Source organism: Oceanibaculum nanhaiense (genome assembly GCF_002148795.1).
Classification (GTDB): Bacteria; Pseudomonadota; Alphaproteobacteria; order Oceanibaculales; family Oceanibaculaceae; genus Oceanibaculum; species Oceanibaculum nanhaiense.
Genome location: NZ_MPOB01000008.1, coordinates 1 through 56,441, shown reverse-complemented (window position 1 = coordinate 56,441; position 56,441 = coordinate 1). Strand labels below are relative to the sequence as shown.

The 56,441-nt window shown below is 65.2% G+C and carries 53 protein-coding genes (1 of these 53 running past the window's edge); 30 read left to right on the top strand and 23 right to left on the bottom strand.

The annotated features are described in order from the left end of the window. The 4 genes from BKM74_RS14315 to BKM74_RS14300 form a co-directional block, all read left to right on the top strand. On the top strand, window positions 1-83 hold the end of the coding sequence (locus tag BKM74_RS14315) for a GNAT family N-acetyltransferase (RefSeq protein ID WP_176342547.1). The gene continues 466 nt to the left of window position 1, outside the view; only the last 83 of its 549 coding nucleotides appear in the window; its start codon lies beyond the left edge, outside the window; the stop codon is at window positions 81-83. Between the two features lie 66 nt (window positions 84-149). Continuing rightward, window positions 150-662, top strand: a complete 513-nt coding sequence (locus tag BKM74_RS14310; protein ID WP_086466395.1) for an AAA family ATPase — start codon at window positions 150-152, stop codon at window positions 660-662. Between the two features lie 120 nt (window positions 663-782). Continuing rightward, complete coding sequence (locus tag BKM74_RS14305) at window positions 783-4,400, top strand: hydantoinase B/oxoprolinase family protein (RefSeq protein ID WP_086466394.1); 3,618 nt, start codon at window positions 783-785, stop codon at window positions 4,398-4,400. Window positions 4,401-4,524: 124 nt separating this feature from the next. Beyond that, window positions 4,525-4,734 (top strand): type II toxin-antitoxin system HicA family toxin, encoded by a 210-nt coding sequence (locus BKM74_RS14300; RefSeq protein ID WP_086466393.1) that lies wholly within the window; start codon window positions 4,525-4,527, stop codon window positions 4,732-4,734. On the opposite strand, the gene BKM74_RS14295 is transcribed toward BKM74_RS14300, so the two are convergent. Continuing rightward, on the bottom strand, window positions 4,735-5,043 hold the full coding sequence (locus tag BKM74_RS14295) for a type II toxin-antitoxin system HicB family antitoxin (protein ID WP_086466392.1): 309 nt from the start codon (window positions 5,041-5,043) through the stop codon (window positions 4,735-4,737). It abuts the gene before it with no gap. 225 nt (window positions 5,044-5,268) lie between these two features. Here BKM74_RS14295 and guaB point away from each other — a divergent pair, with 225 nt between their 5' ends. The 5 genes from guaB (at window position 5,269) to BKM74_RS18560 (ending at window position 11,428) form a co-directional block, all read left to right on the top strand. Next, window positions 5,269-6,732, top strand: coding sequence for an IMP dehydrogenase (gene guaB, locus BKM74_RS14290; protein WP_086466391.1), 1,464 nt, complete (start codon window positions 5,269-5,271; stop codon window positions 6,730-6,732). Window positions 6,733-6,766: 34 nt separating this feature from the next. Next, window positions 6,767-7,498 carry a GNAT family N-acetyltransferase gene (locus BKM74_RS14285; RefSeq protein WP_086466390.1) on the top strand — a complete coding sequence of 244 codons (732 nt, stop codon included), beginning with the start codon at window positions 6,767-6,769 and terminating at the stop codon, window positions 7,496-7,498. 13 nt (window positions 7,499-7,511) lie between these two features. After that, window positions 7,512-9,059 carry a glutamine-hydrolyzing GMP synthase gene (gene guaA, locus BKM74_RS14280; protein ID WP_086466389.1) on the top strand — a complete coding sequence of 516 codons (1,548 nt, stop codon included), beginning with the start codon at window positions 7,512-7,514 and terminating at the stop codon, window positions 9,057-9,059. Between the two features lie 166 nt (window positions 9,060-9,225). Beyond that, window positions 9,226-10,911: an anti-phage dCTP deaminase gene (locus BKM74_RS14275; protein WP_086466388.1), complete on the top strand. Its 1,686-nt coding sequence runs from the start codon at window positions 9,226-9,228 to the stop codon at window positions 10,909-10,911. Next, a complete protein-coding gene (locus BKM74_RS18560; protein ID WP_140056093.1) occupies window positions 10,892-11,428 on the top strand; it encodes a hypothetical protein in 537 nt (178 codons plus the stop codon). The genes BKM74_RS14275 and BKM74_RS18560 overlap by 20 nt, the downstream gene beginning before the upstream one ends. Before the next feature lie 38 nt (window positions 11,429-11,466). On the opposite strand, the gene BKM74_RS14270 is transcribed toward BKM74_RS18560, so the two are convergent. From BKM74_RS14270 to BKM74_RS14245, 6 genes are all read right to left on the bottom strand, one after another. Beyond that, the gene (locus BKM74_RS14270) at window positions 11,467-12,345 is read right to left on the bottom strand and encodes a sigma-70 family RNA polymerase sigma factor (RefSeq protein WP_086466387.1); all 879 of its coding nucleotides are present in this window, start codon (window positions 12,343-12,345) and stop codon (window positions 11,467-11,469) included. Continuing rightward, entirely contained in the window at window positions 12,342-12,800 is a 459-nt protein-coding gene (locus BKM74_RS14265; protein ID WP_086466386.1) for a carboxymuconolactone decarboxylase family protein, read from the bottom strand. The genes BKM74_RS14270 and BKM74_RS14265 overlap by 4 nt, the downstream gene beginning before the upstream one ends. A gap of 104 nt (window positions 12,801-12,904) precedes the next feature. After that, window positions 12,905-13,411: a peptide-methionine (S)-S-oxide reductase MsrA gene (gene msrA / locus BKM74_RS14260; RefSeq protein ID WP_086466385.1), complete on the bottom strand. Its 507-nt coding sequence runs from the start codon at window positions 13,409-13,411 to the stop codon at window positions 12,905-12,907. A 1-nt stretch (window position 13,412) separates the two neighbouring features. Next, on the bottom strand, window positions 13,413-13,856 hold the full coding sequence (gene msrB, locus BKM74_RS14255) for a peptide-methionine (R)-S-oxide reductase MsrB (protein ID WP_086466384.1): 444 nt from the start codon (window positions 13,854-13,856) through the stop codon (window positions 13,413-13,415). A 135-nt stretch (window positions 13,857-13,991) separates the two neighbouring features. Further along, window positions 13,992-14,579, bottom strand: a complete 588-nt coding sequence (locus tag BKM74_RS14250) for a nitroreductase family protein (protein WP_086466383.1) — start codon at window positions 14,577-14,579, stop codon at window positions 13,992-13,994. 102 nt (window positions 14,580-14,681) lie between these two features. Then, the gene (locus BKM74_RS14245) at window positions 14,682-15,848 is read right to left on the bottom strand and encodes a pyridoxal phosphate-dependent aminotransferase (RefSeq protein ID WP_086466382.1); all 1,167 of its coding nucleotides are present in this window, start codon (window positions 15,846-15,848) and stop codon (window positions 14,682-14,684) included. A 57-nt stretch (window positions 15,849-15,905) separates the two neighbouring features. Here BKM74_RS14245 and BKM74_RS14240 point away from each other — a divergent pair, with 57 nt between their 5' ends. Further along, entirely contained in the window at window positions 15,906-16,556 is a 651-nt protein-coding gene (locus tag BKM74_RS14240; protein WP_086466381.1) for a GntR family transcriptional regulator, read from the top strand. Here the strand turns inward: BKM74_RS14240 and BKM74_RS14235 are convergent. Further along, a complete protein-coding gene (locus BKM74_RS14235) occupies window positions 16,553-16,939 on the bottom strand; it encodes a DUF488 domain-containing protein (protein ID WP_086466380.1) in 387 nt (128 codons plus the stop codon). The genes BKM74_RS14240 and BKM74_RS14235 overlap by 4 nt on opposite strands. Then, complete coding sequence (locus BKM74_RS14230; RefSeq protein WP_217895493.1) at window positions 16,936-17,415, bottom strand: MarR family winged helix-turn-helix transcriptional regulator; 480 nt, start codon at window positions 17,413-17,415, stop codon at window positions 16,936-16,938. The genes BKM74_RS14235 and BKM74_RS14230 overlap by 4 nt, the downstream gene beginning before the upstream one ends. Before the next feature lie 181 nt (window positions 17,416-17,596). Here BKM74_RS14230 and BKM74_RS14225 point away from each other — a divergent pair, with 181 nt between their 5' ends. Beyond that, on the top strand, window positions 17,597-18,019 hold the full coding sequence (locus tag BKM74_RS14225; RefSeq protein WP_086466379.1) for an organic hydroperoxide resistance protein: 423 nt from the start codon (window positions 17,597-17,599) through the stop codon (window positions 18,017-18,019). A 68-nt stretch (window positions 18,020-18,087) separates the two neighbouring features. Here BKM74_RS14225 and BKM74_RS14220 read toward each other — a convergent pair whose 3' ends face one another. The 5 genes from BKM74_RS14220 to queE form a co-directional block, all read right to left on the bottom strand. After that, entirely contained in the window at window positions 18,088-18,729 is a 642-nt protein-coding gene (locus BKM74_RS14220; RefSeq protein WP_086466378.1) for a LysE family translocator, read from the bottom strand. Window positions 18,730-18,798: 69 nt separating this feature from the next. Next, window positions 18,799-19,425 carry a TetR/AcrR family transcriptional regulator gene (locus BKM74_RS14215; RefSeq protein ID WP_086466377.1) on the bottom strand — a complete coding sequence of 209 codons (627 nt, stop codon included), beginning with the start codon at window positions 19,423-19,425 and terminating at the stop codon, window positions 18,799-18,801. A gap of 73 nt (window positions 19,426-19,498) precedes the next feature. Beyond that, entirely contained in the window at window positions 19,499-20,197 is a 699-nt protein-coding gene (queC, locus tag BKM74_RS14210; protein WP_086466376.1) for a 7-cyano-7-deazaguanine synthase QueC, read from the bottom strand. After that, window positions 20,194-20,562 carry a 6-pyruvoyl trahydropterin synthase family protein gene (locus tag BKM74_RS14205; RefSeq protein ID WP_086466375.1) on the bottom strand — a complete coding sequence of 123 codons (369 nt, stop codon included), beginning with the start codon at window positions 20,560-20,562 and terminating at the stop codon, window positions 20,194-20,196. The genes queC and BKM74_RS14205 overlap by 4 nt, the downstream gene beginning before the upstream one ends. Beyond that, the gene (gene queE, locus BKM74_RS14200; protein ID WP_086466374.1) at window positions 20,562-21,194 is read right to left on the bottom strand and encodes a 7-carboxy-7-deazaguanine synthase; all 633 of its coding nucleotides are present in this window, start codon (window positions 21,192-21,194) and stop codon (window positions 20,562-20,564) included. The genes BKM74_RS14205 and queE overlap by 1 nt, the downstream gene beginning before the upstream one ends. Before the next feature lie 237 nt (window positions 21,195-21,431). Between queE and BKM74_RS14195 the strand changes: the two genes are divergently transcribed. The 4 genes from BKM74_RS14195 (at window position 21,432) to pstB (ending at window position 27,802) form a co-directional block, all read left to right on the top strand. Next, window positions 21,432-22,400: a PstS family phosphate ABC transporter substrate-binding protein gene (locus BKM74_RS14195; RefSeq protein ID WP_086466373.1), complete on the top strand. Its 969-nt coding sequence runs from the start codon at window positions 21,432-21,434 to the stop codon at window positions 22,398-22,400. A gap of 138 nt (window positions 22,401-22,538) precedes the next feature. Continuing rightward, window positions 22,539-25,172, top strand: coding sequence for an ABC transporter permease subunit (locus BKM74_RS14190; RefSeq protein ID WP_086466372.1), 2,634 nt, complete (start codon window positions 22,539-22,541; stop codon window positions 25,170-25,172). Between the two features lie 25 nt (window positions 25,173-25,197). Beyond that, window positions 25,198-26,934: a phosphate ABC transporter permease PstA gene (gene pstA, locus BKM74_RS14185; protein ID WP_086466371.1), complete on the top strand. Its 1,737-nt coding sequence runs from the start codon at window positions 25,198-25,200 to the stop codon at window positions 26,932-26,934. Between the two features lie 31 nt (window positions 26,935-26,965). After that, window positions 26,966-27,802 (top strand): phosphate ABC transporter ATP-binding protein PstB, encoded by an 837-nt coding sequence (gene pstB / locus BKM74_RS14180; protein ID WP_086466370.1) that lies wholly within the window; start codon window positions 26,966-26,968, stop codon window positions 27,800-27,802. Here the strand turns inward: pstB and BKM74_RS14175 are convergent, their stop codons facing one another. Together BKM74_RS14175 and BKM74_RS14170 are read right to left on the bottom strand one after the other, a co-directional pair. Beyond that, window positions 27,803-28,771, bottom strand: a complete 969-nt coding sequence (locus BKM74_RS14175) for a glucokinase (RefSeq protein ID WP_086466369.1) — start codon at window positions 28,769-28,771, stop codon at window positions 27,803-27,805. Between the two features lie 13 nt (window positions 28,772-28,784). Next, on the bottom strand, window positions 28,785-29,840 hold the full coding sequence (locus tag BKM74_RS14170; RefSeq protein ID WP_086466368.1) for a TauD/TfdA family dioxygenase: 1,056 nt from the start codon (window positions 29,838-29,840) through the stop codon (window positions 28,785-28,787). 148 nt (window positions 29,841-29,988) lie between these two features. On the opposite strand from BKM74_RS14170, the gene BKM74_RS14165 reads away from it, so the two are divergent. After that, window positions 29,989-31,131 carry a PQQ-dependent sugar dehydrogenase gene (locus tag BKM74_RS14165; RefSeq protein WP_245825945.1) on the top strand — a complete coding sequence of 381 codons (1,143 nt, stop codon included), beginning with the start codon at window positions 29,989-29,991 and terminating at the stop codon, window positions 31,129-31,131. On the opposite strand, the gene BKM74_RS14160 is transcribed toward BKM74_RS14165, so the two are convergent. Next, entirely contained in the window at window positions 31,132-32,145 is a 1,014-nt protein-coding gene (locus BKM74_RS14160; RefSeq protein ID WP_086466367.1) for a metal-dependent hydrolase, read from the bottom strand. A gap of 191 nt (window positions 32,146-32,336) precedes the next feature. On the opposite strand from BKM74_RS14160, the gene BKM74_RS14155 reads away from it, so the two are divergent. Next, entirely contained in the window at window positions 32,337-34,238 is a 1,902-nt protein-coding gene (locus tag BKM74_RS14155; RefSeq protein WP_086466366.1) for a propionyl-CoA synthetase, read from the top strand. Between the two features lie 13 nt (window positions 34,239-34,251). Here BKM74_RS14155 and BKM74_RS14150 read toward each other — a convergent pair whose 3' ends face one another. After that, window positions 34,252-35,682, bottom strand: a complete 1,431-nt coding sequence (locus BKM74_RS14150; protein ID WP_086466365.1) for a PleD family two-component system response regulator — start codon at window positions 35,680-35,682, stop codon at window positions 34,252-34,254. 6 nt (window positions 35,683-35,688) lie between these two features. Next, window positions 35,689-36,054, bottom strand: coding sequence for a response regulator (locus BKM74_RS14145; RefSeq protein WP_008944467.1), 366 nt, complete (start codon window positions 36,052-36,054; stop codon window positions 35,689-35,691). A 183-nt stretch (window positions 36,055-36,237) separates the two neighbouring features. Here BKM74_RS14145 and BKM74_RS14140 point away from each other — a divergent pair, with 183 nt between their 5' ends. The 3 genes from BKM74_RS14140 to BKM74_RS14130 all read left to right on the top strand — a co-directional run bounded on the left by BKM74_RS14140 (window position 36,238) and on the right by BKM74_RS14130 (window position 40,203). After that, window positions 36,238-37,203, top strand: coding sequence for an ROK family protein (locus BKM74_RS14140; protein WP_086466364.1), 966 nt, complete (start codon window positions 36,238-36,240; stop codon window positions 37,201-37,203). Continuing rightward, window positions 37,200-38,498: a DNA polymerase IV gene (locus BKM74_RS14135; RefSeq protein ID WP_176342546.1), complete on the top strand. Its 1,299-nt coding sequence runs from the start codon at window positions 37,200-37,202 to the stop codon at window positions 38,496-38,498. The genes BKM74_RS14140 and BKM74_RS14135 overlap by 4 nt, the downstream gene beginning before the upstream one ends. Window positions 38,499-38,577: 79 nt before the next feature. After that, window positions 38,578-40,203, top strand: coding sequence for an acyl-CoA synthetase (locus BKM74_RS14130; RefSeq protein ID WP_086466363.1), 1,626 nt, complete (start codon window positions 38,578-38,580; stop codon window positions 40,201-40,203). A 123-nt stretch (window positions 40,204-40,326) separates the two neighbouring features. On the opposite strand, the gene BKM74_RS14125 is transcribed toward BKM74_RS14130, so the two are convergent. From BKM74_RS14125 to BKM74_RS14115, 3 genes are read right to left on the bottom strand one after another with little or no spacing between them, the layout of a single operon-like run. Then, window positions 40,327-42,336: an acetyl/propionyl/methylcrotonyl-CoA carboxylase subunit alpha gene (locus BKM74_RS14125; protein ID WP_086466362.1), complete on the bottom strand. Its 2,010-nt coding sequence runs from the start codon at window positions 42,334-42,336 to the stop codon at window positions 40,327-40,329. Then, on the bottom strand, window positions 42,333-43,124 hold the full coding sequence (locus BKM74_RS14120) for an enoyl-CoA hydratase/isomerase family protein (protein WP_086466361.1): 792 nt from the start codon (window positions 43,122-43,124) through the stop codon (window positions 42,333-42,335). The genes BKM74_RS14125 and BKM74_RS14120 overlap by 4 nt, the downstream gene beginning before the upstream one ends. Before the next feature lie 18 nt (window positions 43,125-43,142). Continuing rightward, window positions 43,143-44,624, bottom strand: a complete 1,482-nt coding sequence (locus BKM74_RS14115; RefSeq protein ID WP_086466360.1) for a leucyl aminopeptidase — start codon at window positions 44,622-44,624, stop codon at window positions 43,143-43,145. A gap of 272 nt (window positions 44,625-44,896) precedes the next feature. Between BKM74_RS14115 and lptF the strand changes: the two genes are divergently transcribed. From lptF to BKM74_RS14070, 9 genes are all read left to right on the top strand, one after another. After that, a complete protein-coding gene (gene lptF / locus BKM74_RS14110; protein WP_086466359.1) occupies window positions 44,897-46,015 on the top strand; it encodes an LPS export ABC transporter permease LptF in 1,119 nt (372 codons plus the stop codon). A 3-nt stretch (window positions 46,016-46,018) separates the two neighbouring features. Next, window positions 46,019-47,128, top strand: a complete 1,110-nt coding sequence (gene lptG, locus BKM74_RS14105; protein ID WP_086466358.1) for an LPS export ABC transporter permease LptG — start codon at window positions 46,019-46,021, stop codon at window positions 47,126-47,128. After that, window positions 47,121-49,346 (top strand): LPS-assembly protein LptD, encoded by a 2,226-nt coding sequence (locus BKM74_RS14100; RefSeq protein ID WP_086466357.1) that lies wholly within the window; start codon window positions 47,121-47,123, stop codon window positions 49,344-49,346. Before lptG ends, BKM74_RS14100 begins: the two co-directional genes overlap by 8 nt. A gap of 169 nt (window positions 49,347-49,515) precedes the next feature. Then, on the top strand, window positions 49,516-50,757 hold the full coding sequence (locus BKM74_RS14095) for a peptidylprolyl isomerase (RefSeq protein WP_176342545.1): 1,242 nt from the start codon (window positions 49,516-49,518) through the stop codon (window positions 50,755-50,757). Between the two features lie 3 nt (window positions 50,758-50,760). Further along, window positions 50,761-51,774, top strand: a complete 1,014-nt coding sequence (gene pdxA, locus BKM74_RS14090) for a 4-hydroxythreonine-4-phosphate dehydrogenase PdxA (protein WP_086466355.1) — start codon at window positions 50,761-50,763, stop codon at window positions 51,772-51,774. Beyond that, a complete protein-coding gene (gene rsmA / locus BKM74_RS14085) occupies window positions 51,752-52,618 on the top strand; it encodes a 16S rRNA (adenine(1518)-N(6)/adenine(1519)-N(6))-dimethyltransferase RsmA (RefSeq protein WP_245825944.1) in 867 nt (288 codons plus the stop codon). The genes pdxA and rsmA overlap by 23 nt, the downstream gene beginning before the upstream one ends. Before the next feature lie 98 nt (window positions 52,619-52,716). After that, window positions 52,717-53,625 carry a hydroxymethylglutaryl-CoA lyase gene (locus BKM74_RS14080; RefSeq protein WP_086466353.1) on the top strand — a complete coding sequence of 303 codons (909 nt, stop codon included), beginning with the start codon at window positions 52,717-52,719 and terminating at the stop codon, window positions 53,623-53,625. 2 nt (window positions 53,626-53,627) lie between these two features. Next, window positions 53,628-55,031, top strand: a complete 1,404-nt coding sequence (locus BKM74_RS14075; protein WP_086466352.1) for an SLC13 family permease — start codon at window positions 53,628-53,630, stop codon at window positions 55,029-55,031. Between the two features lie 13 nt (window positions 55,032-55,044). Further along, window positions 55,045-55,479: a DUF1489 family protein gene (locus BKM74_RS14070; protein WP_086466351.1), complete on the top strand. Its 435-nt coding sequence runs from the start codon at window positions 55,045-55,047 to the stop codon at window positions 55,477-55,479. 16 nt (window positions 55,480-55,495) lie between these two features. On the opposite strand, the gene BKM74_RS14065 is transcribed toward BKM74_RS14070, so the two are convergent. After that, on the bottom strand, window positions 55,496-56,002 hold the full coding sequence (locus tag BKM74_RS14065; RefSeq protein ID WP_086466350.1) for a hypothetical protein: 507 nt from the start codon (window positions 56,000-56,002) through the stop codon (window positions 55,496-55,498). 114 nt (window positions 56,003-56,116) lie between these two features. Between BKM74_RS14065 and BKM74_RS18775 the strand changes: the two genes are divergently transcribed. Further along, window positions 56,117-56,344 (top strand): hypothetical protein, encoded by a 228-nt coding sequence (locus BKM74_RS18775; protein ID WP_176342544.1) that lies wholly within the window; start codon window positions 56,117-56,119, stop codon window positions 56,342-56,344. Window positions 56,345-56,441: the final 97 nt, after the last annotated feature.

The following is a 56,441-nucleotide window of genomic DNA, read 5'->3' as shown; positions in this document are numbered from 1 at the left end:
TCAGCTATGCCCAGGAAGCCTTCGGGCTGATGGAAACCACGGTCGGCAGCTTCTTCGAGCAGCTCGGCGCGAAAGCGGCCTAGGTTCCCAGCATAGTTTCCCGGCAGGGGCCGGCAGGATAGGATGCCGGCCTTATCCGAGGAGGGATCATGCTGATCGTGTTCGGCGGGCTGCCGGGAACCGGTAAAACCACGCTGTCGCGCGCGCTGGCGGACCGGCTGCGGGCAGTCTATCTGCGCATCGACGAGGCTGAGCAGGCGCTCCGCGAGTCCGGCGAATTGTCGGGCGAGGTGCAGGCCGCCGGCTATCTGGCGGCGATGGCGCTGGCCCGCAGCAATCTGGAGATCGGCCATACTGTCATCGCCGACTGCGTGAACCCGGTCCCCGAAAGCCGCGACGGCTGGGCCGCTGTCGCCCGCACCGCCGGCGCCGGTCTGCTCCAGGTCGAAATCATCTGCTCCGATACGGCGGAGCACCGCCGCCGGGTGGAGGGCCGTGCTGCCGACATAGCGGGGCACCGGCAACCCGACTGGGCCGCCGTGCAGGCGCGCGACTACCGCCCCTGGCCGGAAGCCGATGTGGTGATCGACACCGCCCGGCTAACCCCCGAGGCGGCAATCGCCGGGCTGGTTAGCCTGGCCGTGCAGGACACGGCGCCATAGCCCCGCGTGTGACCGGCGTGACGGGGGGCGTGACGGGGGGCCGTGACAGGACCATGGGAAGTTGCTAGGTACGTTACCGCAGTGCGACAAGATCGCAGGATCGTAGCAGGGTGACGGAACATGGCGGCACAGATGATCGGCGCGGGCGAGTGGCAGTTCTGGATCGACCGGGGCGGCACCTTCACCGATATCGTGGCGCGCAAGCCGGATGGGTCGCTGGTCACCCACAAGCTGCTTTCGGAAAATCCCGAATCCTATGCCGATGCCGCGCTACAGGGCATCCGCGAGCTGCTGGGCCGCACATCCGAGGAGGATATCCCGGCGGAGCAGGTGGAGGCCGTGAAGATGGGCACCACCGTGGCCACCAACGCGCTGCTGGAACGCAAGGGCGAGCGCACGGCGCTGGCGATCACCAGGGGCTTCCGCGACGCGCTGCGCATCGCCTACCAGAACCGCCCGCATCTGTTCACCCGCAAGATCACCCTGCCGGAACTTCTGTATGAGCGCGTCGTCGAGATCGACGAACGGCTGACCGCCCAGGGCGAGGTGCTGACCAAGCTTGACCTCGAAGCGGCGCGCACGGATCTGCAGGCGATGTTCGACAGCGGCATCCGATCGCTCGCCATCGTGCTGCTGCACGGCTACCGCTACACCGACCATGAGGCGGCGCTGGAGAAGGTTGCGAAGGAGATCGGCTTCACGCAGATTTCCGTCAGCCATCAGGTCAGCCCGCTGATGAAGCTGGTCGGGCGCGGCGACACCACGGTAGTGGACGCCTATCTCTCGCCGATCCTGCGCCGCTATGTGGATCGCGTGGCGGGAGAACTGGGCGACACCCGCCTGATGTTCATGCAGTCCAATGGCGGCCTGACCGACGCCTTCCTGTTCCAGGGCAAGGACGCCATCCTGTCCGGCCCGGCCGGCGGCGTGGTCGGCTGCGTGAAGACCGCGCAGATGGCCGGCTTCGATCAGGTGATCGGCTTCGACATGGGCGGCACCTCGACCGATGTGTCGCATTTCAACGGCGAGTATGAGCGCGCCTTCGAGACCATGGTCGCCGGTGTGCGGATGCGCGCGCCGATGATGCGCATCCACACCGTGGCGGCGGGTGGCGGCTCGATCCTGTTCTTCGACGGATCACGCTTCCGCGTCGGCCCGGAATCGGCGGGCGCCAATCCGGGGCCGGCCTGCTATCGCCGCGGCGGGCCGCTGACCGTGACCGACGCCAATGTGATGGTCGGCAAGCTGCATCCGGATTTCTTCCCGCCGGTGTTCGGGCCGAAGCGCGACGAGAAGCTGGACGCCGATGTGGTGCGCCGGAAATTCACCGAAATGGCCGCCGAGATCGAGAAGTCGATGGGCGTGACGCGCACACCGGAGGAGGTCGCCGAGGGCTTCCTGAAGATCGCGGTCGAGAACATGGCGAACGCGATCAAGCAGATATCCGTGCAGCGCGGCTATGACGTCACGCGCTATGCGCTGAACTGCTTCGGCGGGGCCGGCGGGCAGCATGCCTGTTCCGTGGCAGATGCGCTGGGCATGAAGACCATCCTGATCCACCCCTTTGCCGGCGTGCTGTCAGCCTATGGCATGGGGCTGGCCGATTTGCGCGTGTTGAAGGAAAAGGCGGTCGAGGCGAAGCTGGCCGACGATCTTATCGCCGGCCTCGCCAGCCAGCTCGACGTACTGGCCGAGGAAGGCGTCGCCGAGATGCAGGGCCAGGGCGTAGAGGACGACCACATCAAGGTGCTGCGCAAGGTCCATGTGCGCTATGACGGCTCCGATACCGCGCAGGTGGTGGAGTTCGGCAGCCGGCAGGAGATCGCCGAGCGCTTCGTCGAGGCGCACAAACAGCTCTATGGCTTCTCCATGGAAGGCAAGGGCATGGTGGTGGAGGCGCTGTCGGTCGAGGTGATCGGCGTCACCGATTCCGCCGAGGACCCGGTGCTGGAATCCGGCAGCGGTGTGTTGCCGGCGGCCAAGGGCAATCTGCCGATGTATTGCGGCGCGGAGCGCCACGACACCCCGGTCTATGACCGCCTCGACCTCTTGCCGGGCTGCATTGTCGATGGCCCGGCCATCGTCACCGACGCTAATGCCACCACGGTGGTGGAGCCGGGCTGGCAGGCCGAGGTCACGACCCGCGATCATATGGTGCTGCGCCGGGTGAAGGCGCTGCCGACCCGCGTCGCCATCGGCACCCAGGTCGATCCGGTGATGCTGGAAGTGTTCAACAATCTGTTCATGTCGATCGCCGAGCAGATGGGCGTGACGCTGCAGAACACCGCCTATTCGGTGAACATCAAGGAACGGCTGGATTTCTCCTGCGCGATCTTCGACGAAGAAGGCAATCTGATCGCCAACGCGCCGCACATGCCGGTGCATCTGGGATCGATGGGCGAGAGCGTGCGCACCGTGGTGCGCGAGAACCCGGATATCCGGCCCGGCGATGTCTATGCGCTGAACGCGCCCTATAATGGCGGCACGCATCTGCCGGACGTCACCGTCATCACCCCGGTGTTCGACGAGGCCGGCCGGAAAATCCTGTTCTATGTCGCCTCGCGCGGCCATCACGCCGATATCGGCGGCACCACGCCGGGCTCGATGCCGCCGGATTCGGTGACCGTCGATCAGGAAGGCGTGATGATCGACAATTTCCAGCTGGTCGATAAGGGCGCCTTCCGCGAGAAGGAGCTGGTCGCCCTGCTGACCGGCGGGAAATATCCGGTGCGCAACGTGACGCAGAATGTCGCCGATCTTCAGGCGCAGATCGCCGCCAACGAGAAGGGCGTGGCCGAGCTGCGCAAGATGGTCGGGCATTTCGGCCTCGACGTGGTCATGGCCTATATGCAGCACGTCCAGGACAATGCCGAGGAGCAGGTGCGCCGCGTCATCGGCGTGCTGAAGGATGGCAGCTTCGCCTATGAGATGGATGATGGCAGCGTCATCAAGGTGACGGTTTCCATCGACCGCGAGAAGCGTTCGGCGAAGATCGACTTCACCGGCACCAGCCCGCAGCAGAAGACCAACTTCAACGCGCCCTCCGCCGTGTGCAAGGCCGCCGTGCTGTATGTGTTCCGCACGCTGGTCGATGACGATATCCCGATGAATGAGGGCTGCCTGAAGCCGCTGGAAGTCATCATCCCCAAGGGCTCGATGCTGAATCCGAACTACCCGGCCGCCGTGGTCGCCGGCAATGTCGAGACCTCGCAATGCATCACCGATGCGCTGTATGGCGCGCTCGGCGTGATGGCGGCGGCGCAGGGCACGATGAACAATTTCACCTTCGGCAACGAGACCTACCAGTATTACGAGACGATCTGCGGCGGCTCCGGCGCCGGGCCGGATTTCGACGGCTGCAGCGCCGTCCACACGCATATGACCAACAGCCGCCTGACCGACCCGGAGGTGCTGGAATGGCGCTTCCCGGTGCTGGTCGAGGATTTCCGCATCCGCGAGGGCTCTGGCGGCGCCGGGCTGCACAAGGGTGGCGATGGTGTGGTTCGCCGCATCCGTTTCCGCGAGGCGATGACGGCGGCCATGCTGTCCGGCCATCGCCGCATCCCGCCTTACGGCATGGCCGGGGGCGAGGAAGCGAAGACTGGCCGCAACGCCGTCGAGCGCACCGACGGCACCGTGGTCGAGCTGAAGCACACCGACCAGATCGAGATGAAGCCGGGCGACGTATTCATCATCGAAACGCCGGGCGGCGGCGGCTACGGCAAGAAGAAGGCCTAGTCGGCGGGGGTAGGGAGCACTTCAGACGGAATCGCTAAATGTAGTATGTACTGAGGATACGAGCCCTAGATATTGCGCAAACGTTCTGATTGAAGGAACCTACCCGCCAGTTCACGATAGCTGCATGAACTTCCGGGACTTCCTGCGTATTCTTGAAGCGAACGGCTTCGAACTGGCCCGCCAGCGGGGCAGTCACCGGACTTATCGCGGCATGGTGAATGGGGAAACCAAAATTGTCGTGGTCGCCTGCACCCGCGAGGGCGACGAGGTCAAGCAGGGTACACTAGGCTCAATGATCCGCCAGAGTGGATTGCCGAAATCGCTGTTCCGCTGATCAGGCGGCCATCGGCAGGGTGAACTCCGCCGACGCGGTCCGGCCTGTCAGGCTGTCCGACAGGACATTGCGGATCGCATAGCCGAGAAAGCGCAGGCGTGACGGCAGCGGGGCCGGCCTGTTCAGGAGGCGCCGCCGATCCTGTTCCGGAAGATCGGCGACGGTTTCCAGATAAAGCGTGACGGCGTCCTGCAGCGCGGCATAGACATCCTCGAAGCTGTCGCCCTGCACGGCGATGTCGAGGTCGAGGCAGGTCGCCTCCCACCCATCGCCGCTTTGTTCCGCATGGCACCTGAGAAGCCGTGTCATCAATTCCTACCGCTTTGGCCAAAATCCTATCGAATATATTCGGCATCGCTGGTGGCTTTAGCAAGGCCCATCCCTACGATGTCTTCACCGTGTCGGGCAAGGCCGTCACCTGGCGGTCGAGCGGCTTGGCCGGGGCGCATCAGAAAAGCCACCTTTTTCCCCGATCTGGTACTTCACAGGACGCAGCACTCGTGTATAGTGCGGCCCCGTTTGCATGGAGGCGCAATGCAGATTCGTGACGCGCTGACCTTCGACGACGTGCTGCTCGAGCCGGCAGAGTCGCGGGTCATGCCCACCGAGGTGGACACCCGTACCCGTCTCACCCGGTCCATAGAGCTTGGTATCCCCCTTATTTCGTCCGCCATGGACACCGTGACCGAGGGCCGGCTGGCGATTGCCATGGCGCAGGCCGGCGGCATCGGCGTGATCCACCGCAACCTGTCGATCGAACGGCAGGCCGAGGAGGTGCGGCGGGTCAAGAAATTCGAATCCGGCATGGTCATCAATCCGGTGACCATCGACCCCGACGCCACGCTGGGCGAGGCGCTGGGCCTGATGGCGCAGCACCATATCTCCGGCATTCCCGTCGTCGAGCAGAAAACCGGCAAGCTGGCCGGCATCCTCACCAACCGCGATGTCCGCTTCGCCCGCAACACGGCGCAGCCGGTGCGCGAGCTGATGACGAAGGACAATCTGATCACGGTCCGCGAGGGCATCGAGGGCGAGCAGGCCAAGGAATTGCTGCATCGCCATCGCATCGAGAAGCTGCTGGTGGTCGATGACGCCTATCGCTGTATCGGCCTGATCACGGTCAAGGATATGGAGAAGGCGCAGCTCTATCCGACGGCCACCAAGGACGGCAAGGGCCGCCTGCGCGCCGCCGCCGCCGTCGGTACCGGCGACGAGGCGTTGGCCCGGGCCGAGGCGCTGTTCGACGCCGAGGTCGATGTGCTGGTGGTCGATACCGCGCATGGCCATTCGCTGAAGGTGATCGAGGCGGTCGGCAAGGTGCGCAAGCTGTCCAACTACACCCAGGTCATCGCCGGCAATGTGGCGACGGCGGAAGCCGCCAGGGCGCTGATCGACGCCGGTGCCGACGCGGTGAAGGTCGGCATCGGGCCGGGCTCCATCTGCACCACCCGCATCGTTGCGGGCGTCGGCGTGCCGCAGCTGACCGCGATCATGGACACCAGCGCCGTGTGCCGCGAGGCGGGCGTGCCGGTGATCGCCGATGGCGGCATCAAGTTCTCCGGCGATCTGGCCAAGGCCATCGCCGCGGGCGCCAATGTCGCGATGATCGGCTCGCTGTTCGCCGGCACCGACGAAAGCCCGGGCGAGGTGTTCCTCTATAATGGCCGGTCCTACAAATCCTATCGCGGCATGGGGTCGGTCGGCGCCATGGCGCGCGGCTCGGCGGACCGCTATTTCCAGCAGGAAGTGAAGGACACGCTGAAGCTGGTGCCCGAAGGCATCGAAGGCCAGGTGCCCTACAAGGGGCCGCTGGGCGCCGTGGTGCATCAGCTGGTCGGCGGGCTGAAGGCGGCGATGGGCTATACCGGCAGCCAGACCATCGAGGATCTGCAGGCGAATGCCCGTTTCGTGAAGATCACCAATGCCGGCCTGCGCGAGAGCCACGTCCATGACGTGACCATCACCCGGGAGGCGCCGAACTACCGCAGCGAAGGCTGAGCACGGTGGGGGAAGGGAGCATCGGCAGGACAACGTGACCGACAGCGGCCAGCACCATATCCTGACTGTCCGCGTCGCCGAGCTGGACGATGCGACCGGAGTCGCGCGCGTCCAGCTGCGCAGCCTGATCGGTCGGCCTGTCCCGGACGAGCTGTTCGAGGATTTCGCCGATGTCCGCGCCGCCGCCTTCTGGGGCGAGGTGATCGAGAGCACCAACAATATGGTGCTGATTGCCGCGCTGGTGCCCCCGCCAGCGCCCGCACCTGCACCCGGCACGCCGCCGCAGCAACCCGCGAAAGACGACAAACCGGCGGACGAGACCATCGTCGGCTTCATCGCCTTCGGCCCGCCTCGCTCCGAGGAGGATGTGGCGCTGGACGCGGAAATCTACGCCATCCATACCGATCCGGGCCGCCGCCGCCAGGGCGTGGGCCGCCGCCTGCTGGCGTCGGCCTTCAAGGCGATGGCAGCGGTCGGCCAGCTGTCCGTGCGGGCCTGGGCGCCGTCGGACAATGAGCCGGCGGAGAGCTTCTATCTGCGCTTCGGCGCCGCCCCCGGCCAGCGCATCCCCTCGCAGATGGGGACGCCGTTCGGCGAGGAGGAAATACCGGAAACCGCCTATGACTGGATCGATGTGCGCCGCGTGATTCCGCGCCTCGACAGCCCGCTCGACAGGCCCCACCACAGATCGCCAGAAAAGCCGCCAGAAAAGCCACAGGAAAAGCCGCAAGGCGGACCTGCCGGCAGCCCCACGCAAGAAAGTTGAGAACGAGCCCGCCATGACAGACCGCATCCTGATTCTCGATTTCGGCAGCCAGGTCACGCAGCTCATCGCAAGGCGGGTCCGCGAGGCCGGCGTCTATTGCGAAATCTTCCCGTTCAACGTCGATCCCGCGCGCATCCGCGACTTCGATCCCAAGGCGATCATCCTGTCCGGCGGGCCGGCCAGCCCGGCGGAGGAAGGCAGCCCGCGCGCGCCGCAGCTGGTGTTCGACATGGGCGTGCCGCTGCTCGGCATCTGCTATGGCCAGATGACCATGGCGGCACAGCTTGGCGGCACGGTGGAGAGCGGCCATCACCGCGAATTCGGCCGCGCGCTGCTCGACGTGCAGGCGCCCTCCGGCCTGTTCGAGGGCTTCTGGGGGGTGGGCGAGAAGCACACGGTGTGGATGAGCCATGGCGACCGCATCACCAAGCTGCCGCCCGGCTTCCAGGTCAAGGGGCTGTCGCAGAACGCGCCCTATGCGCTGATCGAGGACGAGGCGCGGCACTATTACGGGCTGATGTTCCACCCGGAGGTGGTGCACACCCCGGACGGCGCGAAGCTGATCCATAATTTCGTGCTGAAGGTGGCGGGCTGCAAAGGCGACTGGACGATGGCCGCGTTCCGCCAGCAGGCGGTGGAGGCGATCCGCAAACAGGTCGGCTCCGGCCGCGTGATCTGCGGGTTGTCGGGCGGCGTCGATTCCTCGGTGGCGGCCCTGCTGATCCACGAGGCGATCGGTGACCAGCTGACCTGCGTGTTCGTCGATCACGGGCTCATGCGCCTGAACGAGGCGGAAGAGGTCGTGACCATGTTCCGCGACCACTACAACATCCCGCTGGTGCATGTGGACGCCAGCGACACCTTCATCGGCGCGCTGGAAGGCCAGAGCGACCCGGAGCTGAAGCGTAAGACCATCGGCAAGCTGTTCATCGACGTGTTCGAGGCCGAGGCGAAGAAGATCGGCGGCGCCGATTTCCTGGCCCAGGGCACGCTCTACCCGGATGTGATCGAGAGTGTGTCCTTCACCGGGGGGCCGAGCGTGACCATCAAGTCGCACCATAATGTCGGCGGCCTGCCCGCGCGCATGAACATGAAGCTGGTGGAACCCTTACGCGAGCTGTTCAAGGATGAGGTGCGCGCGCTGGGCCGCGAGCTGGGCCTGCCCGACCGCTTCGTCGGCCGCCACCCCTTCCCGGGGCCGGGCCTCGCCATCCGCTGCCCCGGCGGCATCACGCGGGAGAAGCTGGATATCTTGCGCCAGGCCGATGCCGTCTATCTCGACGAGATCCGCAATGCGGGGCTGTATGATACGATCTGGCAGGCCTTCGCCGTGCTGCTGCCGGTGCAGACCGTGGGCGTGATGGGGGATGGGCGGACCTACGAGTTCGTCTGCGCGCTGCGCGCCGTCACCTCGGTCGATGGCATGACCGCCGATTTCTACCATTTCGACATGGAATTCCTGTCGCGCGTCGCCACCCGCATCATCAACGAGGTGAAAGGCGTGAACCGCGTGACCTACGACATCACCTCCAAGCCCCCGGGAACAATCGAGTGGGAGTGAGGGGAGCGAAAGCGGCGGCGTTAATCGAAAAGATGGGCGACTTGTCAGTAAGACAAGATCGACTTATGAGGTGGGAACGTACAAAGGGTTAATGAGCAAGATGGTCTTCCCCCTTGTGGTGGAATTTGAGGCGAAACTATCTTGAGAGCGATGTTCGGGGGGGCATATGGCGACTAAACCGAAGATGACCGCCGCTAATGACGCGTCTTTGCCCGACATCGCTAATATTTCGCCGACGTCTAAAGAGTTAGTGATCGGTGTTGTAGGCCACGCTGGTGCAGGAACATCCACAGCGGGTAAGCGTATTTGCGTTATGCTGGAGGAAGCTGGTTACACAGTTGTACCGGTTAAGCTAAGCAATCTAATTATACAAATTTTGGATCCTAAGCTTCCAGAAATCGTAGAGGGTGCGAACGAGGGTTTGACGCGCTTTCAGAGAGCTTCTGAGCTACAAAATCTCGGCGATAAATTACGCAAAGATTATGGTGGGCATGCCTTGGCTGTCGCCGTCATCACTAAAATCAAGGCTGCTCGGGGAGAAGCTACGCCGGGTGAGAGCAAACTTGCCTTTGTACTTGACTCGCTCAAGCATCCTGAGGAGGTGCATCTCTTGCGGCAGGTGTATGACCTCTCGTTCCGGCTGGTCGCGGTTCATTGTGACGAGTCCAAGCGCGAAAAGCGCTTGATTGGAACGAAGGTCCAAGGCGTGAAGTATGGGGGAGTTCCTCGGGAAAAAGTTGTCAACTTTATGCGGCGCGACGCGAAGGACGACGAACACAAGTATGGGCAACGCGTTCGCGACGCCTTCCATCTCGCGGATTTCTTTCTCGACAATACGAGCGACTCGCCCAGTGGAGCGGCGATGAATGTCGACATTGATCGGTTCATTCATTTATTGCTTGATGAGCAATTGGTTCGTCCAACGAGCGGTGAACGCGCGATTTATCACGCTTATGCGGCCTCTCTTCAGTCTGCATGTCTTTCGCGTCAGGTTGGTGCCGCTCTTATGTCGCCTGATGGGACACTTATTGCCACGGGGGTTAACGACCCCCCTAAGTTCGGTGGGGGGATATACGATGGCGATTCCAATCCAGACAATCGTTGTTTCGCTTGGGAGTTTGATTCCGAGAAAGGAACGTTTATCGGCTGCCATAATGATCGAAAAAAGCACGAGCTCTACGAGAAGATTGCCATGTGGATGGCCGAGAATCTTTCTGATGACATCGCCAAACAGCTCGTGCCGCTAGATGAAGTGATGGGAAAAGATCTGGCTGCGGAATCGAGAGAAACGGTTTCGGCTAAAGTTAGTGACGTGTTGACTTCTGTGTCATCTAGGCTCCGTGATATGCCTGGCGTTAAGGATGCAATCGAATATTCGCGTGCAATACACGCTGAGATGACGGCGCTATTGGCGGCAGCCCGTTCGGGTGCAAAGACCGTCAATTCATCACTCTACGTAACAACTTATCCGTGCCATAATTGCGCTCGGCATCTCGTGGCGGCCGGCGTGTCACGCGTTTACTTTATCGAACCTTATACTAAAAGCCTCGCCTGCGAACTCCATTCCGATGCTATAGTAAGCGAATTGCCAGCCTTCGGTTCTGGATCGGAGCAAGCTCGGGCTCAGACCAAGATGGCGGTCGTTCCATACACTGGTGTTGGCCCACGGATGTATGAAGATTTTTTCGTCAAGCGGGGTGAGATCAAAGAATCGAATGGTCGATATGCACCTAAGAGGGGAGGAGTGCCCTTCTATGCGGTTAGGCTGCGCGAGCTAGATGCTGTAGAGCGTGAGGCAGTCAAACTGATTCCAGAATTTGAGACTAAGGCTCATGTCGATGCGGGAGAATAACATACTGAGCTTCCCTATCACATCGGCCTCGAAGAATGAGCTTTCGGAACGTGTGATAGTAGATGGACTTCATCCTCAGCAGCTCGATCTTTTCACTGGAGCTTATGAGAAGATCGCATCTATTGTATTCGTAACTTTGGATAATATAGATCAGAATGTTCTTTTGGGCGTTCTTGCTAAAAATTCCATTAAGACGATAATCGATTTACGTGGTAGGCCGGTTTTCCCTAAGCCACATTTTGATCATAAGTTTATCATGAGTTATTTTCATCATCGGTCGATGAACTATATTGAAGCTGTTATGTTACGATTAAATTCTTTCGAGCCTAAACCGCTAGGGCGAGTTGGTGGCCTCGACCAGTTCGAGCAGTGGTTTTCTGATGAGAGAATTTCCGGCATGACGGCTTGCATTGTGGACTCCTCTGCGGTTGAGAGAGGTGTCGTTGCCGCTTTTCGCAATAGCGTTGCTGACCGCAGGGGAAGGTTGGTTGAGATTCATCCCCGCTCACTCACCTAAACACAGTTAGATAATACTCAGAAATTGAGTTTTGCATTTCACACCCCCACCTCATCCACCAGCCGGGCGAGTTTATCCGGGTTGCGGGTGATGTAGATGGCGGCGATGCGGCCGTCGCGTATGTCGAAGGCGGTGGTCTGCAGGATGCCGTCGCGTTCGCGGCTGAGATAGCCGGGCAGCCCGTCGATGCGCAGCGGGCGCAGCAGCACGATCTGCTCGGGGCTGTATTTACGCCGCAGGCCGGCATAGAGGCGCAGGATGCGCGCCAGCCCGATGATCGGGTTGTGGAAGGCGATCACCTTGCCGCCGCCATCGGCGTGCAGCACCGCCTCCTCGGCCAGCAGGGCGCTCAATGCCTGCACATCGCCCTTCGAGGAGGCATCGAAGAAGGCGCGGGCCAGCCGCTCGCCTTCCTCCCGCCCGACCGCGTAGCGCGGCCGGGCTTCGCGCACATGCCGGCGGGCGCGCGCGGCCAGCTGGCGCACGGCGGCCGGCTCGCGTTCCAGCGTCGCGGCGATCTCGCCCAGCGGCACCGCAAACACGTCATGCAGCGGGAAGGCGGCGCGCTCCAGCGGCGACAGCCGCTCCAGCGCCAGCATCAGGGTCAGGGTCAGCTCGTCGGCGCGGGGTTCCTCTTCCGGCGGTTCGGCGACCGGCTCCGGCAGCCAGGGGCCGATATAGGTCTCGCGCCGTGCGCGGGCGGATTTCAGCGCATCCAGGCACAGCCGGGTCACGATGCGGCTGAGATAGGCCGCCGGCTCTGCGACGCTGCTGCGGTCGGCGGCCTGCCAGCGCAGCCAGGCCTCCTGCACGATATCCTCGGATTCCGCGCGGGAGCCCAGCATGCGGTAGGCGAGACGCAGCAGCCGCGGCCGCTGCGCCTCGAACGGGCCGGTGAGGGCGGCCTGATGGCTCAAGCGGCCGCCTTATCCACCGGATGCGCGGCGCGGAAGCCGACCTGCAGCCGGTTCCACACATTGATGGCGCCGATGGCGATGGTCAGGTCCACCTGTTCCTCCTCGCTGAACTCGGCCTTTACCAGAGCGTAATCCTCGTCCGGTGCGCCGGTTTCGGCAAGCAGGGTCAGCGCGTCGGTCCAGGCCAGGGCGGCGCGCTCGCGCGTTGTGTAGAGCGAGGATTCGCGCCAGGCGTTCAGCATGTAGAGGCGCATCTCACTCTCGCCGGAGGACCGCAGCCAGGTCGAATGCATGTGGATGCAGAAGGCGCAGCCATTGATCTGCGAGGCCCGCAGCTTCACCAGCTCCAGCAGCCCATGGTCGAGGCTGCATTTCGACAGGGCCCCCTCCAGCGCCACCATGGCCTTGATCGGGCCGGTGCCGAGGCCGTGCGGATTGTTCAGACGCGGTGTCATCTTTCGCTTCCTTCTCGTCAGGTAAACAGGGTCGATGCCTGCTTGACGAGACAGAGGGGCGGAATGTGACACGCGCGCCCGAACTTTTTTTTTACTCCGCCCCTTTATTCGGCGGCGCTACGCTTCGGCAGCACCCAGTTGGCGCGCGGGAAGTGGCAGGTATAGCCGTTGGGGATGCGCTCCAGATAATCCTGATGCTCCGGCTCGGCCTGCCAGAAATCGCCGGCCGGCTCCACCTCCGTCACCACCCTGCCGGGCCACAGGCCGGAGGCGTTCACATCGGCGATGGTGTCCAGCGCCACGCGCTTCTGCTCCTCGCTCAGATAATAGATCGCCGAACGGTAGGAGGGGCCGACATCATTGCCCTGGCGGTTCGGCGTCGTCGGATCGTGGATCTGGAAGAAATATTCCAGGATGCGGCGGTAGCTGGTGATGGCCGGGTCGAAGACGATCTCGATGCCCTCGGCATGGCTGCCATGGTTGCGGTAGGTTGCGTTCGGCACGTCGCCGCCGGTATAGCCGACGCGGGTCGAGAGGATGCCGGGCTGCCGGCGGATCAGATCCTGCATGCCCCAGAAGCAGCCGCCGGCCAGAATTGCGGTTTCGGTCATGTCAGCTCTCCTTTACCTGGTCGAGATACTCTTCATAGCCCTCTTCCGCCATGCGGTCGCGCGGGATGAAGCGCAGCGATGCGGAATTGATGCAGTAGCGCAGGCCGCCGCGGTCGCGCGGCCCATCCTCGAAGACATGGCCGAGATGGCTGTCGCCATGGGCGGAGCGCACCTCGACGCGGACCATGCCGTGGCTGGTGTCGCGCAGCTCCGCCACATGCGCCGGTACGATGGGTTTGGTGAAGCTGGGCCAGCCGCAGCCCGATTCGAACTTATCGGAGGAGGCGAACAGCGGTTCCCCGGACACGATATCGACATAGAGGCCGGGTGCCTTGTTGTCGTTGTACTCGCCGGTGAAGGGGCGTTCGGTGCCGTTCTCCTGCGTCACCCGGTACTGTTCGGGCGTCAGCCGGGCGATGGCTTCCTTGGTCTTGGCGTAGCTCATCTCATCCTTCCGCCGCTGGTGGTCGATGTCCTTGATATGGGGTGTGCGGCGGCGATGTGCAGGGGCGCAAAAGGGGGCGTAAAAAGACGGGAACCGGCAGGGCCGGCTCCCGCCCCTTATGGACTCAGTTGCCGGTCAGAGCGCCTTGCCCCATGTCCCGCGGAAGCAGAACTCGGCCATCGGCTTGCGCACGCGCGGCGCGGTCTCGCGCTGGGCGATCTCCTCCGGCAGGCTCGCCGCGTCGCCCAGCCCGCCGATGGCGAACATGGTCAGCGCGCGCCAGCCTTCCGGCAGCCCGGCATGCTCCTGTACCTTCTCCGGCAGGAAACCCGCCATCTGGTGCACATACAACCCCTCGGATGCTGCCTGCAGGGTCAGGTAGGCGACCGCCTGGCCGACATCATATTCGGCATGCGGGTTGCGCGTGCCGTCCGGCCGGTTCTCGTTCACCAGGGCGACGCCCAGCAAGGCGGCGTTGCGCGCCCAGGGCAAATTGCCCGGCTTCAGATAGGTCAGCGTCTGCGCGAAGCTGGCGCTGCCGGCCTCGTCGATGATGAAGCCCCAGGGCTGGATGTTGCTGGCCGAGGGCGTCCAGCGCGCGGCCTCCAGCAGGGTCAGCACGGTGTTCGCCGGGATCGCGGTGTTGGTCAGGGCGCGCGGGCTCCAGCGCTCCTGCATCAACGGCAGGATCGGATGATCGACGGGCGCTTTGCGGTTCGACATGGTGGCTCCTATGGATTTGGGGAGGCGGCACTTGTTGCCGCCAATGCATGGGTAGCCAAATACGATATTAAGCGCGCCGAGGGAATAGCGCTTGTCTGGCGGTTACAGCCGCAGGGCGCGGCGCACCCGCTCGCCCAGCAGCTTCAGCCGCGGCACCGGCTCGTTGGCATAGACGAAGCGGATATAGTGCGCCCCGTGCCGTTCGCCCCAGCCGGCCATGGCGGTGGCGCACACGCCTTCCTCCAGCAGCCGCTGCGACATGGTCTCGCCATCGATGTCGAAGTCGCTGACACGCAGCAGCAGCGACCAGCCGCCGCCCGGCACGCCGGCCGGCAGACCCTTCAGTTCCTCCAGCACGGTGTCGCGCCGGGCCTGAAGCTCCGCGACATAGGGGGCAAGGGTGGTGCGGGAGCGGTCCAGCGCGATGGCGGCGGCGTCCTGGGCGATGCCGACCGGCACCACGACATTGGCCAGCGAGACGGCGATCAGGTCGGGCATGAAGGCTTCCGGCGCCACGGTCCAGCCCACCCGCCAGCCGATCATGCGCAGCTCCTTGGCGGAGGAACCGACGGTGATGGTGCGCGCCGCCATGCCGGGCAGGCCGGCGGGATGGATCACCGGGCGGTTGTCATAGACCAGCCGCTCCATCGCCGTGTCGAGGATCAGCAGCAGATCGCTGGCGACGCACAGGCTGGCGACCAGATCCCAGTCGCCGGCATCGAGGCAGCCGCCCGACGGCATCGAGGGCGACATCAGCAGCATCGCCGTCACCTTCGGGCCGATGGCGGCGCGCAGCGCATCCCGGTCCAGCCTCCATTCACCGCCCGGGGTGAAGGTGAAAGGCACGAATTTCGGCACGCTGCCGGCCAGCCGCACGCGGTTGATCAGGCCGGCATAGGTTGGGTCGGTGACGATCACCTCGTCGCTGACTTCGATGGTGGCCAGCAGCGCATTCAGGATGCCGGACAGGCCGCCGGCGGAAATCACGCAATTGCGCGCGCCGCTATAGGGCACGCCCGACAGGTCGGAGACATGGCGCGCCGCGACGTCGCGCAAATGGGCCTGGCCGATGAAGGGCAGATAGGAATTGTCGTCATCATGGGCGGCGGCCTTGCGGGTACGCTCCACCGCCTCCGGGTCGGGCGGGATATCGACGTCCAGATTTTCCAAGCGCAGGAAATCCTTGCCTGACATGTCGGCGATTGCTCCCATACGGTCCACGCCGATGCCGGCGATATGCTGCAGACGGGAAGGGCGCTTGCGGGTCATGGCTATTTCTCCAAATAATAGATAATCTATAAAATCATGAAGAACGCATTGCATCAAATGGATATCGCGGACGGCAATTCCGTTGCCGGCCGTATCGCGCAGGCGCTGGCGGCCCGCATCGTGTCGGGCGACTTGCCGCCGGGCGCGCCGGTCCGGCAGGACCATGTGGCGGTCGAATTCGCCGCCAGCCATGTCCCGGTGCGCGAAGCGTTCCGCCGGCTGGAGGCGCAGGGGCTGCTGGTCAGCCTGCCGCGGCGCGGCGTGCGGGTGGCGCCTCTGGACCCGGCAATGGTGCGCGAGGTGACGGAGATGCGCGCGGCACTGGAGGCGCTGGCGCTGCGCCATGCCGCGCCGAACCTGTCGGCAGCGGATCTGGAGCTGGCGGAACGCGCGCTTGCGGAGATCGAGAGCAGCGACCGGATCGAACTGTGGGAGGAGGCGAACCGCCGGTTCCACCGCCTGCTGGCGGCACCCTGCGGCATGCCGCGCCTGCTGTCCGCCATCGACGATCTGCAGCGCACGGCGGCGCGGTTCCTGTTCGCCACCTGGCGCGATCTGAGCTGGCAGCCGCGCTCGGAAGCCGAGCATCATGCCATTCTGGCGGCGCTGCGCGCGGGCCGGGCGGATGAGGCGGAGGAGCTGATGCGCCGGCACATACTGGAGGCCGGGGCGGCGCTGCGCCACCGGCTGGAAGCCTCGGACCGCTAGCCGATATCCGCGCCGCGTTCTTCCAGCAGGGCACGCAGGACGGAGCGATGGCAGTGCGCCTCCTCCTCGCAATAGCAGCCGAGCGAGAAGCTGGCGCCTTTCGACAGGGCGGCCAGCAGGTCGAGCGTGCGACGGGCGGCGGATTCCTCCATCTCCTTGCGGAAGGCCTGCACGAAATCGGCCCATTCCTTGTCCGTCTCCGCCCCGCGTGCCTTGGCCACCAGATCGGCGCTGGGCGAGAGTTCGGGATACCAGACATCGAACCAGTCATCGGCGGCATAGCGTTCCTTACGCACGCCGCGCGGCAGCCGGCGCACCGCACCGATGCGTGTGCCCTCATCCGGCAGCCGGGGTGATCCCAGCCGGACGATGCGGATGGTCATTCGGAGCCTCCCTCTCCGTTCAGCGCCGTGCGCAGCTTGTCGAGGCCGGATTTCAGCGCTGTCAGCTCCGTCGGCGTCATATCGAGGGCCGCGCCGATCCGGGGCGGGATGCAGCGGGCCTCGGTGCGCAGCGCCTGGCCGTCCCCGGTCAGGGTGATCAGCACCCGGCGCTCGTCGGCGGGGTCGCGGGTACGGGCGATGCGGCCGGCGTTCTCCAGCCGCTTCAGCAGCGGCGTCAGTGTGCCGGAATCGAGAAACAGCCGCTCGCCGATCTGCGTGACGGTCAGCCCGTCGCGCTCCCACAGCACCAGCATCACCAGATATTGCGGGTAGGTCAGGTCCAGCTTTTCCAGCAGCGGCCGGTACAGCCGGTTGAAGGCGTGCGCTGTGGAATAGGCGGCAAAACAAAGCTGCTGATCCAGCCGCAGCATGTCCGCTTCTGGCGCTGCCGTCTTTTCGTCCCGTTTCGCGTTCATGCTTTCTGCCTCTGTCCTCAACCCTCCTTCATTAGGGAAGCCGGCTGAGGATGGCAAGGGTTGCTGGCAAATAAATTGTGCAAAATTATATTGGACACAATATAAATGACGCCCTATGTTCCTGTCATCAGACGGGTATCGAACAGGCATTCCCGATAATTCAGGCGAAAGGAGAGACATCATGAAAATCCTCTACACCACGGAAGCAACCTCGACCGGCGGCCGTGACGGCAAGTCGGCCACCAAGGACGGTACCCTCTCGGTCAAGCTGAACACCCCGAAGGAGATGGGCGGCGGCGGCGGTGACGGCACCAACCCGGAGCAGCTGTTCGCTGCCGGTTATTCGGCCTGCTTCCTGGGCGCGCTGAAATTCGTCGCCGGCAAGGAGAAGGTGAAGGTGCCGGAGGATACCAGCGTCACAGCGGCGATCGGCATCGGCCCGCGCGATGACGGGCAGGGCTTCGGCATCAAGGCCGACCTCACCATCGCCATTCCGGGCCTCGACCGGAAGACCGCCGAGGATCTGGTGCAAAAGGCGCATGTCGTGTGCCCGTACTCGCATGCGACCAAGGGCAATATCGAGGTCTCGCTGACGGTGGCGTAAGCACTGTCCGTTGCAATGACGAAAGGCCCGTGTCCTATGGCGCGGGCCTTTTTGCGTGCGTGAGGTTCTTACCCCGCCTTGCGCCAGGCGGCTGTCATGATTCCGGCTCCGATCAGCAGCGAGCCGCCGACCCGGTTCACGCCGCGCTGCACGGCTGGCTTGCGGATGGTGCGGCGGGCGGCCTGCGCCAGCAGCGCATAGGTCAGCGCGTTCAGTGTCGCCAGCACCAGGAAGGTTGCCCCGAACACCAGCATCTGCGGCACCACCGGCAGGCTGGCGACCAGGAACTGCGGCAGGAAGGCGACGAAGAACACGATGCCCTTCGGGTTCAGCGCGGTCACCGCATAGGTATGCGCGAAGATGCGCCAGGGCTTTACGCCGGCCCCGATCTCGACCGGCCCGCCGGCGGAGACGGGGGCGCGCCACAGCTTCACGCCGAGATAGACGAGATAGGCCGCCCCCACCCATTTCAGCACGGTGAACAGCGCTGCCGAGGTGGCGAGCAGCACGCCGAGGCCCAGCATCGAGGCGGTCATCGCGGTGAAGTCGCCCAGCGTGACACCCGCGACTGTCGCCCCGGTCGCCTGCCTGCCATGGCCCAGCGCGTAGGAGATGACCAGCAGAATGGTCGGGCCGGGGATCGCCAGCAGCACGGCGGCGGCGGCAACGAAGGCGAGCCAGTGTTCGACGGAGAAGAGCGCGAGGTCCATGGCCGAATCCTCTGTTGCGGGGAGGATCACTAATCCACAGGCCAAACGACCGTGCAACAGCGGAAATCGCTACTCCGCGACGGCGACCAGATGCGGTGCCTTCTCCCCGCCATAGGCGTGGGTCAGCACATGGATATAGGCGGTGTAGAGATGTTCCAGCCGGTCGAAGGAACCGGCGTCCGAGGTGATGGAGCCGGCGCTGTCCATGATGGCGACGATCTGCACCAGAATGTCGCGGGCCGGCGCGTCCCCGGATATCTCTCCCCGGGCGATGGCCTCGTCGAGTGCTGTCTTTATATAGGCTTCCGCCGTCCTGGAGAAACTGTGCAGCGTCTCCTTCGATTTTTTGCTCAGCACATCGGATTCGAGCCGCATGCGCGAGATGATGCTCCAGGGCCGGCCATCCTTGCCCGGCGGGTTGAAGCGGTTGTAGCGCTCGCGGTTGAACGCCATCATGCGCCGCACGCGTTCGACATAGGGCAGGTTCTCGGCGGTCCAGATCGCCTTCACCGCCACCAGTGTCCCTTCGACATAGTCCTCGATCACTTCCTCGATCAGGTTCTTCTTGGTGCCGAAATGGTAGTGGATGTTGGCCCGCGTGGTGCCCAGCTGTTCGGCGATATCCTTGAAGCGCAGCCCGCGATAGCCGTAATTGATCAGCAGTTCGGTGGCGACGCTCTTGATCCGATCGCGCATGCGCGGTTCCGTTCCGTACTGTTCAGGCTAATAACGCAATGCTGAGGCAGAATAGCAGATATTCCCGCCGCATTCACCCGGCGCGGTAGCGCCGCCAGCCCTCGGCGCGCAGATCGCAGGCCGGGCAGCTGCCGCAGCCATGGCCCCAATCGTGGGTCTGCGTGCGGTCGCCGAGATAGCAGCTGTGGGTAAGCGCGCGCACGATCTCGACCAGCGCCGGTCCGCCCAGCCTTTCGGTCATTCGCCAGGTCTCCGCCTTGTCGATCCACATCAGCGGCGTATGGATGACCAGGCGCTTGTCCATGCCCAGCGTCAGGGCGACCTGCAGCGCCTTCAGCGTGTCGTCGCGGCAATCAGGATAGCCGGAATAGTCGGTTTCGCACATGCCGCCGACCAGATGCTTCATGCCGCGCCGGTAGGCGATGGCGGCGGCGAAGGTGAAGAACAGCAAGTTGCGGCCCGGCACGAAGGTGTTGGGCAGGCCGTTTTCCTGGAAGGCGATCTCGGCTTCACCGGTCAGCGCGGTGTCGCTGATGCTCTTCAGCACGTCCAGCGGCAGCAGGTGATCCTCGCCCAGCCTGCCGGCCCAGGCCGGGAAAGCGGCGGCGATGGCGTCGCGCACCGTGTGGCGGCACTCCAGCTCCACCCGGTGGCGCTGGCCATAATCGAAGCCCACGGTCTCCACCCGCTCGAACCGGTCCAGCGCCCAGGCCAGGCAGGCGGTCGAATCCTGCCCGCCGGAGAACAGCACGAGGGCCGAGCCGCCGGTCATATGGCGGGGCCGAAATAGCGGCAGGTCTCGCCGCTGCTGTCACGATAGACGGCAACGCAGGCGAGGCCCGTTACCTGGCCATCCAGCCGCCGCCAGATCCAGGCGCTCAGATTCTCCATGGTGGCCGGGCCCAGCCCTTCGACCTCATCGAGGAAATGATGGTCGAGCGCCTGCCTGGCATCCTCCATCAGCCGCGACAGCAGGCCCAGATCGACGATCATGCCGGTTTCCGGGTCGGGGGTGCCGCGTACCGTCACCTGCGCGCGGTAGGAATGACCATGGATGCGCCGGCTGGAGTCGGTCTCTATGGCGCGATTCAGCGTGTGCGCCGCATCGAACCTGAATTCCTTGCTCAACTCGAACATCACGGGATACCGATCATCTTGTGGGTCTGCACGCTCAGCCGCCATTCCGGATGGTCGAGGCAATAGGCCACCGCCGCCGCTGTATTCTCCGCCCGCGCCGGGCCGTCCATCGGCTGCAGCCAGAAATGGCCGAAGGGCAGGCTGGCCATCCCGTCCGGCGCCAGCCCCGGCTGCGGATAGACCAGCTTCAGCTCGTCGCCGCTCTTCAGTACCCAGTCGGCCCCTGCCTTCGGGCTGACGCAGATCCAGTCGATGCCGGGCGGCGGCTCCAGCGTGCCATTGGTCTCGATGGCGATCTCGAAGCCGCGCGCATGAACCGCATCCACGAGCGCGCTGTCAAGCTGCAACAGCGGTTCGCCGCCGGTGAACACGACATAGCGTCGCGGCTCATCCGCGCCCCAGCAGGCGGCGATGGCATCGGCCAGGGCATCGGCATCGCGGAACTTGCCGCCGCCCGCGCCATCGGTGCCGACGAAATCGGTGTCACAGAACTGGCAGATCGCGGCGGCGCGGTCTTCCTCGCGCCCGGACCACAAATTGCAGCCGGCGAAGCGGCAGAACACGGCGGCCCGGCCGGCCTGCGCGCCCTCACCCTGCAGGGTCTTGAACAGTTCCTTCACCGAATAGGTCATGGGGCCACTTTCTGCCGGTTGCCGGCGATTCCGGCAAGGGTGGATGATTCCGCCGAATGGTTGGAGAGAGTCCGCGCAATGTCATCGTCGTGTCACAAAACCGCAACGCAAATAGGCTAAGAAACGGGGGCGACCAGGACGGTTTCAGCCTGATGTTTTGGCGCGCAGGGAGTCGATGCGGCGCCCTTCGTACAGACTGCAACCGCGATGTTACTCAGGAAGATGGAGCATTATAACATGAAGAAGTTTTCTGCCGCGCTGGCTGTTGCCGCCGGCCTGATGATCTCGACCAGCGCTTTCGCGCAGGGTGTCGACCCGAACCTGCCGTCCTACAAGCCGACCAGCGGCGTTTCGGGCAGCCTGAAGTCGATCGGTTCCGACACGCTGAACAATCTGATGACGCTGTGGGCCGAGGGCTTCCTCGCGCAGTACCCGAACGTGAAGATCGAGATCGAGGGCAAGGGTTCCTCCACCGCGCCGCCCGCGCTGATCGCCGGCACCTCGCAGTTCGGCCCGATGTCGCGTCCGATGAAGTCGAAGGAAATCGACGAATTCGAGAAGAAGTATGGCTACAAGCCGACCCCGGTCCGCTCTGCCGTGGACGCGCTGGCCGTGTACGCGCACAAGGACAATCCGGTCAACTGCCTGTCGATGCAGCAGATCGACGCGATCTACTCGAAGACCCGCAAGGGCGGCAATTCGTCCGACATCACCACCTGGGGCCAGGTTGGCGCCACCGGCGAGTGGGCCAATGTGCCGATCTCGCTCTATGGCCGTAACTCTGCCTCGGGCACCTATGGCTACTTCAAGGAAGTCGCGCTGTTCGACGGTGACTACAAGGACAGCGTTAAGGAGCAGCCGGGTTCCTCCACCGTGGTTCAGGGCGTTGCCTCCGACAAGGGTGGCCTCGGTTATTCCGGCGTCGGCTACAAGACCGCCGACGTGAAGTTCATCGAGATCAAGGGCTCTGACGGCAAGTGCTACGGCCCGAACGCCCAGAACGCCTATTCGGGCAACTACCCGATCGCGCGTTTCCTGTACATCTACGTGAACAAGAACCCGAACCAGGCGCTCGATCCGGTTCGCGGCGAGTTCATCCGCTACATCTACTCGAAGCAGGGTCAGGAAGCGGTCGTGAAGGACGGCTTCTTCCCGGTCAATCAGGGCCTCGCCTCTGAGGATCTGAAGGCCTTCGGCCTGATGTAATCGACTGAGGTGCGGGCGGCGGTGAACGCCGCCCGCATTTCTTTCTTGATCCGGTAAATTCTTTTATCCCTTTCTTTCTGAACTCCGGCGTTCCGCCTTTCCGGCGGGCGTCGTTCTGAAATCGGGCTGAGGGTTATCATGGCCAGCGATGCCAACGACGCTTCCAACGGAACCGGCAAGACCGCTATCGGCACGGTCCGCCGCCGCAAGGCCACCAGCGCCAGCGTTCTGGTTACCGACAAGATCGCGGACTGGGGCATCACCATCGGCGGGCTGATGGTGATCGTCGCCGTGTTCGGCATCATGATCTTCCTGGCCCAGGTGGTGGTGCCGCTGTTCCAGGGCGGCGATCTGGAGACGACACGCAGCTATAGCGTGACGCCCCCAAAGCCGCTGGCCTGGACCAGCGTCGATGAGTACCAGACGATCGGCATCCGGATCACGGCCGATGGGCAGGTCTCAACCTTCCATCTGGATACCGGGACCGCGCTTGACAGTGTGACGCTCGATTTCGGCGGTGCTGTCGCCACCGCCGTCGGGGCCACGGATAAGCGAAATAATATTGCTTTCGGCTTCGACGATGGCACTGTCCGCTTTGCCGTCATTGAGCCCAAGGTCGAAATCCTGACCGGCGACTCGCTGCCGGTTGGCGCCAGGGAGCTGAACGACCGCGACCTGACCGATGGCACCGCCGTCTATTCCCGTATTCCCGGCAATCAGCTGCGCCGGATTTCGCTGGGCGCCAGGGTGGACGAGCCACAGACGATTTCCGAGGCTGGCGAAGCGATCATTGCGATCGATTACCGGACCGGCGGCACGGTCGAGCGACCGACCCGCTCCTTCGTCACCATCGATGCGTCGGGCGTCGCGCGGATCAGCCGTACCGAGACCCAGATCAACCTGCTGACTCGCAAGGCCACGACGCGCGTCCTGTCCTCGACCTTGCCGGAATTGCCGGCCGGTATGCAGGTGACCAACGTTCTTCTGACCGGGCAGGCCGATCAGGTCTATGTCGCTAACGAGACCGGCGATATCTACCGCTATGACACCCGCGATTTCGCGGCACCGCGCCTGGCCGAGAAGTTCGATGCCTTCCCGGGCGAGCAGCGTCTGACGGTGATGGGCTTCCTGAATGGCGAGCAGGGGCTGATCGCAGGCGGCTCTGAAGGGGCCGTGCGCGTGTTCTACCGGCTGCAACCGGAAAATGCCGGCACGGAGGATGGCTACAAGCTGATCCTGATCCGTGAGCTGGAAGCGCATGACGCGCCTGTGGTCAACTTCGCCTCCAGCCAGCGCAACAAGTCGCTGGTGACGATGGATCTGAACGGCAATGTCTGGTTGCGCCATAACACCAGCAACCAGACATTGCTGAAGCTGAAGCGCGAGCCGCTGTCGGACGAAGGCACGCAAATGCTGCTGGCGCCGCGCAACGATGCGGTTCTGGTGGCGGATGCCGGCGGTCAGGTGAATTTCTGGTCCTTCTATGTGCCGCATCCCGAGGTGACCGCCCAGACCATCTTCGGCAAGGTCTGGTACGAGGGCTATCTTGAGCCGACCTACACCTGGCAGTCCTCCTCCGGCACTGACGTGTTCGAGCCGAAATTCTCGCTGACACCGCTGATCTTCGGCACGCTGAAGGCGACGGTCTACTCGCTGATCTTCGCCATTCCGATCGCGCTGTTGGGGGCGATCTACACGTCGGAATTCCTGCACAGCCGCATCCGTTCGACGGTGAAGCCGGTCATGGAGATGATGGAATCGCTGCCGACCGTGGTGCTGGGCTTCATCGCCGCGCTGCTGCTGGCCCCCATCGTCGAGACCTGGATCGCCGCCGTGCTGCTGGCGTTCGGCGCGCTGCCGCTGTCGCTGATGCTGGCGGCCTATCTCTGGCAGGCGCTGCCCTACCAGTGGAAGCTGCGGCTCGACGGGATCCCGAAATTCTGCCTGATGTTCGTGACGGTCGCGTTCGGCTGCTACATCGCCTACGCGGCGGGGCCGCTGTTCGAGAACGTGTTCTTCTATGGCGATCTGAAGGCCTGGACCAATGGCGATATCGGCAGCGGTCTGCCCTTCCTGTTCCTGGTGCTGCTGCCGCTCTCCTTCCTCGGCGTCAGCTATGTCTTTGCTCGCACGATTGGCACCAGCTACCGGCTGGCCCTGCGCGAGATGTCGCAGAGCCAGGCGCCGCTGGTCGATCTGGCGCGCTGGGTCGCCATGCTGCTGGCGTCTTGTCTGGTCAGCTACATCCTGGCGGCGGCGCTGACCGCCATCGGCTATGACCCGCGCGGCGGGGTGGTCGATACCTATGTGCAGCGCAACGCGCTGGTGGTCGGCTTCGTGATGGGCTTCGCCGTTATCCCGAACATCTACACCCTGGCCGAGGATGCGCTGAACGCGGTGCCTTCATCGCTGCGTGCGGCCAGCCTGGCTGCCGGCGCCACGCCCTGGCAGACGGCGATGTGGGTGGTGCTGCCGACCGCTATGTCCGGCGTGTTCGCCGCGGTGATGATCGGCATGGGACGTGCGGTGGGCGAGACCATGATCGTGGTCATGGCGGCAGGCAACACGCCGATCCTGGACTGGAACATCTTCAACGGCCTGCGCACGCTGTCCGCCAACATCGCGGTCGAACTGCCCGAGGCCGTCCAGTTCAGCACGCTCTACCGCATGCTGTTCCTGGCGGCGCTGACGCTGTTCGCCATGACCTTCGTCATCAACACTGTGGCGGAAATCATCCGCCAGCGCTTCCGCAAGCGCGCTTTCCAGCTTTAAGCCGGATATTGCAGGGGAAACGGGAATGACCGCGACCGCCGAAAAAGACACCAGCAAGGCAGCGGCGAAGCCGCGTGCGGTGCGCAAATACTCGGCCGATATCTCGGCCGTGGGCGAGCCGTTCCTGTGGGGGCTGGGCGGCGCCCTGGCGCTGGGCATCATCCTGATCGCCGGGTTCCTGACCCTGATCTTCTGGAACGGTGTGACCACCTTCTGGCCGAAGCCGGTGGCCATGGTGACGCTGAATGATGGCACCAGGGTCGCGGGCGAGCCTTTCCGCAGCGAGCAATACCGCCCCGATGCGGCGACGCTTGCGGAATTCACCGATGTGCAGCGTGCCGAGATCGCGGCTAATGACGGATTCCTTGGCCGCACCATGTACCGGATCGGCAATTATGACCTGTTCGGCGAGGATTTCCGCTGGGTGGCGGACACCCAGGTGGCGGATATCGCGCATCCCGACAGCTTCTTCTTCTTCGAGCGTCAGGAATGGGGCGCTTTCGTCGGTACCATCGCCTCGGTGGATCTGGCGGGGCGCAAGCTGGAAGGGCCGGGGGTGGACCTCTCCCTGCTGCATGACCAGCAAGAGGAAGCGCGCGACCGCTTCGAGCGCATCCGTGAGATTGAGCGCGACGAGATTGGCGCCATCAATCATTACCTGAACGAAATCCGCCTCGATATCCGCCGCGCGGAGCTGCGCTATGGTGCGGACAGCGCGGAAGTGCGCGAGGAGAAGGCGGAAGCCGAGGCCCGCATCGCCGAATTGCAGGCCGACTATAAGGTGCTGGCTAACCGGGCGGCGGCGATTAAGGCCGAGGATGCGCAGTACAGGATCACGCTGGCCGCGGTCGATGGCCAGACCAAGGAGATGCAGCTCTCCCAGATCGTGCGCTTCTACGCCGCCAACGACCTGTCCTATTTCGAGAAATGGGGCGTCTATCTGTCCCGCTGGGGCGAGTTCCTGACCGAGGAGCCGCGTGAGGCCAATACCGAGGGCGGCATCCTGCCGGCGATCTTCGGTACGGTCATCATGACGCTGATGATGGTTGTCGTGGTCGCCCCGTTCGGCGTCATCACCGCGCTGTATCTGCGCGAATACGCCAAGCAGGGCCGGCTGGTCGCCATCGTGCGCATCTCGGTGAACAACCTGGCCGGCGTGCCTTCCATCGTCTATGGCGTGTTCGGCGTTGGCTTCTTCGCCTACATGGTGGGCGGCGGCATTGACGCGCTGTTCTTCCCAGAGCGCCTGCCCAGCCCGACCTTCGGCACCGGCGGCATCTTGTGGTCGGCGCTGACGCTGGCGCTTCTGACCGTGCCAGTGGTCATCGTCGCCTCGGAAGAAGCGCTGGCCTCGGTGCCGCGGTCGATGCGCGAAGGCTCGCTGGCCTGTGGTGCCTCGAAATGGCAGACCATTAAATGGATCGTGCTGCCGCGTGCGATGCCGGGCGTCATGACAGGCCTGATCCTGGCGATGGCGCGCGGTGCCGGCGAGGTGGCGCCGCTGATGCTGGTGGGTGTGGTGAAGCTGGCGCCGGAATTGCCGGTTGACGGCTTCTTCCCCTATGTCCATCTGGAACGCAGCTTCATGCATCTGGGCTTCCACATCTTCGATGTGGGCTTCCAGTCGCGCAATTCCGAGGCCGGCAAGCCGATGGTGTTCGTCACCACGCTGCTGCTGCTGGCCCTGATCGTCCTGATGAATTCCTCGGCGATCATCATCCGCAACCGGCTGAAAAAGAAGTTCGCCGGCAGCCAGTTCTGATCGCTTACAGCCGTTTTGGAGTTTCGATCCCATGACCGACAGCGCCACGCTCGAACCCGCCGCCCGCCCGGCCCCGCCGCAGGAGACGACCTATCATTTCGTCACCTCGCCGGAAGGCTCGGTGATCGATGTGTCCGATTTCAACCTGTGGTACGGCTCTTCGCAGGCCCTGTACGATATCAACCTGACCTTCCAGCGCGGGCTGGTGACGGCGCTGATCGGCCCGTCGGGCTGTGGCAAGTCCACCCTGCTGCGCTCGCTGAACCGGATGAACGACCTGATCGACAATCTGACGATCCAGGGCCAGATCACCATCAATAACCAGGACATCTACGGTCCGGGCGTCGATGTCATCGCACTGCGCAAGCGCATGGGCATGGTGTTCCAGAAGCCAAACCCCTTCGCCATGTCGATCTACGACAATGTGGTCTATCCGCTGCGTGTCGATGGCATCACCGACCGGCGCATTCTGGACGAGACCTGCGAGCGCGCCCTGCGTGGCTCGGCGCTGTGGGACGAGGTGAAGGATCGGCTGAAGGAATCGGCTCTCGGCATGTCGGGCGGCCAGCAGCAGCGTCTGTGCATCGCGCGCGCCATTGCCTCCGACCCGGAAGTTCTGCTGATGGACGAGCCCTGCTCGGCGCTCGACCCCATCGCCACGGCGAAGATCGAGGAGCTGATCGACGAGCTGCGCGGCCACTACACGATCATCATCGTGACGCATAACATGCAGCAGGCCGGTCGCGTCTCCGACAACACCGCCTTCATGTATCTCGGCCGGCTGATCGAGTACGGCAAGACCGAGACCATGTTCACCGCGCCGAAAGTGCCGCAGACCCGCGACTACGTGACCGGCCGCTTTGGTTGATCACTCTGGGGCTGATCGCCCCGGGGGCTGATCGTCTAGGGGCTGATCGCGCAGCAGGGCGGCCAGCCCGGCGAAGGCCGGGTAGGGGGCGTCCAGCAGGCTGACCGGGATCGCCGCCAGATAGGCGGCGAACGGCCCCTTGTCAGTAAAGCGCCGGATAAAGCTGTTCATATCGAATGTATTGCCCATCCGGCCCGGCAGATCGCCGGCGATGACCACGCCGCCGCGCGCGTCGAACGCCATCGCCAGGTCGCCGGCGACGCCGCCCAGCATCGCGCAATAGGCGGCCGTCGCGGCGCGGGCGTTTGCTTCGCCGGCCAGGGCCGCCGCCGTGACCTCTTCCGGTTCGATGCTTTTGCCGGAGAACGCATGATGGAGGCGCGCCAGGCCGGGGGCCGCCAGCACATCTTCCGCCGACAGATGCGCGCTATCCTCGCGTAACCGTTCCAGCAGCGCCGCCTCTGCCGCGTCGCGCGCCGCCAGCGTCACATGCCCGCCCTCGCTGGACGCGACATGGAAGCCTGTCTTGGCGGGTAGCAGCGCCGCGACACCCAGCCCGGTGCCCGGCGCCACCACCAGCCGGGCGGCTTCCGGGTTGGCGGTGCCCGGCTTCAGCGGCCGGAAGGCGCTGTCCGGCAGGTCGGGCAGGGCGCGGGCGATGGCCGCCACGTCATTCATCACGCACACAGGCGCGAAGCCGAAGCGCGCGGCGAGGCCGGAGGCGGAAATCCGCCAGGGATGATTGGTCAGCGCCACCACATCGCCGGTGACCGGGCCGGCGACAGCCAGCGCCGCCGCATCTGGGCGGTGGCCGGTCTCGTCCATCCAGTGCTGGATCGCGGCTTCCAGGGTTTCGTGGGCCGCCGTGGGGAATACGTCTGGCGCACCGATCCGGCCTTCCTTATCCAGCAGGGCGAATCGCGTGTTGGTGCCGCCGATATCGGCCAGCAGCGCTGTTCCGTTCCGCATCAGACCGGGGCCATCAGATCGGCGTGAGCGGCGCGTGCAGCCGGGTTTCGGGCAGGATGATGCCGCCGCGCTCGCCCGGCGTCACACTGCCGTAGCGCTGGGCATAGGCCGGCGGCAGCGGGCGGGCGGTCTCCGGCGCCAGCCACAGCCGCAGCAGATGGCGCTTTTTCGTGTCGTCCTCCCAATCCTCGAAACCGGTGCGGTCATGCAGGATGGTGTGATTGTGCACGAATTGCAGGTCGCCGGGCTTCAGCACCATGGTGAAGTTGAGCGCCGGATCGTTGGCCAGCGTGTCGAACAGGTCCAATGCCGCCACCGTCTCCGGCGACAGGCGGGGCGCATCGTCGAAGCGCTGCGCCGAATTGATGTACTGGCGCTGATAGATGACGGAAATCAGCCCGTCATAGGCGCTGAACACCGGAATCTCGAAATAGGGCTTCTGGCCGGGCGACACCTCGCCGCGGCGGTCGGTGGCGACCGGCCGCAGCAGATGCGCCAGCAGGTCAGGCCGGCGGCGGTGCATCTCGTTATAGATCGTCATCGAGCTGACCAGCGCCGAATGGCCGCCGGATTTTGCCGCCTTCAGGCAGAGCAGCCCGACCACATCGCAGGAATCGGTGTGGAAGGTCTGTCGTTCGCGGGTCTGGTAGATGCGCACATTCGGGTCGTCGGAGGCGAGGCCGAGGTCGCGCACATGGCCAAGGATATGGCCCTTGCCGTTCTGCGACTTGGGATTGCCCAGATGCCGGCCGATGCCGACGAAGGCGGCGGCGGATAGCTCGATGGGCCAGTCCCCGACCGGCAGGCCGCGGAACAGGATGAAGCCGCGCCCGGCCAGCAAAACCTCCAGCGCGTCGGCCAGCACCGGGCCCAGCGTCGGCAGCGGGAAATCCGCCTTGCCGATCTGCGCGATGTCGATGCCGCTGGCGAGCGCGGCCTTCGCTGCCTGCTCCACCTCCGCGACATGGGCGGGGGACAGCGGCAGGATCCATTCATCCTCCCGGGCCAGCATGTCGGGGCCGTACCAGGCGGACGGGCCTGTTATCTCAGATGGCAGGGCGGCGGTCATGGGATGGCGTCCTTGGTGACGTGTTCTGATTTTCGCGCAGTATTCCCCGGCCCTTGCCAGGGGTCAACGCGTAGCACAGCGACGGCGCGCGGGTTGACCGGCGGGAATGTGCTCCCACCTCAGACAGACAGCCCGGAGAAGAGAGACGATGCTTATGCGCCTGCCCCATTACGCCGTTTTCTGCGCCGTCCTGTTGCTGGCTTTCCCCGTCGCCGCCCAGCAGACGCAGCGTTTCTCGACGGAAAAGGCCGAGATCACCGTCGAGACGGTGGCGCGCGGGCTGGAAAATCCGTGGTCGCTGGCCTTCCTGCCGGATGGCCGCATGCTGGTGACGGAACGGCCGGGCCGGCTGCGCCTCGTCGGGCGCGGCGGTGCCGTCTCCGCGCCGCTGGAGGGCGTGCCGGAGGTCGCCGCCGGCGGGCAGGGCGGGCTGCTCGACGTGATCCTGGGGCCTGATTTCGCCGACAGCCGCCTGATCTATCTGAGCTTCGCCGAGCCGGGCGTAGGCGGGGCCAACGGCACCGCCGTGGCGCGCGGCCGGCTGTCGGCCGACGGGCGGCGTATCGAGGGGCTGGAGGTCATCTTCAGCCAGAAGCCGAAGATCGCCAGCCGGCTGCATTTCGGCTCCCGCCTCGCCTTCGGAAGGGATGGCACGCTCTACGCGACGACGGGCGAGCGCTTCGGCAATCGCGACATGGCGCAGGGCCTCGACAATCATCTGGGCAAGGTCATCCGCATCAATCCGGATGGCACCGTGCCCGCCGACAATCCCTTCGTCGAGCAGGCGGGTGCCCTGCCGGAAATCTTCTCCTACGGCCACCGCAACCCGCAGGGCATGACCGTGCATCCTGTGACAGGCCGGCTGTGGCTGCACGAGCATGGGGCGCGCGGCGGTGACGAGATCAACCTGCCGGAAGCCGGCAAGAACTACGGCTGGCCCATCATCAGCTATGGCGTGCACTATTCCGGCGCGCGGATCGGCGAGGGCACGGCCAGGCCGGGCATGGAGCAGCCGATCCATTACTGGGACCCGTCCATCGCGCCCAGCGGCATGGCCTTCTACAATCGGGGCGCGATTTCGGCCTGGGAGGGCAATCTGTTCGTCGGCGCGCTGGCCGGGCAGCATCTTGCTCGGCTGGAGATCGAGGGCGAGCGGGTGACCGGCGAGGAGAAGCTGCTGGGCGACCTAGGCGCGCGTTTCCGCGATGTCCGCATGGGACCCGACGGCCACCTCTATGCGCTGACCGATTCTGATGAGGGCCGGCTGCTCAGGATCAGGCCGGCGCGCTGACTACTCAGTCCGGACCGCGCTTTCGTCGAAGATGCGCCGCCACAGCCAGGAAAGCTGCGCGGCATCGTTCACCCGCTCCAGCTGCTTCGCCGGCACCATGCCGGTGACCGGGCTGTTGCGCTCTGCGATCTTGAAGGTGAAGACGTAGTTCGGCTCCACCCCCATGCGCAGGTCGGTCAGCAGCACATCATGGCCCCTGGCGCTGAGCGCGTAATAGCCGCGACTGAAGGACGCCACCTTTTCGACCGGCGTGCGGTCCGGCAGCTCCGCTTCCAGCGCCATGCCGCGCGGATGGACATGCAGCGGCGCGGCAACCTCCTCATCGAACACCGAGCGATAGACGTTCACATAGCGGTCGCCATCGATGGCCAGCCCGCGCCACAGCAGGCTGTTGAAGGGCATCGGGATCATCGTCAGACGCTCATAGCCCTGGCCGGCCGCGGTCAGCGCCTGCTTCACCTTGGCCTCGGCGATGCCCTGCGCGGCGAGGCCCCAGCCCAGATAGGCGGTGCTGAGCGCCAGCCCGGCGATTGCAGTTCGGCGCAGCCTTGTCCCCCAGCCGCCGGCGATCAGCCCGGCCAGCATCGCCACCAGCAGCGGCAGTGTGTAGAGCGGGTCGATGATGAAGATGGAGGAAATGCTGACCGGCACGTCGGAGACCGGCCAGAAGATGCGCGTGCCATAGGTGGTGAAGGCATCCAGCAGCGCATGCGTCACCAGGATCAGCCAGACCCCCAGATAACAGGCCAGCCGCGAGTCCCGGAGCCGGGAATCGAGGCGGCGCAGCCCTTCCGCCAGCAGCGGCGACAGCGCCGTCAGCACGAACAGCGAATGGCTGAAGCCGCGATGGGTCACAAAGGCGTCGATCGGATCGGCCGAGGGCAGGAACACATCGAGGTCGGGCAGGGTGCCAATCAGGCCGCCGGCGAGGATCGCGCGCCGGGCGCCGATCCTGGGGGCAAGAGCAACCGCGCCGATGGTGGCGCCGAGGGCGAACTGGGTGACGCTGTCCATGGAATGTCCGGAATAGGAAATTGGAGGCCATGTTTAAATGTGCGGTCGCAGCCTCCAGACAAGGGTGTGCGGCCTAAGGAGCAAAAGTGCGGCAAGCAGCCGCCTTGCCTGTCTGCGCGGCTTTGCGCACTATATCCGGGCTCGCTTATGCGGGCGGGAGGAAACGCCAGCAAAACAAAAGGCGGCAGGTCATGACGGGACGCTATGATGAGGCGTATCGCCGGTCCCTCGCGGACCCGGACGGTTTCTGGGGAGAGGCAGCGGAGCATATCCACTGGTTCAGGCGCTGGGACCGCGTGCTGGACAATGACAAGCCGCCTTTTTCGCGCTGGTTCGTCGGCGCCGAGACCAACATCGCCTATAACGCGCTGGACCGCCATGTCGCGGCGGGGCGGGGCGATCAGGCGGCGCTGCTCTACGAAAGCCCCGTCACCAACATGGAATTGCGGCTGACCTACCGGCAGCTGCGCGACCGGGTGGCGCTGTTCGCCGGCGCGCTGGCCGCCAAGGGGGTGGCCAAGGGCGACCGGGTGGTCATCTACATGCCGATGGTGCCGGAGGCGGTGGTCGCCATGCTGGCCTGCGTACGGCTGGGCGCGATCCATTCCGTGGTGTTTGGCGGCTTCGCGGCGACCGAGCTGGCAACCCGCATCGACGATGCCAGGCCGAAACTGATCGTCTCCTCCTCCTGCGGTATCGAGGGGCAGCGAATCATTCCCTACAAGCCGCTGCTGGACGCCGCCATCGACAAGGCCAGCCACAAGCCCGAAGCCTGCATCATCCACCAGCGGCCGATGGAGAAGGCGGAACTGAAGCCCGGACGGGACACCGACTGGGAGGAGGCTGTCGCCGCCGCCAAACCCGCCGACTGCGTGCCGGTGAAGGCGACCGATCCGTCCTACATCCTCTATACCTCCGGCACCACCGGCATCCCCAAGGGGGTGGTGCGCGACACTGGCGGCCATATGGTGGCGCTGCGCTGGTCGATGGAGAACATCTACGGCATGAAGCCGGGCGAGGTGTGGTGGACCGCCTCCGATGTCGGCTGGGTGGTCGGCCATTCCTACATCGTCTATGCGCCGCTGCTCTATGGGCTGACTACCATTCTCTATGAGGGCAAGCCGGTCGGCACGCCGGACGCGGCTGCCTTCTGGCGGGTCATCGCCAAGCATGGCGCGGTGGCGCTGTTCACCGCCCCCACCGCCTTCCGCGCGATCCGCAAGGAGGACCCGGACGGCAGGTTGATCGGCCAGCACGATCTGTCGGAATTCCGCGCCCTGTTCCTGGCCGGGGAGCGCTGCGACCCCAACACGCTGGAATGGGCGGAGGAGAAGCTGGGCGTTCCGGTGATCGATCATTGGTGGCAGACCGAGACCGGCTGGCCGATCTGCGCCAACTGCACGGGCATCGAGCGTTTCCCGGTCAAGCCGGGCTCCGCCACCAAGCCGGTACCGGGCTGGGACGTGCAGGTGGTTGACCCGGCGGCGCAGCCGGTGAAGCGCGGCGAGATCGGCGCGCTGGTGATGAAGCTGCCGCTGCCGCCGGGCAGCCTGCAGACGCTGTGGCAGAATGACGAGGGGTTCCAGAATTCCTACATGTCGGACTTCCCCGGCTTCTACAAGACCGGCGATGCCGGCTATATCGACGAGGATGGCTATGTCTTCGTGATGAGCCGCACCGACGACATCATCAATGTCGCCGGCCACCGGCTGTCCACCGGCGCGATGGAGGAGGTGCTGGCGCGCCATCCCGACGTGGCGGAATGCGCGGTGATCGGCGTCGCCGACGCGCTGAAGGGCCAGCTGCCGCTGGGCATGATGGTGCTGAAGGCCGGTGTCACCCGCCCGCATGAAGAGATCGCGCGCGAGGCGGTGCAGATGGTGCGCGAGGCGATCGGCCCGGTCGCGGCCTTCAAGACCGCGCTGGTGGTGGAGCGCCTGCCGAAGACCCGGTCCGGCAAGATTCTGCGCGGCACCATGCAGAAGATTGCCGATGGCGAGAGCTACCGGACGCCGGCGACCATCGACGATCCGGCAATCCTGACGGAGATCGGCGGCCGGCTGAACGATGCCGGTTATCCGCAGAAGGAATGAGCGCTGGCGCGGGTTACTCCGCGTTCAGCGGTTTTTCCTGGCCGCGCGGCATGGTCATCGAGGGTTCGTAGAGCCTTACCGTGTTGCGCCCGGCATTCTTCGCCGCATAGAGCGCGATATCGGCCCGGCGCAGCAGCTCGGTCGGATCGACCTGCGCCCATTCCTCGTCATCCTGCTTGGTGGCGATACCGATGCTGACGGAGATCGGGATGTCCACATCCTCCTCCGGTGCATGGAAGACCTCGCCGGATATGCGGGTGCGCAGCCGTTCGGCCACGCGCTCGGCGATGGTGCGGTCGGCATCCGGCATGACGATGACGAATTCCTCGCCGCCCAGCCGGGCGACAAGGTCGAAATTGCGGACATTCTTCATGATCCGCTCGGCCAGCTCGCGCAGCACGGCATCGCCCGCGCTGTGGCCGTGCCGGTCGTTCACCTGCTTGAAATAGTCGATGTCCATCAGCAGGATCGACATGTCCTTGTGGCTGTCGCCGCTGCGCGCGGTCAGCCCTTTCAGGTGGCTGTAGAGGTAGCGGCGGTTGTACAGGCCGGTCAGGCTGTCGGTCAGCGCCAGCGACAGGCTCTGCTGATAATTCTCGCGCAGCCGGTCCTGATAGCGCCGCCGGCGGATCTGGGTGCGCACGCGGGCCAGCAACTCGTTGCGGTCGATCGGTTTCAGCAGATAGTCGTTCACGCCGATATCCATCGCCTTGGCGACGCGCTGGATTTCATCTTCTTCGGCAACCAGCAGGATCGGCAGCTGGCGGCTTTTTTCCTGCGCGCGCAGCTGCGAGCAGAACCGCAAGGCGTCGCCGCCATTCAGGCTGAGGCTGGTGATGACGATGTCGTGCGCACCGCTGCGCACCGCCTCCAGCCCGGCGGCGGCGGTGGGTGCCGTCTCGATATCGTCGGAATCGATCTGCAGCACTTCCCTGATGTTGGCGATGTCGATGGAATTATCCTCGACGATCAACACCGAGGCGCGCCGCACATCGACCGCCTCGGACCCGACGCCGAGCATCAGGCCGAGCTGGTGCGAGGTTTCCTCGCGCAGGCGCAGCTCATCGGTCATCGTCTTCAGCCGGATCAGCGAGCGGACCCGCGCGAACAGCGCGATATCGTTCACCGGCTTGGTCAGGAAATCGTCGGCGCCAGCCTCCAGGCCGCGCACGCGGTCGCTGGCATCCGACAGGGCGGTGACCATGACGACCGGGATGTGATGGGTGGTGGCATCGGCCTTCAGCCGGCGGCAGGTCTCGAACCCGTCCATGCCCGGCATCATCACATCGAGCAGGATCAGGTCGGGGGAGTCGTTCGCGGCGAGGCGCAGGGCGTCGCTGCCGTTAGCCGCGCTGATGACGTCGAAATATTCCGCCGACAGCTTGGCTTCCAGCAGGCGGATATTCGGTGCGACATCATCGACAACTAGGACACGGCCTGGCATAGCACGTCAGTTCAAGAATTTCTGGACGGTCTCAAGAAAGTTCTGCACCGAAATGGGTTTGGCGATATAGGCCTCGCAGCCGCCCTCGCGAATTTTCTCCTCATCGCCCTTCATGGCGAAGGCGGTGACCGCAATCACCGGGATCGCCTTCAGCCGGTCATCTTCCTTGATCCATTTTGTGACCTCCAGCCCGGAAACCTCCGGCAGCTGGATATCCATCAGGATCAGGTCGGGACGCTTGTCACGGGCGATCTTCAGCGCTTCCATGCCGTCCCGGGTTTGCAGGATATTATAGCCGTGCGCTTCGAGCAGATCATGAAACAGTTTCATGTTCAGCTCGTTGTCCTCGACGATCAGAACAGTCTTCGCCATTGTTCCCCCAGTCATGCGCGCCCCCGGTCTTGCGCCCCCGGCCATGCGCGACCTGACGTCCCCGTCCCTTTCGAACAGAACGGACATTTATGAACTCGCAGGACAGCTTACAGTACATTTTACGCAACACCATCAAGCTTTTCTGACGATAGGCGCAGGAACGGCGGGCGGGGAATAACGGCGATGCGGATCGGGATCGATCTTGGCGGTACGAAAATCGAGATCGTCGCCCTGGAGCAGGTGGGGGACCAGGTGGGGGGGCGCACGGGAGACCGCGCGGCCGGGGCGGTGCTGGCGCGCGAGCGTATCCCGACACCGCGCGGCGATTATGACGCGACGGTCACCGCCATCCGCGATCTGGTGGCCGGCGTGGAAGCCAGGCTGGGCCGGCGCGGCACGGTTGGCATCGGCATTCCGGGCGCGATTTCCCCGGCCACCGGGCTGGTGAAGAACGCCAATTCGACCTGGCTGATCGGCCGGTCCTTCGACCGCGATCTGGAGGTGGCATTGGGCCGCCCGGTGCGGCTGGCCAACGACGCCAATTGCTTCGCCCTGTCGGAGGCGGTGGATGGCGCTGCCGTCGGTGCGTCCATTGTGTTCGGCGTCATCCTCGGCACCGGGGTCGGCGGCGGCATCGTGGTGAATGAACGCGTGCTGACCGGGGCGAACGCGATCTCCGGCGAATGGGGGCATAATCCGCTGCCCTGGCCCGAAGATTCAGAGAGGCCGGGACCGGCCTGCTATTGCGGCCGCCATGGCTGTATCGAGACCTTCCTGTCCGGGCCGGGTCTCGCCGCCGATCACCAGCGGATAACCGGCATCGCGATGAGTGCTGAGGATGTCGTTGCAGCGGCGGCAGCAGACGATGCGGCGGCGGAGGCGACACTCCGGCGCTATGAGGAGCGGCTGGCGCGCGCGCTGGCGCATCTGGTGAACATGCTCGACCCCGACGCCATCGTGCTGGGTGGCGGCCTGTCCGGCCTGCAGCGCCTGTATGACTCGGTGCCGCGCCTGTGGGGGCGGCACATCTTCTCCGATCATGTGGCGACCCGCCTGGTGCCGCCGGTGCATGGCGATTCCAGCGGCGTGCGCGGCGCGGCCTGGCTGTGGCCGCCGGAGCAGGAGGGCGAGCGGGAGGGCGGGGGATGACGGCCCCCGCTCTTCCGAAGGGGGGGCTGCCGGGGCTCTGCCGGGAATGCGGCCATGTGTTGCCAGAGGGCTTTTCTGATCCGCGCTGTCCCGCCTGCGGCTCGCCGCGCCTGATCCGCCATGCCGAGCTGGACACGTTGACCATCGCCCATCTCGACTGCGATGCCTTCTATGCCAGCGTGGAAAAGCGCGACGACCCCAGCTTGCGCGACAAGCCGGTGCTGATCGGCGGCGGCAAGCGCGGCGTGGTGTCGGCGGCCTGCTATATCGCCCGCATCTATGGCTGCCGCTCGGCCATGCCGATGTTCAAGGCGCTGAAACTGTGCCCCAACGCCGTGGTCATCAAGCCGAATATGGAGAAGTACAGCGCGGTCGGGCGGCAGGTTCGCGCGCTGATGCTGGACACCACGCCGCTGGTGCAACCGCTGTCCATCGACGAGGCCTTCCTCGATCTGTCCGGCACCGAGAGGCTGCACAAGGGCAGTCCGGCGCACACGCTGGCGCTGCTGGTGCGGCGTATCGAGCAGGAGATCGGCATCACCGTCTCCATCGGCCTCAGCTACAACAAGTTCCTGGCGAAGATCGCCTCCGATCTCGACAAGCCGCGCGGCTTCGCCATCGTCGGCCGGGCGGAGGCGCGGGATTTCCTGGCCCGCCAGCCGGTCGGGCTGATCTGGGGAGTCGGGCAGAGCCTGCAGGCGCGGCTGGTGAAGGATGGCATCACCCATATCGCGCAATTGCAGGAGCTGGACGAGCGCACGCTGATCGCCCGCTATGGCGCGATGGGGCAAAGGCTGTTCCAGTTCGCGCGCGGCATCGATGCGCGCAAGGTGGAGCCGGAGCGCGAGACCAAGAGCATTTCCGCCGAGACCACCTTCGACGACGATATCGCCGACCTAGAGGCGCTGCGCGCGATCCTGTGGCTTCTGTCGGAGAAGCTTGTGAAACGGCTGAAAGCCGAGGGCTTCGCCGCCGCCGGCATCACGCTGAAGCTGAAGACGGCGGATTTCCGCCTGCTGACCCGCAGCCGGCGGCTGGACGGCCCGACCCTGCTGGCCGAACGGCTCTATCGCTCCGCCCTGCCGCTGCTGGAGAAGGAGGCGACCGGCACAGCCTTCCGGCTGATCGGCATTGGCGCCAGCGCGCTGGCCGATCCCGCCGACGCCGACCCGCCCGATCTGGTCGATCCCGACCGCGAGCGGCAGAAGAAGATCGAAGGGGCGATGGATGCGGTGCGCAAGAAGCTGGGCGATGCCGCCATACTGAAGGGCAGGGGCTTTCCGGGAAAGCGGTAGGCGCGCCCCGCATTGCCAGTATCGCCGCCGCCCGCTAGCCTTGCGGCCAAGAAGAATCAACACAGGGCAGGAAGCGAGCATGACGAACCCTTACGCACGGGATCTGGAGAAGAACGCGGCGAATTACACGCCGCTGTCGCCGCTATCCTTCCTGGCGCGCACGGCGACGGTCTATCCCGAGCGCATCGGCGTGGTGCATGGGGGGCTGAAACGCACCTGGCGGGAGGTCTATCAGCGCAGCCGCCGGCTGGCCTCGGCATTGGCGCGACACGGTATCGGCAAGGGCGACACGGTGGCGGTGATGGCGCCCAACGTGCCGGAAATGGTCGAGTGCCATTTCGGCATACCGATGGCCGGTGCGGTGCTGAATGCGTTGAACACGCGGCTGGACGCGGCGACCATCGCCTTCACGCTTGAGCATGGCGAGGCCAAGGTGCTGATCACCGACCGGGAATTCGCCGGCACGGTGGCCGCCGCCTTGCGGCAGGTCAGGGTGCGGCCGCTGGTCATCGATATCGATGATCCGCTCTATGACGGGCCGGGCGAGCGTCTGGGCAGCATGGATTACGAGGCGTTCATCGCCGGCGGCGACCCGGATTTCGCCTGGAGCCTGCCGGAAGACGAGTGGGACGCGATCTCGCTGAGCTACACATCGGGCACGACCGGCGATCCGAAGGGTGTGGTCTATCACCATCGCGGCGCCTATCTGAACGCGCTGGGCAATGTGCTGGCCTGGAACATGCCGCGCCATGCCGCCTATCTGTGGACCCTGCCGATGTTCCACTGCAATGGCTGGTGCTTCCCCTGGACGGTCACGGCCCAGGCCGGCACCCATGTCTGCCTGCGCCGGGTGGAGGCGAAGGCGATCTACGATGCCTTTGCCGATCATGGCGTCACCCATCTGTGCGGCGCGCCGATCGTCATGGGGCTGCTGGTGAACGCGAAGCCGGAAGACCGCCGCGACTTCCCGCAGAATGTGGAGATGATGACCGCCGCCGCCCCGCCGCCCGCCACTATCATCCAGGGCATGGAGGCGCTGGGCATCAAGGTCACCCATGTCTATGGGCTAACCGAGGTCTATGGCCCGGTGGTGGTCTGCGCCTGGCAGCCGGAATGGAACGAGTTGCCGGTCGAGGAGCAGGCCCGCATCAAGGCGCGCCAGGGCGTGAACTACCCGGTGCTGGAAGGGCTGATGGTGGCCGATCCGGAAACGCTTGCTCCGGTGCCGGCCGACGCGGCGACCATGGGCGAGGTGTTCATGCGCGGCAATGTGGTGATGAAAGGCTATCTGAAGAATCCGGCCGCCACCGGCAAGGCGTTCAAGGGCGGCTGGTTCCATACCGGCGATCTGGGCGTGCTGCACCCGGACGGCTATGTCGAGCTGAAGGACCGGTCCAAGGACATCATCATCTCCGGCGGCGAGAACATCTCGACCATCGAGGTGGAGGGCGTGCTCTACCGTCATCCCGCCGTGCTGGAGGCCGCCGTGGTGGCAAGGCCGGACGAGAAATGGGGCGAGAGCCCGTGCGCCTTCGTGACCCTGCGGGCGGGCCAGAGCGCCAGCGAAGAGGAGATTATCGCCTTCTGCCGTCAGCATCTGGCCGGTTTCAAGGTGCCCAGGACCGTGCTGTTCGGCGAACTGCCAAAGACCAGCACCGGCAAAGTGCAGAAATTCGCCCTGCGCGACAAGGCGCGGGAGCTGTGAGGTCCAATTTCTCTCGTCATGGTCGGGCTTGACCCGACCATCCAGCGAACGGCGCCGCTTCTCTGGACCCCATGGAGTGTATTGGGGGTCAAGCCCGAGGGTGACGATAGGAGAAGGGGCTGCCTAACCCTTCGCCGCCTCGAAGCGCAGCAGTTCGGCACCTTCCTCGACCAGGTCGCCGGTGCCGTAATGCAGTTCCGCGACCGTGCCGTCGGCGGGGGCGGCGATGGTGTGTTCCATCTTCATCGCCTCCATGACGATCAGGGCGGCGCCCTTGGCGACCTTCGCACCAGCCGTAATCAGCACCTGCACGATCTTGCCGGGCATCGGCGCGGTGAAGCGCGCGCCGGCCCCCTCGGCCATCGCCTCGGCCTCCAGCACCGGGTCGATCAGGCTGAGCCGCCGGTTCGGCTGTCCAGCACCGGGAAGCACCCAGTAGTCCAGCCCGTCGCGGATCACCGTGGCGGTGCGGCGCACGCCATCCAGTGTCACGATCATATCGCCGTTTTCGTCGGCCAGCAGCTGCGCCGGAACGCTGCCGCCCGGCAGATCGAGGACGAAACCGTTGCGGCGGAAATGCAGCGTGACTACGCGCTCATCCTCGCCATCGCGGAAGCGTAAGGAGTGATGCGCGTCATCGTTCAGCCGCCAGCCATCGACACGGTTCCAGGGCGAGGATGGATCGCCGGAGCGCGCGGCGGAGTCTTCCGCTTGGCGCTTGCGGTCGGCCATGAAGGCCAGTGCGGCCAGCGCCAGATGCGTGTCCTCCGCCGGGCGGGCAGGGGGCAGCAAATCGGCCTCGTGCTCGCCGATAAAGCCGGTATGGACATCGCCGGCCGCGAAGGCGGGATGGCGGGCAAGTGCTGCCAGAAAGCCGATATTGGTGGCGAGGCCCGCGATCTTCGTCGCTTCAAGCGCGCGGGAAAGCCGGTCCAGCGCTTGCGCCCGGTCGGCGCCATGGACGATCAGCTTGGCGATCATCGGGTCGTAATGCACCGAGACCGTATCGCCCTCGCGCACGCCGGTATCGATGCGCACGCCGGCGTCGGGAAAGCGCAGCGCGGCCAGCCGCCCGGTCTGCGGCACGAAATCGCGGGACGGGTCTTCGGCATAGAGCCGCGCCTCGAAGGCATGGCCGTTTATGCCGAGATCCTGCTGCGCCAGCGGCAAGGACTCGCCTGCCGCCACGTGCAGCTGCCACTCGACCAGATCGAGGCCGGTGATCGCCTCGGTCACCGGATGCTCGACCTGCAGGCGGGTGTTCATCTCCATGAAGAAGAAATCGCCGCCGGCATCGACGATGAATTCGACCGTGCCAGCCCCGACATAGGAAATGGCCTTGGCCGCCGCCACGGCGGCGTCGCCCATCTCCCGCCTGCGGGCCTCGGTCATGCCGGGGGCGGGGGCTTCCTCGATCACCTTCTGGTGCCGGCGCTGGACCGAGCAATCGCGCTCGAACAGCGAGACGCAATTGCCGTGACTGTCGGCGAAGATCTGGATTTCGATATGGCGCGGGCGGATCAGATATTTCTCGATCAGCATCTGCTCGTCGCCGAAGGAGGCGGCCGCCTCGCGCTTGGCGGAGGCCAGCTGGGTGGCAAAATCCGCCGGCTGCTCGACCACCTTCATGCCCTTGCCGCCGCCGCCGGCCGAGGCCTTGATGAGGACGGGGTAGCCGATGCGGTTGGCCTGGCGTTCCAGGAAGGCGGCATCCTGCTTGTCGCCGTGATAGCCCGGCACCAGCGGAACCCTGGCCTTTTCCATCAGCTGCTTGGCGGCGGATTTGCTGCCCATCGCCTCGATGGCGCTGGCCGGCGGACCGACGAAGATGATCCCCGCCTTGGCGCAGGCCTTGGCGAACGCGGCGTTCTCCGACAGGAAGCCATAGCCGGGATGGATCGCATCCGCCCCGGCCCGCTTCGCCACATCGAGGATCACATCGCCACGCAGGTAGGAGTCGCGCGCCGGGGCGGCGCCGATGGGCCAGGCCTCGTCGCAGCTCGCCACATGCAGGCTGTCGGCATCGGCCTCGGAATAGACGGCGATGGTGCGGATGCCCAGGCGCCGCGCGGTGCGGGCGATGCGGCAGGCGATCTCGCCGCGGTTGGCGATCAGCAGCGTGCGAATGGTCATTCGGATATCCAGTCCGGCTTGCGCTTTTCCAGGAAGGCGGAAAGCCCCTCGCGGCCTTCCTTGCTGGCGCGGATACGGCCGATGCGCAGCGCCGTCTCGCGCCGGAGGTTGCCGTCGAATTCCACCCCATCCACCAGATGCACCAAATCCTTGGCGGCGCGGGTGGCCTGCGGGCCGGATTTCAGGATGGCGTCGAGGATGCCGTCCACCGTCGCATCCAGCCTGTCGGCGGGCACCACCTCATGGACCAGGCCGATACGATGAGCGGTCGCGGCGTCGAACCGCTCCCCGGTCAGGAAATAGCGACGGGCATGGCGGGTGCCGATGGCGCGCACCGCATAAGGGCTGATCGCCGAGGGGATGATGCCGAGCCGCACCTCTGAGAAGGCGAAGCTCGCACTGTCGGCGGCAATCGCGATGTCGCAGCAGGCCACCAGGCCGACGCCGCCGCCCATCGCCGCGCCCTGCACCCGGGCGACCACCGGCATCGGCATCCGGTCCAGCGCCTCCATCATGTCGGTCAGCGCCATCGCGTCGGTGAAATTCTCATGCTCGCCGGATGCCGCCATGCGCCGCATCCAGTCGAGATCGGCGCCGGCGGAGAAGCTCTTGCCCTCCGAGGCCAGCAGTAGCACGCGGACGGAATCGTCCTGCGCGACCGTCTTCAAGACCGACGACAATTCGCCGATCAGCTTGTCGTCGAAGGCGTTGTGAATGTCCGGCCGGTTCAGGCGCAGCACCGCCACGCCGTCCGGCCGCTTCTCGTAAATGAGGGGCTGATCGGTCATGGCGGTGTTGCTTTCTGTTTACTCGAAATGCGTGGCGACCAGCCGGTCCAGCAGCCGCACGCCGAAGCCGGACGCGCCCTTCGGCACGGTCGGCTTGTCCTTGTAGGCCCAGGCGACGCCGGCAATGTCCAGATGCACCCAGGGCACGTCGTTGGTGAAGCGCTTCAGGAACATGGCGGCGGTGATGGAACCGCCGGGCCGGCCGCCGACATTCTTCATATCAGCCGAATCGGTGTTCAGTTCCTTGTCGTAGGCATCGCCGATCGGCATGTGCCAGACCGTCTCGCCGATTTCCTTGCCACAGCCGGCAATCTGCTCGGCCAGCGTGTCGTCGCTGGCGAACATGCCGGCATGCTCATGGCCCAGCGAGATGATGATGGCGCCGGTCAGGGTGGCGAGATCGATCATGAAGCGCGGCTTGAAGCGGTCCTGGCAGTACCACAGGCAGTCGGCGAGCACGAGCCGGCCTTCCGCGTCGGTGTTGATGACCTCGATGGTCTGGCCCGACATCGAGGTGACGATGTCGCCCGGCCGCTGGGCATTGCCGTCCGGCATGTTCTCGACCAGCCCGACGATGCCGATGACATTGGCCTTCGCCTTGCGGCCGGCCAGCGCCTTCATCAGCCCGATGACGGTGCCGGAGCCGCCCATGTCCCACTTCATCTCTTCCATGCCGCCAGCCGGCTTGATCGAGATGCCGCCGGTGTCGAAGGTCACACCCTTGCCGATGAAGGCCAGCGGCTTGTCCTTGGATTTCGGCGCGCCCTTCCACTGCATGATGACCAGCTTCGGCTCGCGCACGCTGCCCTGGGCTACGCCCAGCAGTGCGCCCATGCCCAGCTTCTTCATTTCCTTCTGGCCCAGCACCTCGACCTCGACGCCGAGGTCGGTCAGCTTCTTGGCCTCGTCCGCCAGTGTCTCCGGGTAGATGATGTTGCCCGGCTCCGACACCACGTCGCGGGTCAGGAATACGCCCTCGGCGATGGCTTCCAGCGGGGCGAACAGCTTCTTCGCTTCCGAGGCGCGCTCGGTCAGCACGGCCAGCTTCTTCAGGCTCGGCTTGTCCTCGGCCTTCTCCTTGGTGCGGTATTTGTCGAAGCGGTAGCTGCGCAGCTGCGCACCATAGGCCATGTGGGCGGCGATCTCCGCCTCCGAGGCCGGGCCGGCCTCGACCCAGATCGCGGCTTCGGTCTCGCCGCTGCCGGCCAGCGCCGCATAGATGCCGCCGCCGGCATCCTCGGCCCAGCGCGGGGCGATGTCATCGGCCTTGCCGACGCCATAGAGCAGGATGCGCGAGGCGTCGATACCCGAGGGGGCGAGGATGGCCAGGGTCTGGTGCGCCTTGCCGGTGAAGCGGCTGGCCGCCATGGCGCGGGTCAGCGCGCCGCCGGTGCGGTGGTCGATATCGGCGGCGGCCGCGCCCATCGTGCGGTCTTCCAGAATGCCGATGACGAGGGCACCCTTCCTGGGCAGGTCATGCTTCGCGAAACCGATCTTCATCTTCATATTCCCCTTGGGCCTCGGCCTTGGACGTTAAACAGGGTGCCCGAACCCGGTGGTGCGGGCGTGTGGTGCAGGCGTCATGCGTCTATAACACAGCGGCCGCTGCCGCTGCAGTCCCCCATACTGCATTACGTCCCCATACTGCATTACGTAATGCCGCAGAAAACCAGCGAAAAGCCTTTACGGACACGGTAAACTCGGATACCCCGACTTCGAAGCCCCGCCGGGGCACGAGGAATCGCCCGGAATTCAAGGCAACAGCGCTCAGCATGGTTCGTCGCATCGATCGCTATATTGTCCGGCAGCTGGTCGTCGCGATCTTTTTCGTGCTGGTCTGCCTGACGGCGGCGATCTGGCTGACGCAGTCGCTGCGCCTCATCGACCTGATCGTCAATCGCGGGCTGCCAATCACCACCTTCCTGTATCTCACCGTGCTGCTGCTGCCGCAGTTCCTGGCGCTGGTGCTGCCGGTCGCCTGTTTCGCGGCGATCCTGTTCACCTATAACCGGATGATGAGCGACAGCGAGATGGTGGTGATGTTCGGCTCCGGCGTGGGGCCGCTGTCGCTGGCGCGGCCGGCGCTGGCCTGTGCGCTGGGCGTGACCGTCATCGGCTATGCGATCATGCTGTATTTCATGCCGGCGGCCTATCGCGACTTCAAGGACCTGCAGTTCCAGATCCGCAACAATTTTTCCAACGTGCTGCTGCGCGAGGGTGTGTTCACCAGCGTCGGCGACCGGCTGACCGTCTTCATCCGCCGGCAGAACAGCGATGGCCAGCTTTTCGGCATCCTGATCCATGACGGGCGGGATGCCGAGAAGCCGGAGACACTGATCGCCGAGCAGGGGGCGCTGGTCATCACCGACGAAGGGCCGCGCGTCGTGATGGTGAACGGTAACCGGCAGACCCGCGACACGCAGGGCCGGCTGAACACGCTCTATTTCGACCGCTATACCGTCGAGATCGGCACCATGCAGCAGGAATTTGCCGGGCGCTGGCGCGAGCCGCGCGAGCGCTTCCTGATGGAATTGCTGACGGTGAGCGACGATCCCGACGATGTGCGGTTCCGCAACCGGCTGATCACCGAGGTGCATAACCGGCTGGCCAGCCCGCTGTTGACCATCGGTTTCGCGATGGTCGGACTGGCGGCCCTGTTCAGCGGCGAATTCTCGCGCCGGGGGCGGACCGCGCGGGTGCTGGCCGCCGTGGTCATTGTGCTTGCCTGCCAGGCGCTGTTTTTCGCCGCCATGTCGCTGGCGCAGCGCAATGTGGCGGCGGTCTGGCTTTTGTATCTGCCGGCGCTGCTGCCGGCGCTGGCCGGGCTCTATGTGCTGGTGCGCCGCCGCCGCCGCCCGCCGGCTTTCGCCGATCCGGCGAGCGTGCGCTGAGCGATGGCCACGATGAGAACCCGCCTGTCCCTGACGCTTTCCTTCTATTTCGCGCGGCACTTCCTGCTGCAGTTCGCCGGTGTGTTCCTGTCGATCCTGCTTGTCGTGCTGGTCGGTGACATGGTGGAGCTGCTGCGCCGCTCCGCCTCGCATGAGGATGTCGGGCTGCAGACCGTGCTGGCCATGGCGCTGCTGAAGCAGCCCAACATGGCGCAGATCATCCTGCCCTTTGCCATGCTGTTCGCGGCCCTGCTGTCCTTCAGCCGGCTGACCCGCACGCAGGAGCTGGTGGTGACCCGCGCCTCGGGCGTGTCGGTGTGGCAGTTCCTGATGCCGGCGCTGCTGTGCGCGCTGCTGATCGGCGGCTTCCGGGTAACGCTGTTCAACCCGTTCGCCTCGATCCTGACGGCGCGCTACGAATTCCTCGAACGCACGCATCTCGACTGGAGCACCAATCTGCTGGCGGTGTCCGATACCGGGCTGTGGCTGCGGCAATCGACGGAGGAGGGGAGTTCCATCCTGCATGCCCAGGGGGTGGATCAGGCCAGCCAGGAATTCCAGGGCATCATTGTCTTCCTCTACAATAAGGAAGAACATTTCACGGGTCGGATCGATGCCTTGCGGGGGCGGCTGGTGCCTGGCGCCTGGCAATTCAGCGATGTGTCGATCCGGGAGGAGGGGGGTGCCGCGCACCTGCTGGAGAGCTACCGGCTGACCACCGATCTGACGCTGGAGAATCTTCAGGAAAGTTTCGCCGCGCCGGAAACCATGTCGTTCTGGGAGCTGCCGCGGTTCATCGAAATTCTGGAGCAGGCCGGCTTTTCGGCCCAGAAACACAGGCTCTATCTGCATTCGCTGCTGGCCAGCCCGCTGCTGCTCTGCGCGATGGTGCTGGTGGCGGCCACCTTCTCGCTGCGGCTGACAAGGCATGGCGGCACGCTGGCCATCGCGTCCGGCGGCTTGCTTGTTGGCTTCATTCTGTATTTCTTTAGCGATCTGATCTATGCGCTCGGCCTGTCCGGGCGCATTCCCGTGACTCTGTCTGCCTGGACGCCGGCGACCGTCAGCCTGCTGTTCGGGGTGTCCATGCTGTTCCATCTGGAGGATGGCTGAACCCGTGTCGCCGTGCCGCATCGCCTTTTTCTTCATGCTGTTTCTGGGCGCGCTGCTGCTGACGCCGTGGACCGGTCATGCCCAGCAGCAGGGCCCGGGCCAGGGCCAAGGGCTGGGGCAGGGCGAGAGCCAGGAGCCGCCGGTGCTGTTTACAGCCGACACGCTGGATTATGACGACAAGCTGATGACAGTCACCGCGCGCGGCAATGTCGAGCTGTCGCAGAATGACCGGGTGCTGCGCGCCGATCTGGTGACCTACAATCAGAAGACCGACCAGGTGACGGCGACCGGCAATATCGTGCTGGTGGAGCCAAGCGGGGAGGTCGTCTTCGCCGATTATGTCGAACTGACCGGCGATCTGCGCGACGGCTTCATCGACCAGCTGCGCGTGCTGTTGACCGATAATTCCCGGCTGGCCGCGAACAGTGCCCGGCGCATCGGCGGCACCCGCAAGGAGATGAACCAGGCTGTCTATTCGCCCTGCGATCTGTGCGCCAAGGATCCGACCCGCCCGCCACTGTGGCAGCTGAAGGCGCGCAAGGTGGTGCATGACGAGGAAACGAAAGACCTTGTCTATGAGGACGCGGTGATGGAAATCGCCGGTTTTCCCGTCGCCTACATGCCCTATTTCAGCCATCCAGACCCGACGGTGGACCGGCGCAGCGGCGTGCTGGTGCCGCGCCTGGGCTTCTCCGACGATCTGGGGGCGGTGTTCGGGCTACCCTACTACTATACCTTCTCGCCGCAGAACGACATGACCCTGGAGCCGATCTACATGTCGGAGGAGGGGGAAATGCTGCTGGGCGAATACCGTCACCGTTTCTATTTCGGCGAGGTGACGCTGGCCGGCAGCATTGGTTATCTCGACGAGCGCGAGGTCGGGCGCGAGACCGGCGACAAGGTTGCCAAGGGCCATATCGACAGTGAGGGCATCTTTCACCTGACGGACCGCTGGCGCGCCGGCTTCGATGTCGAGCGGGTCAGCGACCGCACCTATCTGAAGCGCTACAGGCTGGATTCGCGCGATGTGCTGACCAGCCGGGTCTATGCCGAGCGTTTCGCGCCGATGGCCTATACCTCGGTTGCCTCCTATTCCTTCCAGGGGCTGCGTTCCTTCGACGTTGACGAACAGATGCCGCTCGTCGCCCCCTATGCGCAGCACCGCATGCGCACCGCGCCGGACCCGAATGGCAGTTACTTCACGCTGGATGCGACCGCCCTGTCGCTGACCCGGGAGATCGGCGCCGACAGCCGGCGCATCTCCTTCCTGTCCGGCTGGCACCTGCCCTATTACGCACCATCGGGCGAGATTTACAGCCTGTCCGCCACCGTGCAGACCGACCTCTATTCGGTGGACGATCTGGTCGATCCATCGAACCCGAACCGTGATCTCAGCGGCGAGACGGGCCGCGTCTTTCCGCAGGTCAGCCTTGGCTGGCGCTATCCCTTCGTGCGCGATGTCGGCTCGGTCCGGCAGCTTGTCGAACCGATTGTGAATTTCGTCGCCAGCCCGAATGGCAGCAATCCGGACGATATCGCGAATGAGGACAGCCAGGCGCTGATTTTCGATGCGACCAACCTGTTCCGATCCAACCGCTATTCCGGCACCGACCGGGTCTCCAGCGGCACGCGCGTCGATTACGGCATGAATTTCGGCCTGTATGGCGATGGCGGCGGCCAGAGCAGCCTGTTCCTGGGGCAAAGCTACAGGCTGCGCGAGGATTCCACCTATGACCGCGGCACCGGCCTGGAGGATAATTTCTCCGACTATGTCGGCCGCCTGCAGATATCGCCCTCGCGCTATTTCGATCTGGTCTATCGCTTCCGGCTCGATCACGAGTCGCTGGACATCACCCGCAATGAATTGTCGCTCTATGGCGGGCCGCAGCGGTTTCGCGTCAATCTGAACTATGTGAAGCTGCCGGAGCAGCCGGAAACGCCGGAATTCGGCCAGCGCGAGGAAATCTCCGGCGGTTTCGTCTCGCAGATCGACCGTAACTGGCGGTTCGGCACGCGCCTAGTGCGGGAGATGGGCGACGACGCTGGCATGCGCGAGGTGCAGGCGACGCTGGCCTATGCCGATGAATGCCTGCTGATCGGCGTCAGCTACCGCAAAACCTTCACCAACGATGTGGGGCTGGAGCCGGACAACAGCATCTTCTTCCGCATCGAATTCAAGAATCTCGGCGCCATCGGCAGCAACCAGTCCCTTTTCTGATGCCTGGGACCATTCGCCACCCTACTGTGCGCATGTCGCGACTTGCACCGAATCGATTGCAGGGATACCTGTGCTAGCCATGATGCATCGACCTTACCGCTCATCCTTCCCGCGGCCTTCCACAATTGCCCCGGCCCGGCGCCTTCTCGGCGGCCTGCTTTGCCTGTGCATGAGCGTCTGGCTCATGCTCGGTTTCCTGCAGACCGCCACGGCGCAAAGCGGCAGCCTGCGGATCGCCGCCGTGGTGAATGACGAGATCATCTCGCTGTTCGACCTGGAGGTGCGGCTGTCCCTGACCCTGCTGGGCGCCAGCCTGCCCAACACGCGGGAGAACAGGCAGCGCCTTGCCGGCCAGGTGCTGCGCGGCATGATCGACGAAAAATTGCAGATGCAGGAGGCACAGCGCGTCGGCATCACCGTGCCCGAGCAGGAGGTCGCGGACGCAATCCGGCGCATCGAGGCGCAGAACCGGATGCCGGCAGGCGGCCTGACGACCATGCTGGCAGGGCAGAACATCCCCAGGAAGACGCTGGAGGATCAGCTTTCCGCCGCCCTTGCCTGGCGCCGTGTCGTTGCCCGCCGTTTTTCCAGCGCCGCCGAGATCAGCGACGAGGAAATCAACGAGCATCTGGCGCAGATCGAGGCACAGCGCGGCAAGCCGGAAATCCTGGTGAAGGAGATTCTGCTGCCGGTCGATTCGCCCGAACGCGAGGCGGAGGTCCGCAGCTTTGCCGAGCGGCTGGTCACGCAGTTTCGCGAGGGGGCACCGTTCGAGGGGCTGGCCCAGCAATTCAGCCAGAGTGCATCGGCCCGTGTCGGCGGGGATATCGGCTGGATCGGCGCGGATGTGCTGGACGAGCCGCTTGCCCAGGCCATTGACGGTCTTCCGGCCGGCCGGGTGACGGAGCCGATCCGCACCGTTCTGGGTTTCTATATCCTGAAGGTAGAGGATCGCCGCATCCGCGAGCAGGCGCCGCCGAGCGACGCCATGGTCACGCTGCGCCAGATCGCCCTGCCCGTGCCGCTCGACGCACCGCCGGAGCGGGTGACGGAAATCTCCGAGCGGATGCGCGCCGCCGTCGCCAGGGCGGCAGGCTGCGAGACGCTGGCAGATGTCGCGAAAAGCCTCGACGCACCGGACCCCATCGATCTCGGCCGGGTGCGCCAGGGCGATCTGTCGCCGGCCATCCGCGATGCCGTCGCCCAGGTGGCGGTCGGCAGCGCCAGCGCGCCGGTGCCGCTGCCCGGCGGCATCTCAATTTTTGTCGTCTGCGAGCGCGAATCGGTGATGAGCGACCTGCCCTCGCGCCCGGAAATCCGTCAGCGCCTCGAGAATGAGAAGCTGGAGGTTCTGGCGCGCCGCTTGATGCGCGACCTGAAGCGGGCGGCCTTCATCGACATCCGGATCTAGTCCATGCCGGCCGCCTTGCCGCTTGCCCTCACCATGGGCGAACCCGCCGGGATTGCGGGCGAGATTGCGCTGAAGGCCTGGCTCAGGCGCGGCGAGGGGGGAGTAGTCCCCTTCTTCCTGCTGGACGATCCCGAGCGGCTGACGGCGCTGGCGGCGCAGATCGGCGTCACTGTTCCTGTGGCGGCCATCGCGGCGCCGGAGGAGGCCATCGGCCTGTTCGCCTCCGCCTTGCCGGTGCTGCCCGTGCCGCTGGCCGTGCCGGTCGTGCCGGGGCGGCCCGATCCGGCGAATGCGCCGGCTGTGATCCGCGCCATCGACTACGCGGTCGAACTGGTGCGGGCGGGCAGGGCCGGGGCCGTGGTCACCAACCCGATCCAGAAACAGACGCTCTATCAGGCCGGCTTCGTCCATGCCGGGCACACCGATTATCTGGCGTATCTGGCGGGCGGCGTCGATGTGGTGATGATGCTGGCCTGCCCGCAGCTGCGCGTGGTGCCGGTGACGGTGCATGTGCCGCTGGCCAGCGTGCCGGCGCTGCTGACGACCGAGCTGATCGTTTCCGCCGGGCGTATCACCGCGGCGGCGTTGCGCCGCGATTTCGGGCTGGAGCGCCCGCGCCTCGCGGTTGCCGGCCTGAACCCGCATGCCGGGGAGGGCGGCACCATCGGGCGCGAGGATGTGGAGATCGTCGCCCCGGCCATCGCAGCACTGCGGGAGGACGGGATCGAGGTCTTCGGGCCACTGTCCGCCGACACGCTGTTCCATGAGGATGCGCGACGTGGCTATGACACGGCGCTGTGCATGTATCACGATCAGGCGCTGATCCCGATCAAGACGCTGGATTTCCATGGCGGGGTGAATGTGACGCTGGGCCTGCCCTTCATCCGCACCTCGCCGGATCACGGCACGGCGCTGGACCTGGCCGGCACCGGGAAGGCCAACGAATCCAGCCTGCTGGCTGCCTTGCGGATGGCGGGCGAGATGGCGGCGCGCCATGCCCGATCACATAATGGATGAGGTGCTGACGGCGATTACCGCGCTGCCGCCGCTGCGCGATGTCATCGCCGCCAACGATCTCGGCGCCAAGAAGCAACTTGGCCAGAATTTCCTGCTCGACCTGAACCTGACCGGCCGCATCGCGCGCTCGGCGGGCGATCTGACACAGGGCACCGTCATCGAAGTCGGGCCGGGTCCGGGCGGCCTGACCCGCGCGTTGCTGCTGGCCGGGGCGCGCCATGTCGTCGCCATCGAGCGCGATCGGCGCTGCATCGCTGCGCTGCAGCCGCTGGTCGAGGCGGCAGCGGGGCGGCTGACGCTGATTGAGGCCGACGCGCTGACCGTCGATGTCACGGCACTGGGGCCGGCACCGCGCCGCATCGTCGCCAACCTGCCCTACAATGTGGCGACGCCGCTGCTGATCGGCTGGCTGGATATTCTGCCGAATCTGGAGAGCATGACTCTCATGTTCCAGAAGGAGGTGGCGGAACGCCTGCGCGCCGGCCGAGGGGAGGAGGCCTATGGCCGGCTTTCGGTCATCGTGCAATGGCTGTGCGCGGCCGACCTGCTGTTCGACATTCCGCCGCGCGCCTTCACGCCGCCGCCGAAAGTTACCTCGAGTGTCGTGCATCTGGTGCCCCGGCCGCAGCCGCTGGCCCCGGCAGAGAAGAACCTGCTGGAACGGGTGACGGCGGCGGCCTTCGGGCAGCGCCGCAAGATGCTGCGGCAGAGCCTGAAAACCCTGGGCGTCGATCCGCTGCCCCTGCTGGCCGCGACCGGCATCGACCCGACCCTGCGCGCCGAGCAGCTGTCGATTGTCCAATTCTGCGCGCTGGCCGAAGCCCTGCGGAGCGCAGGCCGCTAACCTGCGGGCGGCATAGCAGCGTTCGCGCATTGCCGGTGGTAGCAATGGCCTGCCTCGACCTAGAATGCCGGCAAAAATCGTTAGTGAGGATTGCAGCCATGGCCTTTCCGTCCCGTGTGAAGATCGTCGAGGTCGGCCCGCGCGACGGGCTGCAGAACGAATCGCAGCCGGTGCCGGCCAGCGTGAAGATCGCGCTGATCGACCGGCTGAGTGATGCCGGCCTGCCAGTCATCGAATCGGGCAGCTTCGTGTCGCCGAAATGGGTGCCGCAAATGGCCGGCAGCGCCGAGGTGATGGCGGGCATCCGCCGCAAGGAGGGCGTCTCCTATCCGGTGCTGGTGCCGAACATGAAGGGGCTGGAGGCGGCGCTTGCCGCCGGGGTCGATGAAATCGCCATTTTCGGCGCCGTCACCGAGAGCTTCTCGAACAAGAACATCAACTGCTCGATCGCCGAGAGCCTGGATCGGTTCCGCCCGGTGGCGGAAAGCGCGCTTGGCAATGGCCTGCGGGTGCGCGGCTATCTCTCCTGCGTGCTGGGCTGTCCCTATGAGGGCGATGTCCCGCCCGATGTCGTGGCCGGCCTGTCCGCCGAGCTGATGGCGATGGGCTGTTACGAGGTATCGCTGGGCGACACCATCGGCGTCGGTACGCCGGGCAAGGCGGCGGCACTGGTCGAGCGGGTGGCCCGTGCCGTGCCGATGGACCGGCTGGCGGTGCATTTCCACGATACCTATGGCCAGGCGCTGGCCAATATCTATGCCGTGCTGGATCTCGGCGTCGCTGTGGTGGACAGCTCGGTCGCCGGGCTGGGCGGCTGCCCCTATGCCAAGGGGGCCAGCGGCAATGTCGCCACCGAGGATGTGGTCTATATGCTGGACGGGCTGGGCATCGAAACCGGCGTGGATCTGGATGCGCTGGTCGATGCCGCGCTGTTCATCTCAAAGGCGCTGGGCCGGCCGCCTTCCTCAAGGGTCGCCTGCGCCATCGCCGGCAAGCGGGCGACCTGAGCATGGTGGCTGCCCTGACGAAACGCCTGCCGACGCTGCTGGTGCTGGCAGCGGCGCTGCTGGTGCTGTTCCTGCCGGCGCCGGAGGGCGCCCCCGCCGGATTTTCCGCCGCCGCCGCGCTGACAATCTTCGCCATCGGCTTCTGGGCGGTTGGCGCGCTGCCGGAATATCTGACGGCAGTCAGCTTCTTCCTGCTGGCGATGATCTTCAAGGTGGCGCCCGCGGGTGTGGTGTTCTCCGGCTTTTCCGCCGGCGCGCTGTGGCTGGTGTTCGGCGGCCTCATCATCGCCGCCGGGGTGCAGCGCACCGGGCTTGGGCGCCGCATCGCGGAGCTGCTGGTGGCCCGGCTCGCCGGTTCCTACCCGCGGCTCATCACCGGCGTGGTGCTGGTGTCACTGGCGCTGGCCTTCCTGATGCCGTCCACCATGGGGCGCGTGCTGCTGCTGGTGCCGATCTTCCTGGCGCTGGCCGACCGGATGGGCTTCGAGCCCGGCAGCAATGGCCGCACCGGCATGGTGGTGGCGGTGGCGCTGTCCAGCTTCCTGGGGCCGGCTGCGATCCTGCCGGCCAATGTGCCGAACAATGTGCTGGCCGGTGCCGCCGAGGCCTATCACGGCATCACCATCACCTATTTCGACTATCTGCTGCTGCATTTCCCGGTGCTGGGCGCGCTGAAATCGGCGCTGCTGGTCTGGCTGATCTGCCGCATCTTCCCGGACCGGGTGCGCGGCGACCAGCCGCCGCCCGCACCGCGCACGAAGCTGAATGGCGATGAACGCAACCTCGCCATCATTCTCGGTCTCGCACTGGCCTTCTTCGTCACCGACACGCTGCACGGCATTTCGCCGGCCTGGATCTCGCTGGCAGCCGGTGTCGCCTGCCTGATGCCGATGATCGCCATCGTCACGCCGCAGGGCTTCCGCACTGACGTACAGATGGGGCCGCTGTTCTACGTTGCCGGCATTCTCGGGCTGGGCGCGCTGGTGGCGACCAGCGGCGTCGGCGATTTTCTGTCCCACCTGCTGCTCGACGCGGTGCATCTGGAATACGGGGCGGACGCCTATAATTTCTTCGCGCTGTCGGCCATCGGAATGGTGCTGGGCATGGTGGCGACGATGCCGGGCATTCCAGCCATCCTGTCGCCGATCGCCGGGGATATCGCCACGGCGACGGGGATGAGTCTGGAGCAGGTGCTGATGCTGCAGGTGCTGGGCTTTTCCACCCTGGTGCTGCCCTATCAGGTGCCGCCGGTGCTGGTGGCGCTGCAGGTTGGCGGCGTGCCGATGCGGCAGGCGGCCAGGGTCACCCTGCCGCTGGTGGCGCTGACCTGGGCGCTGCTGATCCCGCTCGACTATCTCTGGTGGGTGGCGCTGGGCGAGCTGTCCCTGCCTGCTTTCCTGCTCTAGGAGTTTCGGATTCATGCCGCTGAATCTCATCAAGCTGTGCGTCGGCGTGGACGAACTCGCCGAACTGCGCGACTGGCAGGCCCAGCGGCTGGCGCTGATGCACGCCGCCGGCGAGACTCCGCAATTGCGCCATGTCACGCGCAGCTGGCCGCGCCGATCCAGCGAGGTGCTGGATGGCGGCTCGCTCTACTGGGTGATCAAGGGAATTATTCGGGTGCGCCAGCCGATCGCCGGATTCGAGGAGGTGCTGGACCCGCAGGAAGGCATAAGGCGCTGCGCCATCCTGCTGGATGAGGCGCTGGTGGAAACCGAGGCCCGCCCCTGCCGTGCCTTCCAGGGCTGGCGCTACCTGACGGCGAAGGATGCGCCGCCGGACCGTACCGGCGGCGGTGGCGACGATCTGCCGGCGGAGATGGAGGCCGAGCTGCGCGCGCTGGGTATTTTATAAGGGTATCCGGACGGGCTTATTTGCTCGCCTGCTTGTAGGGCGAGACGGTGAAATCGACGATGCTGGAGCTGCTGCCGCTGGGCTGCAGCGTGATGGTGGCGATGCGGCCGCCGCGCGAATAGGTCATGGTGGTGACCGAGGACCGCACCACGGTGATGCGGTCCCAGCTGAAATTCGGCATTTCGCGCTCGTAGAAGGAATACATCTCGGTCAGCGGATAGCTGGTGGTCAGCGCCAGGCGCCCGATCCAGCCATCCTCCGCCCCCAGGATGATGGTCTTGTCCAGATCCATTCGCGCATTGGCCGGCACCGGCACGTCGCTGAACTGCGAGAAGGCGGGCGGTGGCGTCGGGCTGCCGTTCTTGTCGTCGCCGGAACTGGGTGCCGAGGTGCGGACCGTCTTCGTATTGCCCCCGATATCGGCGAGGGTGCAGCCCGACAGCACGATGCCGAGGCTGAAAAGGGACAGAACGAAAGCGGTTCTGGCGGCACGGCTGGCGGCGCGGGCGGTCGGACGGCGCATGCGTTTTGGTCTCCTGCTCTTGCGGCCGGGCCACAATGATGTTCGCTCATAAGATGCAACCTACTATACACCGTAGGTTAGCCATCATCATGCCTCAAATTGTAGAGAATTTTCGTGGCTGTAAAGAAAATGAAAATTGAGTCTGGACAAGCCGGACAGGCCTCTCTATATCTCCGCCCCGCCACGGCGATGGCGGCCTTCTCGAAGGTTCAGCGCCGCGGCGGGAGAGAAAAAAACGCTTGCGCAATCGAGCATCTCTCTCTAAGTTCTCTTCTCCGCTTCGGCGTCACGCCGGTTCGCGGAAACGCCATCACAAATCGCTTCGGTGCGGCCGGCGCCTAATATGCCGGGGGTGATGGTGTCGCTCATTGACAAGTTAATATTCTGAGAAGGGATGCGTGGGCGGCGGCCTGTAGGTTTAGCTGTCTGTCGTATCCTG

Coding starts and splice junctions, on each gene's coding strand:
- BKM74_RS18560 (WP_140056093.1), top strand. CDS start 10,892: ATGTCGATGCGGGAGAATAACATACTGAGCTTCCCTATCACATCGGCC.
- BKM74_RS14120 (WP_086466361.1), bottom strand. CDS start 43,124: ATGACCGATCAGCCCCTCATTTACGAGAAGCGGCCGGACGGCGTGGCG.
- BKM74_RS14155 (WP_086466366.1), top strand. CDS start 32,337: ATGACGGGACGCTATGATGAGGCGTATCGCCGGTCCCTCGCGGACCCG.
- BKM74_RS14215 (WP_086466377.1), bottom strand. CDS start 19,425: ATGCGCGATCGGATCAAGAGCGTCGCCACCGAACTGCTGATCAATTAC.
- BKM74_RS14160 (WP_086466367.1), bottom strand. CDS start 32,145: ATGGACAGCGTCACCCAGTTCGCCCTCGGCGCCACCATCGGCGCGGTT.
- lptG (WP_086466358.1), top strand. CDS start 46,019: ATGGCCACGATGAGAACCCGCCTGTCCCTGACGCTTTCCTTCTATTTC.
- BKM74_RS14250 (WP_086466383.1), bottom strand. CDS start 14,579: ATGTCGAACCGCAAAGCGCCCGTCGATCATCCGATCCTGCCGTTGATG.
- BKM74_RS14195 (WP_086466373.1), top strand. CDS start 21,432: ATGAAGAAGTTTTCTGCCGCGCTGGCTGTTGCCGCCGGCCTGATGATC.
- queE (WP_086466374.1), bottom strand. CDS start 21,194: ATGACCTATTCGGTGAAGGAACTGTTCAAGACCCTGCAGGGTGAGGGC.
- pstA (WP_086466371.1), top strand. CDS start 25,198: ATGACCGCGACCGCCGAAAAAGACACCAGCAAGGCAGCGGCGAAGCCG.
- BKM74_RS14295 (WP_086466392.1), bottom strand. CDS start 5,043: ATGACACGGCTTCTCAGGTGCCATGCGGAACAAAGCGGCGATGGGTGG.
- BKM74_RS14305 (WP_086466394.1), top strand. CDS start 783: ATGGCGGCACAGATGATCGGCGCGGGCGAGTGGCAGTTCTGGATCGAC.
- pstB (WP_086466370.1), top strand. CDS start 26,966: ATGACCGACAGCGCCACGCTCGAACCCGCCGCCCGCCCGGCCCCGCCG.
- pdxA (WP_086466355.1), top strand. CDS start 50,761: ATGCCGGCCGCCTTGCCGCTTGCCCTCACCATGGGCGAACCCGCCGGG.
- BKM74_RS14175 (WP_086466369.1), bottom strand. CDS start 28,771: ATGCGGAACGGAACAGCGCTGCTGGCCGATATCGGCGGCACCAACACG.
- guaB (WP_086466391.1), top strand. CDS start 5,269: ATGCAGATTCGTGACGCGCTGACCTTCGACGACGTGCTGCTCGAGCCG.
- BKM74_RS14230 (WP_217895493.1), bottom strand. CDS start 17,415: ATGAACGCGAAACGGGACGAAAAGACGGCAGCGCCAGAAGCGGACATG.
- BKM74_RS14100 (WP_086466357.1), top strand. CDS start 47,121: ATGGCTGAACCCGTGTCGCCGTGCCGCATCGCCTTTTTCTTCATGCTG.
- BKM74_RS14115 (WP_086466360.1), bottom strand. CDS start 44,624: ATGAAGATCGGTTTCGCGAAGCATGACCTGCCCAGGAAGGGTGCCCTC.
- queC (WP_086466376.1), bottom strand. CDS start 20,197: ATGACCGGCGGCTCGGCCCTCGTGCTGTTCTCCGGCGGGCAGGATTCG.
- BKM74_RS14075 (WP_086466352.1), top strand. CDS start 53,628: ATGGTGGCTGCCCTGACGAAACGCCTGCCGACGCTGCTGGTGCTGGCA.
- BKM74_RS14245 (WP_086466382.1), bottom strand. CDS start 15,848: ATGACCCGCAAGCGCCCTTCCCGTCTGCAGCATATCGCCGGCATCGGC.
- BKM74_RS14130 (WP_086466363.1), top strand. CDS start 38,578: ATGACGAACCCTTACGCACGGGATCTGGAGAAGAACGCGGCGAATTAC.
- BKM74_RS14065 (WP_086466350.1), bottom strand. CDS start 56,002: ATGCGCCGTCCGACCGCCCGCGCCGCCAGCCGTGCCGCCAGAACCGCT.
- BKM74_RS14165 (WP_245825945.1), top strand. CDS start 29,989: ATGCTTATGCGCCTGCCCCATTACGCCGTTTTCTGCGCCGTCCTGTTG.
- BKM74_RS14205 (WP_086466375.1), bottom strand. CDS start 20,562: ATGTTCGAGTTGAGCAAGGAATTCAGGTTCGATGCGGCGCACACGCTG.
- BKM74_RS14235 (WP_086466380.1), bottom strand. CDS start 16,939: ATGACCATCCGCATCGTCCGGCTGGGATCACCCCGGCTGCCGGATGAG.
- BKM74_RS14190 (WP_086466372.1), top strand. CDS start 22,539: ATGGCCAGCGATGCCAACGACGCTTCCAACGGAACCGGCAAGACCGCT.
- BKM74_RS14125 (WP_086466362.1), bottom strand. CDS start 42,336: ATGACCATTCGCACGCTGCTGATCGCCAACCGCGGCGAGATCGCCTGC.
- BKM74_RS14220 (WP_086466378.1), bottom strand. CDS start 18,729: ATGGACCTCGCGCTCTTCTCCGTCGAACACTGGCTCGCCTTCGTTGCC.
- BKM74_RS14140 (WP_086466364.1), top strand. CDS start 36,238: ATGCGGATCGGGATCGATCTTGGCGGTACGAAAATCGAGATCGTCGCC.
- BKM74_RS14070 (WP_086466351.1), top strand. CDS start 55,045: ATGCCGCTGAATCTCATCAAGCTGTGCGTCGGCGTGGACGAACTCGCC.
- BKM74_RS14150 (WP_086466365.1), bottom strand. CDS start 35,682: ATGCCAGGCCGTGTCCTAGTTGTCGATGATGTCGCACCGAATATCCGC.
- BKM74_RS14135 (WP_176342546.1), top strand. CDS start 37,200: ATGACGGCCCCCGCTCTTCCGAAGGGGGGGCTGCCGGGGCTCTGCCGG.
- BKM74_RS14300 (WP_086466393.1), top strand. CDS start 4,525: ATGAACTTCCGGGACTTCCTGCGTATTCTTGAAGCGAACGGCTTCGAA.
- BKM74_RS14225 (WP_086466379.1), top strand. CDS start 17,597: ATGAAAATCCTCTACACCACGGAAGCAACCTCGACCGGCGGCCGTGAC.
- BKM74_RS14080 (WP_086466353.1), top strand. CDS start 52,717: ATGGCCTTTCCGTCCCGTGTGAAGATCGTCGAGGTCGGCCCGCGCGAC.
- BKM74_RS14275 (WP_086466388.1), top strand. CDS start 9,226: ATGGCGACTAAACCGAAGATGACCGCCGCTAATGACGCGTCTTTGCCC.
- BKM74_RS14145 (WP_008944467.1), bottom strand. CDS start 36,054: ATGGCGAAGACTGTTCTGATCGTCGAGGACAACGAGCTGAACATGAAA.
- BKM74_RS14310 (WP_086466395.1), top strand. CDS start 150: ATGCTGATCGTGTTCGGCGGGCTGCCGGGAACCGGTAAAACCACGCTG.
- BKM74_RS14095 (WP_176342545.1), top strand. CDS start 49,516: ATGAGCGTCTGGCTCATGCTCGGTTTCCTGCAGACCGCCACGGCGCAA.
- BKM74_RS14170 (WP_086466368.1), bottom strand. CDS start 29,840: ATGACCGCCGCCCTGCCATCTGAGATAACAGGCCCGTCCGCCTGGTAC.
- BKM74_RS14240 (WP_086466381.1), top strand. CDS start 15,906: ATGGATATCGCGGACGGCAATTCCGTTGCCGGCCGTATCGCGCAGGCG.
- rsmA (WP_245825944.1), top strand. CDS start 51,752: ATGCCCGATCACATAATGGATGAGGTGCTGACGGCGATTACCGCGCTG.
- msrB (WP_086466384.1), bottom strand. CDS start 13,856: ATGAGCTACGCCAAGACCAAGGAAGCCATCGCCCGGCTGACGCCCGAA.
- lptF (WP_086466359.1), top strand. CDS start 44,897: ATGGTTCGTCGCATCGATCGCTATATTGTCCGGCAGCTGGTCGTCGCG.
- BKM74_RS14265 (WP_086466386.1), bottom strand. CDS start 12,800: ATGACACCGCGTCTGAACAATCCGCACGGCCTCGGCACCGGCCCGATC.
- msrA (WP_086466385.1), bottom strand. CDS start 13,411: ATGACCGAAACCGCAATTCTGGCCGGCGGCTGCTTCTGGGGCATGCAG.
- guaA (WP_086466389.1), top strand. CDS start 7,512: ATGACAGACCGCATCCTGATTCTCGATTTCGGCAGCCAGGTCACGCAG.